The following is a 41,640-nucleotide window of genomic DNA, read 5'->3' on the forward strand; positions in this document are numbered from 1 at the left end:
CCTGCGGTTATGCGTCCAACCGCACATCAGCTAGATGGGCTCTGAGACTGCTCTCGGTGGGCTTGCAACAGCCCCGCTGACTCAACTCAGCCGTCCGGTTGATGCCGAGTTCCGGGGACGCCCATGCGACGCAGTAAGCACTTCATACTCCCTAGCGCACCGCCTAACACCGTCACGCTGTACGTACGCCTGTCTAGCGCGGCTGACGAGACCAACATGTCCGGCGAAGGCATGATGAACGACCTTCGCAAGAAGGCCGCGCGACTGGGATTGCGCGTTGTCGGCGAGCACCTGGACGACGGCAAGTCTGGGTCCATCCGAGACCGCGTCGAGTTCATAGCCTGGCTGGACGATGTCCGGGAGTGCCGGGCTTCCCACATGATGGCTTGGGACGTGGACCGGATGACCCGTGAGGGCATCAACGCCGCAGCCATGATCCTGGATGTCCACGAAGGTAAAGACCCCCACACCGGTGCGGTGGTTCGGCAGCCCGCGCGACTCATGGACATCAGTGGTCTGGACTCCAACGACGGCGTCGGCTTCCGAATCCAGTTCTTGGTCAAGGCCGAGTTCGCGCGGGGTGAGCTGGAGCGCATCAAGGCTCGCAGCCGAGCCCGCGCCGCACGTGCCAAGGCTCAGGGCCGGTTCCTGGGCGGACAACCGCCGTTCGGATGGAAGGTCGTTCGTCTACCTATCGGAGAGCCCGACCCGGAAACCGGCGCGGTGTCGGTCGGTGCCTTTCTCGCGATCTGTGACGAGGAAGCCGCGATCCTCCGGGAGGCCGCCCGGCTGTGTCTGGCCTCGGTCGATGAGGAGACTGGCCAGGCGAACCTTTCAATGGTCGTGCGATTCATGAACGGCCCTGACGGTATGAAGCCAAGGCGTGCCAAGGCCTGGAGCCGCGTCACCGTTCGCCAGGTGCTGACTGTGACCCCAACAGCGGCCAGAGAGGATGTCCTGACACCTGACCAGCGAGCGGCCCTCCGTCGTGCGTTGGAGGTTCGCAAGCCTGACGCCCGCAAGGGATATGCCGGTCGCAAGCCCGCCCGTCTCCTGTCTGGCCTTCTCTGGTGTTGGTCATGTGACACCAAGATGCAGGTTGCCCACCGCGATGATCCCCGCTATCCCGGCGGATTCATCACGTATCGCTGTGTGAACGCCTACAGCGCTGGGGGAACCTGCGAGCACCCGCCGTCAATCTCGGCCGTCGCGCTAGAACGCTTCTTCGAGGACCGATACATCGGCGCTTTCGGAGACTTGCCCTACTACGTACGCCGCGCTGAAGTGACCGGCGCTGCGGACGTGGAGTTTGCGCAGATGCGCGAAGCTGCTGCCCTGGAGGCGTTGTCGCTTGCCGCGACTCCCGCAAACTTCGAGGAGCTTCAGGCAGCTCAGGCGGCCCGCATCGTCGCGGAGGGGATCCCTCAGGAGCTAGTCGTGCACCTGGTGCCGTCTGGTCGCTCGGTGGCTGAACAGTGGGACCTTGAGGACGTCCACGGTAGGCGGGCCATGTTGGAAACCACCTACTCGGTTCGTGTCCTTCCTGGAAAGAAGGGGCGACCAGGAATCGACCCGGCACGGCTCCAGATCTTGGAGAACGCTCCATTCGTTCCCGACAGCAAGAATGCTGGCCTGTACGTGCCTGGCTGCCTGGTGGCCTGACGTTTACACGCCCCTGAGCGGGCACCACTCCGCCCGGGTGACACAACTCCTTTATGAGGCCCCCTGACCATGGCCCACGCGCACGATGCGGTGGCAGGCAGGGGGCGACTCATGTCTGAGAGGAGATCCGCTGTGACGAGGTCCAAGGCCGTCTTGGCTGCCCCGGACGAGGGCGCTACGCCCGGCGAGGTCTCCGAGCCTGTATCGCTGGTCAAGCGCTGTGCTCAGTGCGCCGAGGAGCGCACGTTGTCCACATTTGCCCACTCGCCTGACAGCGAGGATGGGCGCGTTGCCGTGTGCCGAGTCTGCACCGGCTGACAGTCCTCCACCCTTCCCGCTCTGGGCCTTGCTGGCCTGCCGGTTGAGGGGTGGTTTCGCGTCGCGGCGCGCTCCCCGGTTCCGAGCCAGGATGGCGAGGTGGTCCGCCCACTGGCCTAGCTCCCGGGTAGAGCGCGCCGCGACAGCCCGGCTCGGTTGGGGTAATTGGCAGCCTCTCCGCTTCTCACGCGGAACGTACGGGTTCGAGTCCCGTACCGAGTACATGAATGCCCGCGACCGTCTGCGCACTCTGCGCCGGGATCGCTACACGTGCCAGCTCAGGGACGCCCATGGCCGCAAGTGCCTGGCCCCTGCGGCCCACGTTGCTACACGCAACGGGATTCTCGAGGCGCGATGCGCCGAGCACGTGTAAACACCCCCACCCCCTCACGCGCTACAACCACCCCTCCCGCCCTCGTGGTGGGCAGGGGTCCAGTCACATGCCCTACCCCTGCCAGGCCCGTACACCCCGGCCCTGGCCCCTGTCATGGACCGCTAGCTCAGTCGGTAGAGCAGGCGCCTCTTAAGCGTCGGGTCCTAGGTTCGAGTCCTAGGCGGTCCACCCACCGCGTCCACCGAGGAGTCCCGTTGTCGTGGACCACTCATCCGGTGGACGCAGCTTGGCGCCGCACGCGCCTGCTCGTCCTTCAGCGCGACAACTACCGCTGCCAGATCCGTGGCCCAAAGTGCACGGGGCACGCCACCCACGTTGACCACATCCTCGGCCGTGGCCTGAGCGAGTCACTGGACGATCTGCGCGCGGCGTGCGAGCCCTGCAACCTGGAGCGCGGCGACCCACGATCGCTGACACCGAAACCGCGTCCACGCACGAATTGGTGAACGCGATGCGCGCCGCCGTCGACCGCGTTTCTTCCCGGCCGGCGAGGCGGCCAGATCACCGCCGCCTGATTTCTCTCCCCCCGATGTCACTGCCTGTGGAGGTGCCGTGTCCAAGCTGACCGCCGCCGTCCGAGAGCAGACCGAAGACCACCCCGACAAGGCCGCCGCCGCGCTCGCCCTCGCTTACGCCGAGGAGCTGGACGCCGCGATCGGAAAGGCCGACGCCCTGAAAGACCTCGGCCCCGGCCTGCTCCGCGTTCTGGAGTCCCTGGCACTGACGCCGAAGGCACGCGCCGCGGGTGGCCCTGCAAAGCCCACCGACGCCGCACCGACCCCGGCGGCCCCGTCCCGCCTGGAGGCCCTTCGTGACCAGTTCGGTCCTGGGCAAGACGGAACCGCGCCTGTGGACGCCGCCACTTCGTGACCTGTCCGAGCCCGGCGCGACGCTGGGCCACGCGGTCATTGCCTTTGCCGAAATGCTCGGTGAGCCGCTGCTCCCGTGGCAACGCTGGTGGGCGCTCCACGCCCTGGAACTGACCGAGGACGGCCGGTTCCGGTTCGGCACCGTCCTGACTCTGGTTGCCCGCCAGAACGGCAAGACAACGCTCCTGAAGATCCTCGCGTTGACCCTGCTGTACCTCGGCCACGCCCGCCTCATCCTCGGCTCGGCTCAGTCCCTGGACATCGCGAAAGAGTCGTGGGGCAAGGCCGTCGAGCTGGCCCAAGCGGTCCCCGAGCTGGACGCCGAGATCTCGCGTATCCGCCGGACCAACGGTGACCAGGAGTTCGCTCTCACCAACGGTGCCCGCTACCGGATCGCTGCCGCGACCGGCCGCGCTGGCCGTGGCCTGTCGGTGGATCTGCTGATCCTGGACGAGCTACGCGAGCACACCAACTGGGAAGCCTGGGCCGCGCTGTCCAAGACGACGAGCGCCCGCCCTAACGCCCTCATCGTCGGCATCTCCAATGCCGGGTCCGATCACTCATTGGTCCTGAACTCGCTGCGTGAGATCGCTCTGGCCGGCGGGGACGACCGCGTGGGCGTTTTCGAGTGGAGCGCGGCCGATGGCGCCGCCCTGGACGACATCGAAGCGTGGGCCGCCGCCAACCCGTCACTCGGCTACACGCTGTCGGCCGACGCCATCCGCATGTCCATGGCCACCGACCCACCGGCCGTGTTCCGCACCGAGGTTCTGTGCCAGCGCGTCGAGTCCCTGAACGGCGCGATCGACCCGGCGCAGTGGACCGAGGGCGCCGACACCGCCGCCGTCATGGACGACGTCCGCGACCGCGTAGCGCTCGTCCTGGACGTCTCGCCGGACCTTCACCACGTCAGCCTCCTGGCCGCCGCAGAACGCGACACAGGCGCCGTACAGGTCGAGGTCGTGGCCGCCTGGGACTCCCCGTCGGCAATGCGCGTCAGCACCGAGGACAGCCCGTCGCTGGCCGACTGGGTGGGGCGTGTAAACGCCCGCTCGCTGGGATTCTTCCCGACCGGCCCGGCCGCCGCTTTGGCCACCGAGCTGAAGGGCCTCGGCTTCGAGCCGATCACCGGCGCCGATGTCTCGGTCGTCTGCCAAGAGTTCGCCGAGCTGGTCCAGGCCCGGCGCCTGATCCACCCCGGTGACCCGCTGCTGACCTCGCAGGTCACCTCCGCCACCCGCACCTACTCCGGTGACGGCTGGCGCTTCACCCGTCCTCGCGCGGGCGGCTACGTGGACGCGGCTTACGCCGCCGCCGGTGCCGCCTATCTCGCGCGCAATCTTCCCGCCCCCATTGGTCGGCCGCGTCTGATCGTGGCCCAGTAAGGAGCGCCGCAGTGGGCATCCTCGCCCGTTTTGCGCAGGCTCTCGGCCGCGACCCCGTCACCTCGTTTGCCCTGGAGACACAGGCCGCGTTGGCCTACGCAGTGGACGCCAGCTCGGTGCCCGCGCAGATCTTCGGACTGACGGGATACGGCGACCCGATCGCCAAGGCCGCGCCCGTCGTCCGCGAGATCGCCATTCAGGTCCCGGCCGTCAAGCGCGCCCGCGACCTCATCGCCGCCACCATCGGCCAGCTACCAGCCGAGGTGCTGGACAGCAAGAAGGCCGTCACCCGCAACCCGCTACTCGATCAGCCCGAGCGCTACCGCGCCCGCGTCATCACGATGACGCTCACGGTCGAAGACCTGTTGTTCTACGCCAAGGCGTGGTGGCAGGTCATCGAGCGCGACGGCGCCGGATGGCCAACGTTCGTCAAGCGGCTGAACCCGCTCGACGTGGACGACGGCACCGGCTGGCCGCTCCTGCCCGAGCTGCGGGATTACGTCTACGAGCCGGGCAAGGTCTACGTCAACGGCAAGCATGTGCCGGACGCGGACCTGATCCGGTTCGACTCTCCCAACGAGGCGTTCCTGTACGCGGGCGCCCGCGCCATCCGCACCTCACTGCGACTCGACGCGTCGGCCGCGAACTACGCCGAGGGCGCCCCGCCGGCCGACTACTTCGAGCCGCGCGAGGGCGCCGACCCGATCAGCGACGACGACGTTCAAGCCCTGCTTGACGCGTGGAAGGCCGCACGCCTGAAGCGGTCGACGGCCTACGTCCCGGCCGCCCTCAAGTACACCGTCAGCGGCTTTGACCCGCAGAAGCTCCAGCTCCAGGAGGCCCGTCAGCACGCGGTCGTGGAGATCGCCCGCGCCTCCGGCATCGAGCCCGAAGCGCTCGGCGTCTCCACCACATCGCGGACGTACTTCAACGCCTACGACAAGCGCAAGGAGTTCACGGACTTCGTCCTGAGCCCCTACGTCGTCGCGATCGAGGAACGCCTGTCCATGGCCGACGTCACCCGGCGCGGCCACGTCGTGAAGATCAACCTGGACGCCTTCCTCCGCAGCTCCGCCAAGGAGCGCTACGAGGCGTACGAGATCGGTCTTCGCGTCGGCGCCATCGACCCCGACGGCGAGGTCCGCGAGCTGGAGGGCAAGCCCCCGCTCCCGAAGGCAAAGCCCGCGCCGCGTCCTCAGGACACGCCGCCGGACGAGCCAACTGATTCCGACGAAGGAACCCCACCCGTGACGAACCATCGGTTCGACGCGCCCGAGGTCGCCGTTGCACTGGAGGCCACGCCACCCGGCGTGACGTTCAAGGTCAACCGCGAGACCCGCACCATCACCGGCCTAGCCGTCCCCTACGGGCACACGGCAGAGTCCGGCGGTCTGACGTGGTCGTTCTCCAAGGGCACGCTCACCTACGCCGACGCCAAGCGCGTCAAGCTCCTGATCTCTCACGACTGGTCCCGGGCCGTCGGCTATGCCGCGAGCCTCGAAGACACCGACGACGGCCTTGTTGCCTCGTTCAAGGTTGCCCGCGGCCCCGAAGGTGACTTCGCCCTTCAGATGGCCGAGGACGGCGTCTATGACGGCCTGTCCATCGGCGTTGCCGCAGGTGGCCGCTTCGACGTGAAGGACGGCGTTAATCACGCCGTCTCGGCGCCCCTCGTGGAGATCTCTCTCACCCCCGCCCCGGCCTACGACAGCGCCCGGGTGACTTCTGTCGCCGCCGAGGCGACCCACACCAAGAAGGAGTCCCTAGTGGACAACGAGACCAAGACCGAGGCCACCGAGGCCCCGGCCGTGACCGCCTCGGCCGAGCAGGCCGCAGCGCCGGTCATCACCGTGGAGGCCCCGAAGTTCGACGGCCTCGCGGACGCCATCGGCCAGGCCATCGCGGCCCACCTGCCCAAGCCCGATGAGAAGCCCGAGGTTGTAAAGGCTGCGGCCGACGAAGGCGTGAAGGCCGAGCCGCTGCCGTACCGCTTCGACGGTCTGCGCGCGTCGCACGACTTCTCCACCGACCTGTTCGCGTTCGCCCGCGAGGGTGACGGCGAGGCCGGTGCGCGAGTCGAGAAGTTCATGAACGTGGCGTTCGCCGCGTCCACTCCCGACGTCGCCGCGCTGAACCCGGCCCGGCCCCGGCCGGACCTGTACGTGGACAACCTGGACTTCGGTACGCCGATGTCCGACGCGGTCCGCAAGGGAACGCTCGGGGATCAGACCCCGTTCGTCCTGCCGAAGTTCGGCACCGCCACCAACCTGGTGGCCGCGCACGTCGAGGGCACCGCGCCCACGCCGGGTGGCTTCACCGCGACCTCGCAGACCGTCACCCCGGGCGCCCTGTCCGGCAAGGTCGAGATCACCCGAGAGGTGATCGATGCCGGCGGTTCCCCGCAGGTCTCGGGCCTGATCTGGAACGAGATGGTCCGGGCCTACAACGAGGCCGTGGAGGAGCGCGTTGCAACGCTCCTGGACGCCGCGACCCCGGCGCAGCTCGCGACCCTGGCGGTTGCTGACGGCAACGAGGTTCTTGCGAACAAGATCCTCCCCGGTCTGGCTCAGCTCCAGTTCATCCGGGGCGGCGCGCGCATGCGTGACCTGTTCCTGGAGGAGAACCTGTTCATGGCGCTGGCGGCTGCCAAGTACGCCGACGGCCGCAACATCTTCCCCATCCTCAACCCGACCAACGCGCAGGGCCGCAGCGAGGCCGACTGGGGTTCCATCCAGATCGGCTCCTACGTCGGCCGCCCGGCGTGGGCGCTCGGTTCCGGCTCGCAGGTCAACGCTGAGTCCAGCTACCTGCTGAACAGCAACGACGTTTCGCAGTGGGTCTCCGCACCGAAGCGCTTCAGCTTCGACTACCGGGTTGAGAAGGTCGACCTGGCCGTGTGGGGCTACGAGGCTTCCGCAATCACCCGCCTGGCGGGCGTGCGTGAGCTGAGCTACGACCCGGCCCCGTGATCCATGGCCGCCCCTGATCTGACCACGCTCCGGGCCTACCTCGGCGACGAGGGGACCTGGACCGGCGAGGAGATCGGGGCGGCCCTCCTGGCGGAGAAGGCCGCGCAGGCCGCCCGATGCACCGTCCCTCCAGACGGCGCCGAGTGGCCTGCCGACCTGGCCGAGGCTCTGTGCCGCCGCGTTCACCGCAACCTCGTGATGCGCGGCCTGCCGCTCGGCCTGTCCACAACGATGTCCGAGGCAACGGTTTCCGTGACCCGCATCGGCATGGACAACGAGATCACCCGCCTGGAAGCGCCGCACCGCAAGTTGGTGGTCGGGTGAGCATCCGCCAGACGCTGGCCGACGCCGCCAACACCGTCCCCGGTGTCCACGTGCACCCGTACTACCGCCAAGGCGGCAAGACCGGTCACGGCAACGTCGTCCTCGCCCGCGTCGACTACCCGAACATCTTCGGCGGCATCGGCCAATGGGAAGTCATCGTGCTTCTCCCGGTCGACGTCGAGTCCGCCCAGAACAAGGCCGACGAGCTGATCCCGCTCCTGTACGCCGCCCTCTCCGAGGCCATGGCCGTGGACAGCGTCACGTTCGGCACCACCTCCCAAGACAACCGCTCTGGTCAGCCCTGCCTCATCGCCGCAGGGCACCGGGAAATGGAGTAACGCAGATGGCCGGACCTCTCGGCACTCGTCTGCTCAAGCTGGAGATCGACGGCCAGACCGTGACCGCACAGGTCAGCCGGTCCGTCATCACCTCCGGCGAGGCAGATTCCGACTTCGTCACCTTCGCTGACGCCGCCGCCGGTGGCGCGCGCCAGTACAACCTTGAGTTCACCGCAGTCCAGAACACCGCCACCGGAACCATCTGGGACAAGATCTGGACCGCTGCCGGCACCGAGGTGACCGGCACCCTGATGCCCTACGGCAACGTCGCCCCGTCGCTCACCGAACCGCACTACGACTTCACCGCCGTAGTGACCGAGCCGGACGGCGACCTCCTGGGCGGCGAGGCCAACGCCTCCACGACTGCGCGGTTCACCTTCGAGGGCGTCTGGCCGCTGACCGGCAAGCCCACCAAGGTCACGGCCTGATCCATGGCCACCACCGGCGTCCGCGTCGATGGCCTGAAGAAGCTCGTTCGCGAGCTGGAAGGCCTCGGCGCGGACATCGCGGACCTGAAAGATGCCTTCGGCAACATCGCCAAGCGCGGCGCCACGGTCACGGCCGGATTCGTGCCGTCACTCACGGGCCGCCTGAAGGCCACCGTCCGCGGGAACCGCGCCAAGAACAAGGCCGTCGTCACCGTCGGCCGCGCGACCCGGCCCTACGCCGGGATCGTCAACTACGGCTGGGAAGCGCGCAACATCGCGCCCGCCGAATTCACCCGGAAGACCGACGACGTGATGCAGCCCGTCGCGGTCTCCGAGATCACCGACTCACTTCAGCAGATCATCCGCAAAAGGGGACTCTGACCATGGCCCAGACCACCGCCACCGTTGACGAAGTCATCGACTCGCTCACCGGTCACGACGAGCTTGCACTACATGCCGCGTTCGGCAAGGACATCACCGAACTGGCACAGGTTCACCGGACCTTGTTCCTGCGCGCAGCCGTCACGATCCACTCCAGCCGCGAGACCGGCGACAGCATCCGCGCGGCCTACAAGCGCGCCATGGACATGCCGATGTCGGCAGTGGCCGACTACTTCACCGCCGAGGACGCCGACGTCATCGCCGACGAGCCGGACAGCGACTCGGGAAAAGACGACTGAGGGCACGCCAGCTCGCTGACGATCTGGCCGCGTTCTGCCTCGCCACCGGCGTCCCGCCCTCTGAGTACCTCAACCTCACCCGCGCGCAGCGAGACGCCTTCGTCCGTCTTGCCCCGAAGTTTCGGAGACAGTGATGGGAGCACCAAGCGCCGCCGTGCGCATCGGCCTCCTGGCAGACGCATCGACGGCCCGCAAGGAAATTGCGACCGTCCCGAAGGCCGCCGAGGACGCCGTCAGTAAGACCGAGTCTCACTGGGGCAAGCTCGGTGGCGCCCTGGCGGGCGTCGGTGTCGGCGCCGGAGCCGCCCTGTCCGGCGCCTTGCTCGGCGCTCTGGAGGTCCAGGACGCAACGGCCACCCTCAATGCTCAGCTCGGCCTCACCGGCCCGGCGTCGGCCAAGATCGGCAAGGCTGCCGGCGCGCTCTACAAGAATGCCTACGGCGAGTCCGTGGCCGAGACCGGCGATGCCATCAAGGCCGCCTTTCAGAACGGCCTCGTGTCGATCAACGACAGCCAGAAGGCCATTGAGGACGTCGGCGCCAGCGTCTTGAACTACGCCAAGATCACCGGCGAGGACGCCGTCTCATCCACCCGCGCGGTGGGCCAGATGCTCAAGACGAACATGGCCCCGAACGCCAAGGCCGCGTTCGACATCCTGGTGAGGGGACAACAGCTCGGCCTGAACAAGGCTGAGGATCTGCTGGACACCTTCAACGAGTACTCCACGCAGTTCCGCAAGCTCGGCATCGACGGCACTCAGGCGCTCGGCCTGATCCAGCAAGGCCTTCAGGGCGGCGCCCGTGACTCCGATCTGGTGGCCGACGCGCTGAAGGAATTCAGCATCCGCGCCGTGGACGGCTCCAAGACCTCGGCCGACGCGTTCAAGTCGCTGGGCCTGTCCGCCACCGCGATGACTGAGACGTTCGCCAAGGGTGGACCGGCCGCCAGCAAGGGCCTTGACGTCGTCCTGGACCGGCTGCGGAACGTGCAGGACCCCGCCAAGCGGGCACAGATCGCCGTCGGGCTGTTCGGCACACAGGCCGAAGACCTCGGGGACGCGCTGTTCAAGCTCGACCCATCCAGCGCCGTCAACGGCCTGGGCAAGGTCGCCGGTGCCGCCGACCAGGTGAACAAGACCCTGGGCGACACCGCCAAGTCCAAGCTCACGACGTTTACACGCACCCTGAAGACCGGCCTGGTCGACTTCCTTGGAAACAAGGTCGTCCCGGCCCTGACGTCCAAGGCGCTGCCCGCGATTCTCGCGTTCGTCTCCGGCATGCAGGACGGCACCGGCCCCGGTGGCCAGCTCGCCGACGTGCTGAAGACTCTCGCCGCTGTCGTGCTGCCGCTCGTCGGTCTACTCGGCAAGCTGGCCGGGTTTGTCCTTCAGAACAAGGACTTCTTCGCGCCGTTCGCCGGAATCCTCGGCACGGTCGTTGCCGCGGTCAAGGCCTGGAGTGTTGCTCAGCTCGCGCTGAACTTCGTCCTCGCCGCCAACCCGGTGGGCATCGTCGTGGTCGCGATCGCCGCTTTGATCGCCGGACTCGTCTACGCCTTTAAGCACTCGGACCGATTCCGTGCCGGAGTGCTCGCCGTGTGGTCGGCCGTGAAGACCGGCGTCCTGGCTGCCGTGAACGCGGTAGTTGCCGCCGTCAAGGGAGTGGGGTCGTTCTTCGCCGGTTTCGGCCAGGGCGTCGCCTCCGGTTTCCAGTCCACGCTGACGTTCCTGCGCGACCTGCCGAGCAAGATCACCGGCGCCATCGGCGACGCCGCCTCGTGGCTGGTCGACAAGGGACGTGACGTCCTCGTCGGCTTCGCGAAGGGCTACCTGGCCTACTGGACCACGATCGGAAAGTTCTTCCTGGCCGCCGGTTCCGCCATCGTGGGTTGGGTCGGCAACGTCGCGAAACTCTTGTACTCCAAGGGCCGCGACGTCATCGTCAGCCTCGCGAACGGCTACCTGTCCTACTGGACGACGATCGGCAAGTTCTTCGCCTCGATCGGTTCGGCCGTCGTGAAGTGGGTCGGCAACGTGGCCACGCTGCTCTACACCAAGGGCCGCCAAGTCATCATCAGTCTGGCCAACGGCTACGCGTCCTACATCAAGACCTGGGCCGCCACCATCGCCGGACTTCCGGGCGCTGTGCTGCGGTGGATCGGCAACGTCGCGTCCCTGCTCTACACCAAGGGCCGACAGCTCATCATCTCCCTGGCCAACGGCTACGCCTCCTACGTCGGCACCCTCGCCAAGACGCTGGCCGGCCTGCCGGGATCGCTCCTGCGATGGGTCGGCAATCTCGGGTCCACGCTCTACAACGCGGGACGCTCGATCCTTCAGGGCCTCATCAACGGCATCTCGTCCAAGCTCGGCGACCTGAAGAACTACCTGGGGAACGTGACCGGCTGGATTCAGTCGTGGAAGGGACCGCTCCCCAAGGACAAGCGGCTTCTCACGCCCGCCGGTTCAGCCATCCTGCTGTCCCTGATCAAGGGCATGGACGGCGAGACCGCGCGCCTGAAGCGGTTCCTCGGCGGCGTCACCGCCGACATCGAGAACGGCCTATCCGCCTCACCCGCGGTCGCGCTGACCGCATCGATTGCCGGAAGCAACGGCACCAGCTCGACGCCCGCCCCGGTCATCAACGTCTACGCGCTGACGTCCGGCCCGGAGGTCGGCCGACAGGTCGTCCAAGCCATCACCGACTACGAGCGCACCAACGGAGCGCGCTGGAGGAACTGACGTGCCCACGTTCAACCTGCTGGCGAACTCCTCGTTCGAGGACGGGCTGACGGGGTGGAGTCTGTCTGATGACGACTTCGCCGCGTCGCTCGTCTCCGGCGGCGGCCTGTACGGGGCCAACTTCGTCCGGGCAGTCTGCCTCGTCACGACCGGCCCGGACAACCTCGGCGGCATCCTCGGGACGGACCAACAGGTCCCGGTCAGCCCTGGCGACATGCTCACGTTCTCGGTCTATCTGCGCGGCGTGGACGGCGGCATCGGCCGCACCGTCTGGCCGCAAATGTCGTGGTACAACACGGCCGGAACGCAGATCTCCTCCGCCGTCCACGGCCACACCCTGACCGCCGGGTGGACCCGCTACACCGTCACCGGCACCGCCCCGGCCGGAACCGTCCGCGCCGGTATCTCGGTGTTCGACTGGAACGGCACCGGCCCCACCTTCGCCATCGGCGACACCGTGGACATCGACGCCGCCATGATCAACAGCGGCCCGACCGCCGCCGACTACACCAGCAACTCCGGCCCCAACCGGTGGGCGGGCAACGCGAACTACGACCTGTCCAAGCTCACGTTCAAGGTCGCCGCCCCCGGCTTCGTCCTCGGAGAAAGCATCCTCGGTGAGAGCACCCTCGGCCAGGACTCCAACTACCAGCTCGTCCCCGCCGACTTCACATCCCTGGTGGTCAACGAGCCCTCCACCGTCGAGGACGGCCTGTTCGTCCGCCGCGAGGTCACCACAGCAACGCTGACGTCGACCCGGCCCGAGCTGATGGCCCACAAGGGCAAGCGGCTCCTCATCGAGTACGGCGCCGGAACCCCCTACGGCAAGCAACTGTTCCTCGGCACGATCAACGACGCCTCCATGACAGAGACCGTCGACCTGAACCCGCACCTGCCCGGGAACACCGCCACCCGCACCCACCGAGTCACCCTCACCGCGTCCAGCTCAACCGAGTACTTCGCCACCCAAGACGCACCCGCCCAGAACTTCAACCAGAACCAGCAACTCCCGCAACGCGCCCGCGCCTACCTGTCGCTCGGTGCCACCGGCGCCGTCATCATCGGGGACTCCGACGTGGACTCCGGCGTGATGGCCAACATCATGCCGGCGGGCATCCTTCCGAGAACCACCGTCACCGACGACACCGCCACCATCCTGGACACACTATGGCGGGCCTGCCGCTACTACGGCCTGTACTGGCGCCTGCTGCCGTGGCTGAGCCGACTGGACTTCGAGTCGATCTCCCGGCCCGCGTCCGGTGGCACCACGCTGGCCAGCGCGCTGCGGTTCACCGACAACCCCGAACTCGTCACCGGCGTGCCGCCGTCCGCGCTCGGCGGCAAGACCCACATCGACCGGACCGTGTCCTACACCGAACGCACCGTTGGTGAGGACTCCTCGCTGTGGTGCACAGCAGTCACTGTCACAGCGGCCGACATCAGTGCCCCGGGCACCGTCGTGACCTACGGGCCGTTCGCGACCCCGGGCACGGCCCGCCGCCAGGACGTCACCATTGACCTGGGCGTCCTCGACGTCGGCGCCACGCGTCTGGGCGCGACCGTCCGGAACCTGGTCAGCACACTGCCGCTCAAGGTCCGCCCGCAGCCGTTTACACGCACCCTGCGAGCACCGATGCAGTCCACGGCCCAGATCCAGGGCCGCGTTCCCGGACTGGCCACGCTGAACGTCGACGGCACCGACCGGCGTATTGCGATCCTGTCCGCCACGCACATGATCACGCCGGACCGCTGGCTCATCGACTACGAGCTAGGACCGGCCCACCTGCTGACCCGGGAGTCGGACTACGACCCGTCCCCGCCCCGCAACCTCACGATCACGCAGGCCGGCGGCGCGGGAACGGACGTCACGATCTCGTGGGACTCGCCGCGCGTCATGCCCCGTGACGTGCCGATCTACCGCCAGGTACGCCACATCGTCCCGGACGCCGGATTCAACGGCGGCATGGTCCCGGCCGACTCGTTTTTCAAGGTCGTCCACAACACGCCGGTGACCGAGTCCGAGACACCAGGTTCTCGAGTCGCCATCACCGTCCCCGTGTCCGCGCTCAGCAACACCGGCAACGGCAAGTTCCAGGTCCAGTACACCCAAGACCCGAACCCCGGCGCCGGTATCGGCACGTTCAACCCCGCGTACCGGCTCGGCCAGCCCGCCAACCGCAACGCCACGATCAACTAGGAGCACACCCCCATGGCTGGCCTCGGCTTCAAGGACTTTGCCAACGGCAACGTGCTGACCGGCGACGAGCTGGACGGCTACCTCATGCAGCAATCCGTCATGCGCTTTGCCTCCATCACCGAGCGAGACAACGCACTTGCCGCCGTCCTGGCCGACGGCATGGTGACATCGGTCAACGGCTGGCTCCAGGTCCGGCAAAACGGCGCCTGGCGCGACATCACCAGCGCAGAGCAGTTCATCCGCAAACTGTCCGACACCTCACGCCCGAACAACACCACCGCGACCGCCGACCCCGAACTGACCTTCGCCGCCGAGGCCAACACGAACTACCGCGTCCGCGCGGTCATGTTCGCCACGGTCGACGGCGCCAACTCCACCGTGGACATGAAGGTCGGTCTGTCGTTCCCGTCCGGGACGCTGGCGACGTTCGGCTGTGAAGGCCCGGACACCGCCATTGCCAACGGGTCCGGCGTCGCGGCCTCGAACTGGTACGCCTACCTGGACGTGTCGGCCTCTTCGGTCTTCGCCGTCGGCGTCAGCAACAACGCCACCCTCGCTACCAAGATCGTCGTGGAAGGAACCGTGAGGGTAGGCGCCACCGCCGGACCCGTCGCGGTCATCTGGGCGCAGTTCGCCGCCAGCGCCAACGCGCTGCACGTCCGCCCCAACTCCTACCTCGAAGTCCGCAAGCTCGCTGCCTGAGGCAGCGACCCGGCTTCGCTCCACCGCGCTGCGCGGCTGTTCGTCATGCCCGGCGCCACAACTCCACAGAGAGAGCACCGCCATGCCCACCTCACAAAACGGCTGGTCCGCGAACGACATCCGCGTGACCAGCGTCCAGACCATCCCCGGCACGACCCGCAAGGTCCGGCTCCGCACCGGCGACGCCGGTTACCTCCTGACCCACTTCGCGGCCTGGTTCGACAAGCACGTTGAGTCCATCGACTCCGGCCAGCTCGATGACTGGGGCTACGCCGAACGTCCCATCAAGGGCGGCGTTCAGCTCAGCAACCACGCCAGCGGGACCGCGCTCGACCTGAACGCCCTGCGGCACCCGTTGGCCAAGCGCGGGACCTTCACCAAGGCCCAGTACGCGGCCATTCGCGCACAGCTCAAGGTCTACGAAGGCGCCCTTCGGCACGGCATCGACTACGTCAAGCGCGCCGATGAAATGCACGTCGAGATCAACGCCTCCGCCGCCAAGGTCGCCGCCGTCGCCCGCAAGCTCCGGGGCGCTCCGGTCCCGCCGGCCACGCCGCCCAAGGACGTGACCATCAAGGCGTGGTCCATCCGCTACGGCTGCAACCAGGAGCCCGGCTACCTGACCCGGGGCATGCGCAGCACTGACGCGACCTACGTCGATATCCGCCAGTTCCTCGCGTGGGCACGGCGCCTCGGCTACACCAGCGCCGCCACCGAGCGCGCCTGGATCGACAAGGCCAGCAAGGGCCTATGGCAGGGCGCAGCCAACCTCCTGCACCCGGTCGTGAAGAACGTCCAGCGCAAGAACCACCTCGTCGCCGACGGCATTTTCGGCCCCAAGACCGGCGCCGTCCTGGCCAAGTACGGCTACAAGATCACCTGATCGGAGAACCCTGAAATGAACGCACTCGCCAAGTTCCTGTCCAAGGAAAACGAGCCCGTCCGCCGGTACCTCTACAGCATCGCGACCGCGGTCCTGGTCCTGCTCGGCACCCTCGGCCTGGTCACCGGTTCCGTCGCAACCGCCATCGGCGGAGTCCTGGTCGCGGCCCTGCTGATCCAGGTCACCCCGGTACTGCGAAGCAAGGTCTCCCCGGTCCCGGTCCCGGTCCCGGGGGACGAGGACGAGGTCCCGGTCCCGGTCCTGCCCGAGGGGGACTGATGGAGTGGACGCCCGTCATCGTCGCTCTGATCGGCGCGGGCGTCCTGCGGTACCTGGAGGCCGTGGCCCGGTGGTATCTCCGCCGCCGGGCTGCGGTCACTCCCGCCGGTCAGCGCGCGGCCCTGCTCAGCGAGGCCGACCTGACCGTTGCCGTGGTCGCGCACGCCCGCGACGAGCTAGCCGAGGACAACCGCCGCCTCCGGGACCAGATCGCCGAGGAGCGGTCCCGTCACGCCGAGGACCGCGCCGTCTGGGCAGGCGAAAAGGCAGGCATGCGCGCAGAGATCGACGCCCTGGAGGCCAAGCTCCGCGCCGTCCTTCACGAGGTGGAGGAGTTCAAGCGCCGACACCGCGACGTGTAGGCGCCGGTCCCGCCCGCTGACACCACTGCCGACTGATCATCCCCGTCAGTCAGGAGACCGCCTTGGCATCGCGCATCATCGGCGTACTCGGCCGCAAGCGCCACGGCAAAGACACCTTCGCCGCCCGTCTGTGCAACGAGCACGGATTCACCCGCCTGGCCTTCGCCGACAAGCTCCGCGAGGCCGCCCTAAAACTCGACCCCATCATTCCCGTTTACCCCGAGGAGTACGGCCTCCTGCCTGACGGCTGGGCCTTGCCGTACGGTCCTGCGGCTCCGTACCTTCCGCGCCTGTCCCACCTGGTCGACGCCATGGGCTGGGAAGCCGCCAAGGAACTGCGAGAGGTCCGCCGCACCCTCCAGCACATGGGCGTGGGGGTCCGTGACCTCGATCCGGATTTCTGGGTCCGCATCGTGCTGGACGCCGCCGACACCATCCCCGGCCCGGTCGTCATCACAGATGTGCGGTTCCCGAACGAGGTCGATGCCGTCCGCAACCACTTCCGAGGCCGTACGGTCCGTATCGTCAATCCGCGCATCGCGCGCCCCGCCGAGGAGCACATCTCAGAGAGCGCTCTCGACGCCTACGAGCCGGACGTCACCGTGGACAATTCGAGCACCATCGAATCTCTCCACCTGCGAGCCGACCGCATCGCGACCCTCGCAGCGTAAAACCCGTGTAAACGACAGCCCCGTCACTCTTCCCTGAGAGTGGCGGGGCTGTCGTCGTTATAAAACACACACAGGCTCCCTATGTTGCGGGCCTTCGGCGGCTGGCAATAGGCTCTACAGGTCCCGACGCCAACCACTTGGGGGAACCGATGGCGCGACACGCCTCCAATGCCTACGCGCCGCCGGATGCGACCGTGGCCAAGCTCATAGACGACATCTCGGCCACGCTGCGCAAGTACCTGGATCAAGGCGCGACACAGACCGATCTCGTCAAGGCTGCGTGCGCGGACATCGTCCAGTTGCGCTCCAAATTCACCCGTGATGACGAAATCGACTGGCAAGGCCGTTCCGGCGGATTCCAACACGCAATGGGCGAGGTCTATTCACGGCTGAATGTTCACGACAGGCAGCGGAAGAACCTCCAATCCAAGATCAGTCACTACGTGAACATCCGTCTGCGCGAGGTCGCGAATCCAGAGGATTTGAAAGCGGCCGGAATGAGCGAGCTGTCACCAAACGCACGCATCGCCCTGCGTCGTGACATCAACGCGGCCACTGCCACCGCCCTGGGCATCCAGGCCGGAAGCGGGGACAGTCTCCCCCGGGTGATGGGAGTCGCGGCGATGCTGACGGAGCTTGCCACCAACCTGACCGATCAGCCGATCTCACGCGAAGAACGGGCAGCGGTCAAAGCGCTCATGTCAGACATTCGCAAGGCGCTCACCACGATCTCGAAAGATCTCTAGGCACAAACTCAGGGGGCAGGGGGCACCCCGAGGACAGCCTAAAGACACCTTCCTCTTAATGTGATCACGCATTAGAAGAAGGTAGGTTTCGGCTGCCCGACCATGCCCCCTGCCCCCCTCGCCTCCTCGCCGCGAATCGCGCGGCCCGGCGGCCAGGCTTCGTGTCACATTGCTGACACCACTCCTTTGCGGACATTTATCCGCAGATCCAGAGGAGCCGTCCGCCTGTGACCGCCGACCCGTTTTCCACCGTCTCGTCCGAGCTGCCCCGCGACCGCTGGGGCCGCCCGCTCATCACTCCGCCCGAGGGCGGCGACCCAATTGCCTACCAGCGTGTGACCACCTTCGTGTCCGCCCTGGAGGACACCTACCACCTGAACCTGTGGTCTCAGCGCATGGTCGTGCTCGGCATGGCCGACCGCCGAGACCTCCAGCTTGCCGCGCTCGCGATCGCCGATCCTGACGACCGCAACGCGAAGAAGACCCTGAACGACATCGCGAGGCAGGCCAAGGATGCCGCCGCCGGATCGGCCAAGGCCACCATCGGTACCGCGCTGCACTCCTACTCCGAGCGCATCGACCGGGGCCAAGATCTCGGCAACGTCCCGGCCGAGTACCTGCCGGACCTGGAGGCCTACCGCAAGATCACCACCGGCCTGGAATCGGTGGGCATCGAGGGGTTCTGTGTCCGCGACGACCTGCGCGTTGGCGGCTCCTATGACCGCATCTACCGCTTCACCGCCGAGTTCCTGGACGCCTACGCCGCCTACTACGGCCACCGGCTCCACTACCCCGGACGCGATGGCCTCGGCCGCCTGGTCGCTGGCGCCGGCCCCGAGGTCCAGCCCGGTGACGCGATCATCGGCGATGTCAAAACCGGCAACATCGATCTCGGCATGGGCAAGATCTGCATGCAGCTCGGCACCTATGCCAACTCCCTGGACTACGACCACACCATCGGCACTCGCACGGCCCTGGTCGGCAACCCGTCCAAGGACTGGGGCGTCATCGTCCACCTTCCGGCGGGCAGCGGTGCCGCGCGGCTGGTCTGGGCCGACCTCGCCTCCGGCTGGGCTGTCGCGTCGACCCTGGCGCGCGGCGTTCACGAGTGGCGCAAGCGCAAGGATCTCGCCCACGACTTCGCGTCCCTCACCGTGACCAGGGCGCCGGAAGCGTCCCTTGTGGACCTCATCAAGGCCGCACCTTCCTACGACGCGCTGCTGTCGCTCTACACGCAGAACTCCACCTCCTGGACGCCGGGCCTGACCGCGCTCGCCTCGGCCCGGAAGAAGGAACTGAGCGCCGCATGAAGGCGTGTAAACGCCTGTACTACAAGGCGTACGCCCGCCTCGTCCAACTGATTGCCTGGAGCAACCAGACTCGTCGGGTTTGAGTCTCTCGGCTGCCACCACTCCTGTTCGTCAAAGGCCGCCCCTCACGGTGGCCCCGCCCGAGCAAGGAGCAAGCGCAAGTATGAGCGACCAGTTCAGCGGTCCGTCCAGCGCCGACGGCATCCAGTGGACCGACTACCTGGGCAGCCTTCTGCTGTTCAAGGTCAAGGGCTACGAGCCCGCCGTCAACACCGTGCACGGTGAGACCTCGGCCGTCAGCGCGGACGTCCTCGTCCTGGACGGCGAGCACGTCGACACCGAGGTGATCGACACCCTGGTGTTCCCGAAGGTCCTTCAGAGCCAGATCAAGGGTCGCATCGGCGGCATGGTCCTGGGCCGCCTCGGCCAAGGCGAGGCCAAGAAGGGCCAGAGCAAGCCGTGGAAGCTCGCCGACGCCACCGAGGCAGACAAGGCGATCGCCCGCGCCTACCTGGCCAAGAACACCGAAGCGCCGTTCTGACCGGCCGCCGCTAACCGCATCCCCAAGGCCCCCGTCCTCCACACCTGGAGGGCGGGGGCCTTCCGCTTCCACCCGGCCGAGGAGACGACGCCTCGATGTTCCTCGAATACGACCCCGAAACGGCAGTCCTCCTCCCCTCCGAGGTCATTTGCACCACCTGCCATCTGGCCTACCACGCGCCACTCGGCGCCTGTCCTGACTGCCCTCAGGAGGACACCCCGTGAAGATCGATTACACCCCAGACAGAACCTCCCGCAGCTACCGCGCCGGCGGCATCCTCGCCAAGGCTGTTGCCGTCGGCACCGTTGTGAGCGTGCTGGCCGGTATGGCCAAGGCTGCGGGCGCATCCCTTCCCTGGGTGCTGGTTCTGCTGCCTGCCCTGATCCCATTTGCCCTTGCAATGCTGGTGTTCGCCGCGCTCGGCTTCATCGTCGCCGTGATCGTCGGTGCCCGCGGATGAACCGATGAACGCCCTACCACCGGCCCACCCCATGACACCGGAGCAAGCGGCCTGGCTGGCCGGACTGCTCGACGGGGAGGGCTGTTTCGATGCCCCACGCAACAACCCGCGCATCCGCGTGAAGATGTCCGACCACGACGTCATCATCCGCGCCGCCGACCTCATGGACGCCTCCACTCACCTGGAGACTCCCGGCCGCCACGGCTACAAGCCGCTGATGGTCGCCCAGATCACCGGCGCCCGAGCCGTCGCGGTCATGCGCGCCGTCCTGCCTTTGCTGTCCGCCCGCCGCACCGCAAAGGCCACCTCACTCATCACCGCCTACGCCACCCGCCCGGCGTCGCGATCCCGTCACCTGAGGAGTGCCGCATGAGCTTGCTCTACTCGCCCGAAGACCACGGCCTGACGCTGGTCGGAGAACTCGACTTCTCCAGCGGCTCCTACGAATTCGACTACACCGCCGTGTGGATCGATGCCGAGGGCAACCTGAAGTGGGCCGACGACTCCGGCTGTTCCTGCCCCTCACCGTTCGAGGACCACACACCCGAGTCCCTCGAACACGGCCCGGTCGACCGGCTGCGCGATCACCTGGAGAGCCGCTACCGCGACCAGTACGGCGGGTACGTCACCCGCGAGGCCCTGGAACGCTTCATGACCACCGTCACCGAGGCCTTGCGTGACTAGCCCCAACAAGGCCAAGGGCGACCGGTTCGAGCTGGAGCTGACCCGGTACCTGGCCGAGGTCCACGGCCGCCAGGTCCGCCGCCCACACCAGGAAGGCTACGAAGACGTCGGCGACATCCACCTGTCGCCGTTCGTGATTCAGGCCAAGAACTACCGATCCGTCACGGAGGCCCTGAACGTCGGCCTCGCGGGCGCCGCCGTCCAGGCCGTCCGCGCGGAGGAGCCCTATGGCGTCGTCGCGGTCAAGCGACGGGGCAAGAGCGCCGAGCACGCCTACATAGCGATGACCGCCGCGACCTTCCGCGATCTCGTCCGCCGCCTGGCCGTCGCCGAGGCGCCGTGATGCGCAGCGACGAGGAATGGCAGTCGATCGCCGATCCGCTCGCCCGTGAGGACCAGCGTCGCTACGGCGGCCAGCTCTGGGACGAGATCCCCGCACCGACCACCGCAGAGGAGATCACCGAGTGAACCCGTTTCCCACTGTCCAGCTCCCCGGCGTCACCGTCGAGGAACGCGACGCCCTGACCGAGATCCACGACGCGCACCGCGCCAAGCAGGACCACCGGTTCGCGTTCCTGACCGCACTCGTGGCCAAGGGCCGTACCGGCCCGCTCTACGCCGGGAGCGTGCCCGGCCGAGTGAAGGCGGCCCGCCGGCGGACCGGCAAGGCGCAACGGATCGCCCGCGCTCTGCACCGGAAGGCGGCCCGCTGATGAAGACAGCTGTCTCGCTCCTCGCCGCCGTCGCCCTGGCCGCTGGCCTGACCGCGTGCGGTCCGTCCGGCGGGTACAACGTGCCGTTCTGCGTGGACGACGCGATGACCCTTCCCGCGGGAAAGGCCCCGAATCCCTCGCGGACGTCACGCCCGCACAAGCCGTACAGCAAGCCGTCGACCACCAGGACCAAGACCACCAAGCCCTACGGGTACGGCGGTTACCACCACGATGACGACTGCGACTGACGACCGCTGCGAGGTTGACGGCTGCAACGGCAGTGTCCGCCGGACCTACCGCGCCGCCGAGGACGGCGACGTGGAACCGGCGGCCTACTGCTCCGGCTGCGGCCAGCTCGTCTACTGAGCACGACACGGCCCGCTGACTCAACTCGCCTGGCCCCGCCCTCCAGTTTCCGGAGGAGCGGGGCCTTTGCCGTTTACACGACCTCCGGAGGCCGCCTCGTATGGACCCGTTCTCTGACCCGACTCCCGTTGCCACCGGCCTGACCCTCGCTGCGTTCCTCGGCCAGCTCGATGGGGTCGACGCCGAGGGCGACGGCTACCTGACGCTGTGCCCGGCCCATGAGGACAGCGACCCCTCGCTGAGGGTCGCGTACAACCCCGAGCGCAAGACCGTGATGGCTCACTGCCGCGCGGGCTGCGAGACCACCGATGTCCTGGCCGCCATGGGCCTGCGCATGTCCGACCTGTTCAACGTGGAGATCGGCGACCTGGACGACGTCCGCCTGACCGGCACCGAGGAGGCCCCCGTCAGTGTCGGCCACCGCGCCGCCCTGGCCCAGTACGTCCGCACCACCGCCGACGCCCTGTCCGACGAGGCCGCCGCCTACGCGGCTCGGCGGTTCGGCATCACCCGTGAACGTGCCGTCAGCCTGCGCCTCGGCTTCGACGGCGGCACCGGGCGCCTCCCGATCCAGAAGCAGAACAAGCGCATCAACGGCCTGTCCCGAGCGCTGTACCGCGACGCCCCGCGCCTCACCGTCCCCATGTACGACTTCGCCGGGCACGCCCACTACCTCCAGGCCCGCGCCATCACCGACCCCTACACCGGTGCCGCGAAGTGGTCCGGCCCGGCCAACCCCGACAAGGAGGTGTGGGGCCGGTACGGCTGGTTCCCCGGGGACACCGGCTGGCTTGAGGTCGTGGTCACGGAAGGTCCCGGCGACGGCCTGACCTCGGTCGGACTGGGCTACGACACCTTGTTGATCCGTGGCGCCGGCCTGGGCGACTCGGCCGAGCTGGCACAGGCACTGGCCGCAATCCGGCCGGACGCCCGAGTGATCCTTGCCGGGGACAACGACAAGGCCGGGTCCAAGTTCAACGCCCGCGTCGGCCAGCGCATGACCGACGCCGGATTGCCGGTGTTCGTGCTTCAGCTTCCCGAGGCCGCCGACGACCTCACCCACTGGCGCGAGCTCGACCCGGCCGCCTTCCCGCAGGCCTTTGCTCGCGCAGTTCGTTCGGCAAACCCGTGGGTTCCGCTGCCACCGGAAACCCCCAATTTCCCGAACACGCCCCGACGGCCGAGCCCGGCCGAGGACAGCCTTCCGCATACCGAGCTGGCCAACGCTCAGCGCCTGGTTGCCCGCATGGGCGGCCTGCTGCGGCACACCCCGGCCCTGGGCTTCCTCGTCTGGAACGGGTCGGCCTGGGCGGTCGACAACCGGTCCCGGGTCCGCCAGGCCGCGCAACAGTCCGCCATCGCGCTGATGGAGGAGGCCAAGGCCATGCCGTCGGGCGAGCCCGGCTCACCGGAGGACAAGCGGCAGCGGGCCGCCTTCCGCTGGGCGCACGACTCGCAGCGCTCGCGCGGCATCGAGGCCGTCATGAAGGAGGTGCAGGCCCTGCCCAACGTCGCGGTGTCACCTGCTGACCTGGACGCCAAGCCGGATCTCTTGGCGTGCCGCAACGGCACGGTCAACCTGCGTACCGGCGAGCTGAAGGCCGCCGACCCAGCCGACCTGCTCACCAAGGCCCTGGACATCGACTACGACGCGGCCGCGACTGCGCCGCGCTGGGAACAGTTCCTGTCCGAGTGCTTTCCCGACGAGACCGACATGACCAGCTACCTGCGGCGCCTGGTCGGGTACGGCATCACCGGCCACGCCACGGAACAGTGCTACGTGATGCTGCACGGGCGTGGCGGCAACGGCAAGAGTGTGTTCACCTCGGCCCTGTACGACGTGTTCGGCAACATCACCGCATCGGTGGGGATCGAGACGTTCCTTGCCGCCGCGAACCAGAACGACGGTTCGGCCGCCTCGTCCGACGTCGCCTCGCTGCGCAGTTCCCGACTCGTGCTGACGTCTGAGGCCGAGGCCGGCGCGCGGATGGCCGAGGCGAAGCTGAAGCGGCTCACCGGCGGCGACCCGATCACCGCCCGTTTCCTGTACCGCGAGCCGTTCACGTTCATGCCGTCGTTCTTGCTGTTCATGTCCACCAACGCCGTCCCCGAGGTCCGCGACAATTCGGACGGCATCTGGCGGCGCGTGAAGATCATCGAGTGGCGCCAGCAGTTCACCGGCGCCCGCAAGGACACCCGGCTGTCGGCCAAGCTCCGCGCCGAGGCGCCCGGCATCCTCGCGTGGGCCGTACAGGGCGCGGTCGAGTGGTACGCGACCGGCGGCCTGGGTGAACCGGCCTCGGTCACCGAGACCGTGGAAGCGCACCGCGCGGAAGCAGACAAGCTCCTCGAGTTCTTTCCCGGAGCGATCGTCAACGACTCGGACGGCTGGATCTCGCGCGCCGAGCTGTACGCCGCGTACCGCGAGTGGTGCGAGGCCGAGGGCCACTCCCGGCCCTGGCAGAACACGACGCTCTATCAGGAGCTGGCCAACCGGGGCGTCGACCAGTCCAAGCGCAAGGGCGTGCGCGGCTTCAAGGGCGTCCGCAAGGCCCGCCCGACAGATTCCGAAGAAGGGCGAGCACAGGCCGCCGCGCTGACACAACTGCCCGCCGCCACCCCCTCGCAGGCCCCGAGCCTCGACTTCCTAGACCCGATCGCATGAGGAGACCACCCGTGCCGTTGTTCACCCGAAACGCCTCCGCACCGGCGACCGCGGAGGAGCGTGTAAACGCCGCGATCGCCCAGACCGAGGCCGCGCTAGCCACGTTCACCGACGTGGTGGACGAGCTGGAATCGGCCGCGTCCGACCTGGACGACACCGCCACCACCGCGCACCGTGCCGCCGACTACCACCGCGTCGTTGCCGCGAACGCCGAGAGCGCCGCCACCAAGGCCCGCACCTCGGCCGAGAAGGTCCGCACCCTCCTGGGCTAACCAGCGCCCGCCACCTGGCCCCGTTCCTCCATCCCGGAGGAACGGGGCCTTTCGTCGTCTCTGGAGGCCCCTTGCTGACCTTCCCGTACCGCGTCGGCGGCGACGCCGTCACCATCCGATTCCCCGAGCACCCCGACGAGCTGGCCGCCTTCGAGGAGTTCCTACGCCGCACCGCCGGCCAGATCATCGGCCTGGACACCGAAAACACCGACCTGCACATCTACGGCCCGCAGTTCCGGGGCCGCCTCGTCCAGTTCGGCACCGTGGACGAGGCCTGGTGCATCCCGGTCGAATGGGGCGGCGCCTACCGCGAGGCCGCCCGCCGGGCGCTGATGGACCCGAACCGCAAGTTCGTCGTCCACAACGCCCCCTACGACCTGTTGGTGTTCGACCGCACCGGCCTGGCGCCACTGGCCGACCTCGGCCCGCGCGTGTTCGACACCTATCTGTTGGGCCATCTGTGTGACCCGCGCATGCTCCACCAGGGCGGCACCGGCCTGAAGCTGAAAGAGCTGTCCAAGGTCTACGTCGACCCCGGCGCAGCCGACACCCAAGACGGCCTTCACGCGGTCTTCCGCAAGGAGTACAAGGCCACCAAACACACCGGCTGGGCCGTCATCGACCTGACGCACCCGCTTTACCTGACGTACGCCGGTCTGGACGTCATCTACGCCTCCCGGCTCCTGCGCGAGCTGGGAACGCTGGTCAAGGGCAACGGCCTGTCCAAGCTCGCCCACTGGGAACACCGGGTCCAGCTCCTCACCACCGCGATGATGAAACGCGGCCTCAGGATCGACCCCGTTTACACGGCCCAGCTCGTCGCCGAACTGCACGACGAGGCCGCCCGGCACCGGTCGACGGCGGCGGAGTTCGGCGTGGCCAACGTCAACTCCAACGCTCAGGTGATCGCCGCCTTGCAGGGCATGGGGGAGGAGTGGTCCGAGACCACGGACTCCGGCGCACCGTCGGTGTCCAAGGACGTGCTCCTCCCGATGGCCGACCTGGGCATGCAGTGGGAGCGGCTGGACGCTCGCGCAGCCAACCCGGTGGCCGATGCGGTGGTCCGGGCCAAGCGCGCGTCCAAGTGGGCCGACTCCTACGCACAGGCGTTCCTCGACAAAGTGGACGACCAAGGCCGCATCCACCCGAGCATCCGCAGCCTGGCCGCCCGCACCGCCCGCATGTCGGTATCGGACCCCGCCCTCCAGCAACTCCCGTCATCGGACTGGACCATCCGCCGGTGCATCGTCGCCGACCCTGGACAACTCATCGTCGCCGCCGACTACTCACAGGTGGAGATGCGGGTCCTGGCCGCCCTGTCCCGGGACGCGGCCCTCATGGCCGCGATCGCCTCCGGCGAGGATCTGCACACCTTCACGGCCCGGCTCGTGTCCGGTGCCGCGTGGGAGTACATGGACGACAAGGCCCGCAAGAAGGCCAGGAAGCTGTTCAAGGCCGTCGGTTTCGGCAAGGTCTACGGCGGCGGCGCCGTCACGCTGTCGCGCCAGACTGGCGCCCCGCTGGCCGACGTCCGGGTAGCAGTGGCCGAGTACGACAAGGCCTTCCCGGGGATCAAGGCCTACGGCCGACGGCTCCAGCGTGGCGCCGCGTACGGCGGCCAGGAAGTCGTCACTCCGTTTGGCCGTCACCTGCCGCTCGACCGGGACCGCGCGTACGCGGCAACCAACTACGTCGTGCAGTCCACGGCCCGTGACCTGCTGGCCAAGGCGTTGTGCGACCTGGACGACGCGGGACTGTCGGAGTACGTGCTCCTGCCGGTGCACGACGAATTGGTGTGCCAGGCCCCGGCCGAGGACGCCCGCGACGTCATCCACAGCGTCGGCCGGATCATGGAGTCCACCTTCGGCGGCGTCGCGATTACCTCGGAGGCCGAGGTGTACGGCCCGAGCTGGGGCCACGGCTACGGCTACGCCGAGGCCGCCTGACCTGTCGACGGAGTTGCTGGCAGTTGAGTAACTACAGGCCGTTGAAAGTGGACAGCCGTTCACGCGAGGCTGATGCCACAGAAGTCCTCCAGGAGTCCTCAAGAAGTCCTTGCTGGTTCCTGGTGTGGTCACGGACCTGGCCGTAAAGATTGCCGCACGCTCAGACGCACCTACACACAGGAAAGTTGCCTACAGCCCTGAACGATTTCGTAACAACCAGCAGAGTCCTGGAACCCGAAGTCAAGGTTCCGCAGGCGGGTGAAACGTTGATCTCATTGCAGCTTCCTGCAACGTGGGTGCCCCTGTCCACATCGCCCGTGTTTCTGTCCCAACGAGTGTTTAGGGTAGGAGACTCCCGATGGGCGAGCGAGACGCACGCAACACCGCCGCCCCTTGGGAGCAAGGGCTCCGGGACCTGGGGGCGGCCTGCTGGCCGGGGGTGTCGGAGCAACGCAAAGATGACTAGTTCAAGGGGTTTTCGAGGGGTTGGTTGTCCTGCTGGACCGAAGCGAGAACGGCTGTGCATGGCACGCGCCTTTCAGCTCGCGCTGTCCACAGGCTTGCTCCGACATGCCCACAACCGTGCTGGGCACCGCCTACAGCTCAGTCGTCACACGCACTTACTCGCCACCGCCCTCACGCGGTGGGAGGGGGAACAGGAGGACCCGCGTGCACGACCGCACCACCCCGCCCGATGACGACGACGACCCGGCGCTTGCCGCCGCCGGCCGCGAGCTGGCCGACGAGCTGAAGCGTCAAGCGCGGATGGAGCTGCCGATGCTCCGCGCTGCCTGGAGAACCTCATCGATTCCGGCCGACGAGTTAACCGGCCTCGCTTCATAGCCCTGCCTCGATAGCCCTCACCCCGCCTCGGGGTGAGGGCCGCTGCCTCACGGCTCACATCATCTGACCTAAACATACAGAGCCTCTCCATCTTTGGGATCACCGTCCGGCCGGTCCCTTGCTTCCGCACGCCCTCAGAAGGGACACCCATGTCTATTGCCGCGCAAAACATACAGAGCCTCTCTGTGTTTGAGCAGTATTCGTTGATCACGGACATTCAGAACGTGCCGACCACCGTCACCGTCCTGGAGGACGGCTCGAAGCGGATCACGTACGGCGTGACCGCCGCATCGGAGGCGGCAGGCGCCCGGCTCCTCGCTGCCTTCATGCCAGCGGTCAAGGCCGCCGCACGGCGAACCAAGCTGACAGGCAACGTGGAGGAGGCCGAGGCGGTCGCACTAGAGGCGTTCGTCCGTGCGGTCCGCGAGTACGACCTGACGTCAGACACGCCGTTCCATCACATCGCAGCCAACCTGATGCGCCAGGCGGTCAGCCGGGCCGACCGCGAGGAGTCAACGGGGTTGACCGTGCCGGAGGTTCAGGTGGCCCGGTACTACCGCCTCATGCACGCGCACGGCAACGATCTGCGCCGGGCCTACGAAGCCGCTTCGGCTCGCCGAGGCACGGACACCGGCGGCCTGATGTCCAAGGAAGCGTTCCTGACGGTTCATCACGCACTGAACTCCTCGTCGTCGCTCGATGCCCCCTCGGCCGCCGCGCATGAGGCCGAGCTGGAGGTCCCGGAATCAACCGAGGACAGCCTGATCCGGCGCGAGTATGTGCGCTGGCTGCTCAGCCAGGCCAGTAGCCGGCAGGAGCAGATTTGCCGCCTCGCCTACGGCTTCACTGACCAGAACATACAGAGGCTACGTGTGTTCAAGGGCTACCGGGAAAGCGACGTCCTGGAGGACGCGCAGGTGGGCGACTGCCTGGACATGTCGCGGTCGACCGTGCAGCGCGAGCGCGTGAAGGCGCTCGCGACGATGCGCGGCGCCGCTGAGAAGTCGCTGGCGAACGGGTGAGTTTGCCCGCCATGGCTGACATCACTCACTGCCGCTTCAGCCCACGACACCAAGGGGGACAGGGCGCATGAGCTTCTACAACTTCCGCCAGAACAACTCGGGCGGCGTACACGAGGGACCGGCCGTCAATGTCGTCATCGAGGCCTCCACAGCGGAGGAGGCAAACCGGATCGCCGTTGAGCGCGCGGGCCTGTACTTCGACGGCTGCGACTCCGGCCGTGACTGCCGGTGCTGCGGTGACCGCTGGTACCGCGCGGGCCGGTGGTCAGACGAGGCGACCGCCGACGTGCCCGAGATCGAGCCATGGGACCAGCACTGGGCCAGCGGCGCCAAGATCCCGACCCAGCTCGTGATCCGGGCCGAGGCCAAGGAACTGACCCGGTGACCCGCGACGAGCCTTACCGCCTCCTGCGGGCCGCCGGTGCGCCTGCGCTGCCGGATGGCTATTGGTACCGGGTCCGGCTGCGCAAGTACTCCGATCACCTCGTAGACATCGAGGTCCGGTGTGACCGCGAGTTTCTCGGCTCACTGGCGCTCGGCCGGTCCACGTTCTCGATCGTGGCCAATGGCAAGCGCACCGTCCTGGAGGCCGCCGCCCGCGCGGCCCGACGGGCCTTCGAGGCCGCGACCGGCGCGGGGGTGAAGGCGTGATTCCTACCGACTCGCGTCCGGGCGAGGGCGAGCACGCGCGAGTGGTCAACCCGCTGTCGGGCCGGGAGTGGAGCGGCCCGGTTCTCCGCTGGTCGACGCGATCGCCACAGATCCGCGACGCGGTCAGCGGAGAGGTCCGCTGGTTCCCGCCGCACTGGGTCCGTGACGTTTACACGCCTCCCACCTGACCGCCCGCCGGCCGGGCGCACCCACCGCCGCTGACATCACTCAGCCCACACCACTCACGACCACCAAGGAGCACACGATTTTGAGCACCGAGCCCGCCGCGGTCGACGCCTTCGAGGCGTTCGCCAAGGCCTCCGGACTGGAAGACCTGTTCGGCCTGGACGCCGCCGCCTACACCGCCCCTGACGACCTCATCGGCGCCACCGATGACGACGGAGACAGCCTCGTCCTCCAGTACGCCGAGCGCACCGTTGACGACGGCAAGGTCTGCGGCCTCGTCGCCATCTGCACCGACGGCCCAACCGGCGTAGCGCTGCTCACCGCTGACGGCATGACCGAGCTGGTCACGTGGCTGCAAGCCCGCATCGTCCGCGCTCGGCGGCTCGCGAAATGACCCGCGACGAGCACCGCGCCAAGGCCCTGGAACTCCACCGCCTGGCCGACGGCATCGAGATGCCCGCCCACCCCGAACGCATCGCCCTCCTGGCCGAGGCACAGCTTCACGCCACCTTGGCCATCTCTGCGCCCACCCCACCGGCCCCCGCGCGCAAGCGCGCCCCGAAGAAGCCCACCGAGACCAAGGAGCCCACCGAGTGAGGCTGTTCACCAAGGCGCGACGCGTCATCGCCCTGGCCGCCTACCGCGACGGCGACACCGTCCTGATCAGCGACAACCCCGGTACCGGCCCCGAGCCCGGCTCCGGCTACGTCTCACAGTCGGCGCCCGGCCGCGCTGGCACCGTCATGGGTGAGCCCATCGGCGACTGTCTGCTGATCCGGTTCCGGCCCGCCGAGGGCGGCCAGTGCCTCCAGTTCATCCACGTCGACCACCTCACCAGGGCCGTACCGGTTCCCGCGTGACGCGCACCGAAGCCCTGGCCGTCGCCACCGAGACCGTGAACAAGCTCGCCCCGCCGACCAACGCGCGCGGCTACGCCGACGGCGCCGCCCCACTGCGCGAGCGCGGGGACCTGATTCTCCGCATGGCCGAGTTCCTGTGCTCTGCCGAGCCCACCGTCATGACCGATCCGAACGCCTGACCACCAGCAAGGGAGACCACCACATGACCACCATCACCGCTCTGGACGCCGACAACGTCACCATCGACGCCACCCCGAACTCCGACCGCTGGAACGGCCGTCAGGTCGTCGTCCTGGACAGCTCGTCGTGTCCGCTGGACCGCGCGGCCACCGTGCGCGTGATCGAGTCCCTGACCTCGGCCGTCGCGGCCTACGACATCGAAGCGGCGAAGTTCCGGCGCGGGGACAAGGTCCGGCCGCGAGGCAGCTACAGCGCCCGCTACGTCGTGATCCGCGACGAGGACGGCGCGGGCCGCGTCGACCTGGTCAGCCTCAGCAACGGCCAGATCGTGGAGGGCGTAGCCGTTTCCCGGTACGCCATCGCGCAGCGCGCCAACCGCCCGGTCGACGTCGTGGCGCCTTTCTGACCCTCACCCACCCGGCCCCGGCCGCTGTCCTCACCGACAGCGTGCCGGGGCCTTTTCGTTTGCCTGGAGCAATGAATGGATCACGACACCGTCGACCTGTTCGCCGGCCCCGGAGGTTGGGATGTCGCCGCGTACATGCTCGGCCTTGACGCCATCGGCATTGAGTCCGACCCGGACGCCTGCAACACGCGCCGCGCAGCGGGTCACGCCACCGTGGAGGGCGACGTTCGCGACTACGGCCCGGCCGACTTCCCGAGCGCCATCGGCCTGATCGCCTCCCCTCCATGCCAGACGTTCTCCATGGCAGGCAAGGGCGCTGGGCGCAAGGCCCTGGATGCCGTCCTGTCACTGATGGCCGCGATGGCCGATCGTAGACCCGTCGACCTGTCCGGCCTGGACGACGAGCGCACCGGCCTTGTCCTGGAACCCCTGCGCTGGGTGCTTGAAGCCATCGACCGCGGGAGCCCCTACGAGTGGATCGCTCTTGAGCAGGTCCCGACCGTCCTTCCCGTATGGGAGGCCATGGCCGAGATCCTGCGCGCCCTCGGATACACCGTTGCCACCGGCAACCTGCACGCGGAGCAGTACGGCGTACCGCAGACCCGCAAGCGCGCTATCTTGGTGGCCCGTCTCGGTGCTCCCGTCGACCTGCCGACCGCCACGCACTCCAAGTACCACAACCGCCACCCCGAGCGGCTGGACGAGGGCGTCCCGAAATGGATATCGATGGCAGAGGCGCTGTCGTGGGGGATGACCCACCGCCCCTACCTCACCGTCGCAGCCGGGACCGCTGCGGGCGGCCAGGACCCGCAGATGGTCGGCGGCTCAGGTGCCCGCGCCAAGATCGCCAGCGAGCGCGCCGCAGGCCGCTGGATCGACAAGCCATGGCAACCCACCGACATTGTGGGATTCCCCCGGCGGGCCGACGCCCACGAGACCGTCAACCTGGACGGCACCGCCTACCGCGCCCGCGACCTCCGCCAGGCCGACAAGCCCGCGTTCGTCGTCACCGAGAAGGCCCGGAGCTGGAACCGCTGGCAGTACGTCAACGGCAACCAGGCCAACGCCGCCCGCCGCGACCTGGACCAGCCCGCACCGACCGTGCATTTCGGTGCCCGGATCAACGTTGTGGAATGGCACCTTGCCGGAGCCGGACCGGCCGCAGAGAAGACCGCCGGCCAGAAGCCCCGGCCGCTGTCCGACCCCGCCCACTCGATCACCACCAAGGCAACGGCCCAGTGGGTCGACGCCACCCGGCCGGTGGACGATCGCCGCACCACCAGCGACCGCGTCACCGTGGAAGAGGCCGCCATCTTGCAGTCCTTCCCGCCCGGATATCCCTGGCAGGGTTCACGAACCAAGCAGTATCAGCAGGTCGGCAACGCCATTCCTCCGGAGCTGGCCCGCGCGATTCTCGCAGCTGTCGTTTACACGTAGACATACAGAGGCTCTGTATGTTTAACTTGCTTCATGAGCGACCACGAGATGACTTTTGAGGAGGCCTTCGGCCTCGCCCTCGACCACTACGAAATGGAGAACATCGACTACTGCCCCAACATGGACACAACCGCCGCCGACCTGGAACGAGCGCTGGCCCGGTGGAACGTCACCGTCATTGGGGACCGGTGGCCGCTGTGATCTACTACGGCCCCGTAACCCTTGACGGCAAGGCTTTTTTCCAGGGCCACTACGACCCAGTCAAGCGCTGGAACGGCAACCTGTGCCCATCCTTCGATCGAGCCGAGGCCGAACAGGTCGCCGAGTGGATGAACTACGAGGGGGCGCGCGGACCGAAGGACCTGTGTACGTGGGACGGCGACACGTTCGTCTACGACAACCCCGACAGCTCCGACGATCCCGAGCGCTTCGAGCCCGACGAGTCCGGGCACTACGCCATCGGCGCAGGCTCCTGGTACTGGGGTCCGCCGATCACCGACTTTGAGGTCTACGGCCCAGTCACTGTCGATGGCCTGATAGTTGCCACCGGCTACTACGACCCGGAGGCCTATCGGATCTTCCCGTCCTTCGACCGCAAGCAAGCCGAGCGGATCGCGGAGCAGGCCACGGAGCACGACCCGGAGAGCACGCTCTTTGAGTGGGATGGCGATGTCCTCGTTTACACGCAACTGAACTACCCGGACGAGGAGCCGGAGCGCATCCGGCCCGACGGCTACGGCCGCTACATCGTCGGCCGCAACTGGGACTGGGAACGAGACGACTGAGCGGTGTCGTTTACACGTTGACATACAGAGCCTCTGTGTGTTCTGATTCTTCCAGAACATACAGAGGCTCTGTATCTATCCGGAGGACACCATGACCGCCACCACCCACACCACCCGCGAGTCCTGGCTGATCGCCGCCGTTGAGGCCCTGACCCCGATGTTCACCGAGCTGGGCCACGACGTCCCGCCGGTGCGCATCTCCGTCGGCTTCCCGAAGGGCAACGGCGGACGCTCGCGTGCCATCGGTCAGTGCCACTCCGGCACTCTGGCCGCCGATGGGGTGGCGCAGGTGTTCGTCTCTCCGGTGCTGGGTGACGTGATTGACGTACTGGAGACCGTGGCTCACGAACTCGTCCACGCCATCAACTTTGCGGAGCACGGAACCTCCGACCACGGAACCGTGTTCTCGCCGATCGCCAAGCCGCTGGGCTTCCTGACTCCCATGTCCGCGTCCCCGGCCTCCGACGAGCTCAAGGCCAAGCTTCGCGACCTCGCGGACCAGCTCGGCGAATACCCCCACGCCGCCCTGACCTCCTTCCAGGGCGGCAAGAAGCAAGGCACCCGTCAACTCCTCGTGGTCTGCGCCGAGCGCGACCCGCTAACCGACATCAAGGAGGTCTACAAGGTGCGCATGACCCGCCAGTGGATCGACACCGTGGGACTGCCCTCCTGCCCCTGCCATGACGAGCCGATGGAGGAGGCGTGACCGGCCTCCTTGTCGGCCTCGCCGGTCTGGCCGCGTTCGCCCTCGCGGGCGCGGCCTACGCCGCCGGGCGCTGGTTCCGGTCCCGCCGGGACCGCCTGTGCACGTGCTTCTACTGCTCGTCCCGCCGCGAGGCCGAGTCCCGCCTATTCCACGGTCCCGGCCGTTTACAGGCTCGCTTCGGCCACCTGCGCTACATCCTCGCCCGCTACCCGAAAGGTCCCCGCCCGTGAACCGCGACAAGGTATTGACCGTCTGCACCGTCCTGGTGGGCGTGGCATCCATCGTCGCGTCCTTCTCGACGCTGGCCGCGCTCGCGGTGTTCGTTGGGTGGGGTGACGGCTCGGCGTGGCTGTTGCCGGTCTGCATCGACGCTCTTGCCCTCGGCGCTGGCCGCGTGTGGCTGGCTGAGCGATACACCGCCGAGGCACGCGGATTCGCCAAGGCCGCGAGCCTGGCCGCGCTGGCCGTCAGCATCGCCGGTAACGCCGTCGGGCACATCGTTGCCTTGGGTAGCGCATCACCCTGGCGCGCGGCCCTCGCCGTCGTCGTCAGCGCCGTCCCGCCCGTTGCCCTCGCGACTGTGGGCCACCTGCTGACGCTCGCCACGGTCCCGCAGGACAAGCCCAAGCCCCGTCCCGCCCGAGTCCCGGCGCCGGTCGTCAGTCCCGCCCCGGTCCCGGTGTCGAGTCCCGCCCCGGTCCCGGTCCCGCCTGTCGGTCCCGCCCCGGTCCCGGTAGCCGGTCCCGCACGAGTCCCGGTCCCGCCGACTGGTCCCGCCCCGAGTCCCGCTCCGGTCCCGCCGTCGACCACCGCGCAGGATTCGACCGGCAAGGACAAGGCCCGCGCGCTCTGGGACGCAGCCGGAGATAAGAAGCCATCCGGTGCCGCACTCGCCCGGCACGCGGGTGTAGACGCCTCGCTCGGCCGTCGCTGGCGCCGGGAGTGGGAGGACGAGTTGGTTCCCGCATGACCGGCAAGACAAGGCCCCGCCCTCCACATCAGGAGGAGCGGGGCCTTTGTCGTTTACACGCCTACGGCAGACGCCGGAACACCGGGAACGCCTGCGGCCGACCCTTCTTGTCCTGCCCCACCGTCCAGTTCACGAGCTGCCACCCCTCGGCCTCGACGGCTTCGACCATGACCGACCAATCGTTGATCTCGCCGGACAGGTCCGGCTGTGTCGCCGGGTAGTTGAGCATGGCCGCGAACGTCGTCTGACCAGCCTCCCGAGCCTTGCGAGCGAGCCCCCCAAGGGTGTCGGTCTTCGCGTTCTTGATGAGTCCCATATAGCCCCCTTCTCAGTTGCATTGCGATCGAGAATCGTACCCACGCACAGGGGTACCGTCGAAGCATGGACAAGCCGGTCCCGGCCGAGCGGTCCGCACCCGGTGAGTTCTTCCTGGCTGCGGAGACCGTCCACGTCGGCCTCCGGTTCCAGGTGCGGGACGCCGTCTACGAGATCGTCAGCGAGCCAGCCAGATGGGGCGCCGCCTGGACCGCCACCGTGAAGATCATCGAAGGCCTAAAACCCGGCGGCGAGTTCCGCGCGATGATCCATACCGGACGCCGGGTGAAGTGACGCGGAGGCTAGGGGGCAGGGGTCACCCGCGGGCAGCCAAATCCCTACCTTTTCTATGCGCGATCGCATTAGAGGGAGGTAGGAAAACGCCGCCCCCGGCATGCCCCCTGCCCCCTAGTACGTCGTCCCGCCGGCCGCGCGATACCGGGCCACCGCCCCGTTCGCCTGGCTCGGCGATTGAGACTCCACAAGCCGAAGGTGAGCCTGTGCAAACCAGGCCTCCACCGACTCGGCACGCCTGGGGTCGGGAACGTACACAACCCGTGCCGCCAGACCGCCGCCGTTAGCCCCGCGCCACTCGTGGATCAAGCCGGGGCACCACCGCTCGGACTCGCCCACCCGAGCCCGAACCCAGCAATGCCGCCACCGTTGATCCGGCGGCGGCGCTGGTGGCTCATACGGAGCACGCCTGTTCCCCATGAACTCATAGTAGAACAGGTGTTCGACCCTGATCTCTACCGGCGGGATGTCCAACGGTCGGGCCGAGGCAACCGCCGCGCAAGCGCACCGAATTCCCGTGCTGAGGTCTGCTCAGCCAGCAACCGCACCGACTCGCTGAGCAAGCTTCCCCAAGTCACCGGAAGCGACTTCCCGCTTAGCTGTTCGTAACATATGCCCTACCAACTCCTTGACGACGGCTCGCGACCGGACTTGCTGCGGAGCCACAATCTCAGCGCGGAGTAGCGCCGCCATACCTGCCGAGTAGTTCCTCTTGGCCACGTGCGCCCGACCCAGCTCGATGAAGTATCGCGACTTACGGTCTGGGGTCGTGATGGATTCGGGATTGAGCTTCTCGGCGATGTCGAAGACAGCCCCGGGCTTGCGCTCTTCGTGAGCGATGGACATCTGCCACACCAAGACGTTCTCTCGTCCGAAGTTCAGCTCGAAGGCAGATCCGTCACCCGCGCGTCGAACTGTCTCGACGGCTTCCCGGATGTGCGGTCCGGGATCGTCTCCGACTGCTGCGGAGGTGAGTGCGGCTTGAAGGTGGAGCATTCCGTATAGCTCCAGCTCAGCCGGCGACGTGAGCTCTGATTGCAAACGGTCAGCGCCACCGGCCGAGTAGGTGAGCGACGCCCTCAGAGCGCCCGGAGTGCCGAGCATCACCTGAGACCGGGCGAACTCCGCGGCTGCCATGCCTCCGGGGTCTCCCACGGTTACTGCGGCCTCGTGCGCCGCCCTTGCCGCATTCCAAGCTAGCGACGTGAAGCCAAGCCCCTTGGTTGCCAACGCGGTGACGAAGGCAGCTCGGGTCAGCTCCTCCCATGCGCGAATCTGGGTGCGCTCGTCTCCGTCCAGCGTGTGCCGGTAGAGGTCAGTAATCAGGTTCGGCAGAATCCCGCCGAGCGTGGCGTAGTCGTTGTTCATTCGGATCTTAAGCGCCCGCTGAGCGTCGATAGCTAGCCGCTCCAGTGGCGCCGGATCGCCGCCCCCGTCGACGTGGCCCTGACTCATGAGGGCGGCTTCGATACGGGGCACCTGAGCGTGGAAGGCCGCGACATTGGGGTTGGCCTTGTCGTCGGCGTGGCCGGTGAGGTCTCCGACGTTGACCTGAAGTGCCTCGGCGAGCCCGTACAGGACTGCCCGGTCAGTGACCGGCCGAAGACCGCGCTCGTACTGCGCAATGGCACCTTGCGTCTTACCGACGAAGTCGCCCAATTCCTTCTGCGTGAGCCCACGCAGGGCGCGGTACGACTTGACCTGCTTCCCGATGTACTGGTCGTCGTCAATCTCGCTCATGCAACCACGGTACCTGCGTTTACACGCACGCGTGAGGGCTGCATTACAGCTCGTAATACTTTGCCGACCCGGACTGATTACGGTCCGTGTCATGGCGCTGACAAGGAACGAAGAGCTTCGGGCCAGCCACGCGCTGACCGAGCAAGAGATTGCCGAGCTGGCGAACCGGTGTCCGGAGCCCCAGCGCAAGTTGTTCGAGAGCTGGCTTCGGGGTGAGCGCCAGCTTGACGGCGACCTGATCGACACAGGAGACAGCGGTGACGGGGACGACGACCGAGGGGGCATCTGAATGGCGAGTACGGCTGTGGTTCAACGGGTACGCAATCGCGGACTCGACCGTAGATCGGGACTTGGCGCTCAGCCTGGTGCTGCACTACTGGTCCCGCTTCGCCAAGTTGCGCGTAACGGTCGTGCCGATCGTCCCGCCCGAGCAGTGATCGAGCAAAAGTGGTGGCGCGTGAAGGTCATACGTGGTGGCCAGACGATTGATTGGCGAGACGCTCCTACTGATCACGCGGCGGCATATGCCGATGTCCTCCGTCTGCGCTATCCCCATGACCAGATCCGCGCGGAGGAGATCTCGCGACACGAGGCCGCTTACCCGCGCGATCGGCCGTACGACCCGCGTGACTGAGGCCCATGAACCGGCGGGGCCGGTAGCGGTCTCCTCACCGCCGTCTCGCGGATGATCGCCGTGAGCTGCCGGTCCCGCCAATCTCGGCCCCTGCCTGAGCAGACCAGAAAGTCCCCTGTATGCCCCTCCCACGCTCAGGCAGGGGTCAGTAACCGCCAAGGCCCGGACGGATGCCTTGGCACGGCTGGCCGGATGGTGATGGGCGCGTAAGCGCTCGGCGAGTCATCATCCGGCCAGTCCACAACAAAGCTGGAACCCCTGACTTCCCGAGGTTGGGGGTTCCTTCAAAGACCAGCGGGCGGGCGCCCAGCCAGCGAAGCGACCGCCCGCCCGCTGTTCCAACTCGATGATAGGAGTCCAGTGGACACCCCCGTTCTTCCGGCGGCCGATTCGCTCGTAGACCCGGCCATTCAGACGCACTACTCGACTCGCTGGGATGAGTCCGCCCGCCTGCACTCGACTCTCAAGGGCCAGCTCGAACGGCAACGGCTGTATGACTTCCTAACGGAAGTCTTTCCGTCCGCGCCCGCCCGCGTCGCCGACGTTGGAGGCGGTCCCGGAGCACACGCCGGATGGCTTCGTGAGCAGGGGCACGACGTGACCTTGCTGGACCCGGTTCAAAGCCACGTTGACCAGGCCAGCGCCGCCGGGATCACCGCCGAGCTGGGCGACGCGCGACGGTTGCCATGGGCAAACGAGACCTTCGACGCCGTGCTGATGGCTGGCCCTCTCTACCACCTGCCTGAGGCTGCTGACCGGCGTGTTGCACTTCGTGAAGCGCTGCGAGTGCTCCGGCCGGGCGGCGTTCTTGCGGCGGTTGCGATCAACCGCGCCGCAAACCTGATCGGCTCGACGTTGGCCAACACGTTGCTCGCGCGTCACGGGATCGTGCAAGACATTCTCGACAGCGGGCACAGCGCCGACAACGAGCGCATGGCGCACTGCTACTACCACCGTGAGGTTGAACTACTGAACGAGCTGATCCTTGCCGGGTTGTATCCGGTGAAGATTCACGGACTGACTGGGCCAGGCGGCTGGCTAACGGTCATGATTGATGCCCACTTCAAGTCCCAGCCGTACTCGGACAAGCTGGCCGAACATGACCCTCTAGATACGGCTCTAGAGTGCTCACGCCTAGCCGATCAGATGCCGGAACTTGTCGCTTCCAGCTCGCTCTTCCTTGCAGTTGGCCGGAAGAGCTGACCGGCGTGTGGAGCTGTGCGGTGCACCTAGTCGAGACGTCCGTACAGCTCCATGTGTTCTTGTTCCGCTATCAGGACTTTGGACAGTACGGCCTCAGCCGTCGGCAGCGGATGAACAGGGAAGTTCGCACCGTCCCACGTGAGCCGCCTTCCGTCCTCTGTCGTAGACGGCGGGATCATGACCGGAGAGCCTGGTTCGACGTACTCCACGCCAGCCGCCTGTTCGCCAAGCGGGCTTTCTGGTTGCAGCGTGCAGGTAAGCCAACGGCCGTCCGCCAGTTTCATGGTGGGTGGCCAGACGCCTGGGCGCTCTTGTTCGTAGAGCCGCTTGCCGTATGCGCCCGCGACCCGGGGAAGGTGCCATACGGCCACCGCCGGACCGGAGCTGATCATCAGGTTGGGCGGTGCAGCGACATCCCAGAGCGCCCGCGCCTCGGCATCATCGCCTACCCATGTGGCGCCGAGCGGAGTACCAGCGGCTGTTGCAGGCAGCACCAGAATCCCCCGTTCCACGCAGGCAAGAGCGGTGTCCAGAAGAACGTTCTTGCGTCGAAACATCAGCCGGTCGACCTCCCAATCTCAGGAGACATCATCACCGCCTGACCGGCCGAATTGTCAACCTGGGCTAGCGATTGCTGACAGCCCAACAACGTGAGGAGATCCCAATGTCCGACGTCCAACGCCTCAAGGAGCAGTTGCACCAAATCTCGATGGAAGCTAAGCAGGCCGGCGGAGGTCTCGCTCAGTTCAAGCTCAAGTTCACCCAGAACTCCCAGCAGGTACAGGCCCTGATAGCGGGTACCGCCACAGGCGTCGACCGCGACATTGCCGAGATCCTGGACGCCGCCGGAAAGGCCGTTGAGCAAGCGGCCCAGTCTCTGGAGATCGCCGCGTCCGGATGCGCGAACTACGCGAACCAGATCTAAGCGGGCGTCATGCCCTCCGAGCTACAACGGGTCGCACAGGGCCTAGTCGACTCGCTCAATCAGGTGCCTCAGGTCGTTGCGTACCTTCAGCGGACGGCCGGTAGGTGCCGGGAGAACGCCGCCCTGGTCGTGCAGCTCGCAGGGCAGAACGGCGCGACGGCAGCCGCCCAACTCGATGACGCCGCGAGGAAATGTGAGGAGGCCGCACATTTCCTGTCGATGGCTCCGCCGAAGGCGCTGGGCTGGGCACAGAGGCTGGTTACTGTCGGGCCGAGCGGGGATGGGCAATCACCACCGAAGGACACGGACCCGACCCCTCCGACGCTGGGTAGCGGCCCACGGGACAACAGCCAGCCTGCCGCGCAACGAGAGCGGCCCGGAGTAGAACCAAGTGCCGAAGGTCCGGATGTCACCCGCCCTGCTCGCCCTCTGCCGCACGACACAAGTGGGCCTGCTCCCGCCCCATTCATTGAGGAGATCTATAGGCGACTTCCAGAACGCCCGAATGACGAGGGCCCAACGCGGGGAATTCTCACGATGCCGGACGGTTCCAAACCGGTAAGCCTGATCAGTGGCACGAAAGGCCCGGGCGCAGGAGCCCCCGGACTCACCGGCAGAACAGCCCTGCTCGATGTCGCCCGCATTCACACAGAGGGCCACGCCGCCGCCCTCATGCGCCGGCTGGGCGCAGCCAGAGAGATGACCCTCTACCTCAACAACAAGCCCTGCCAGAAAAGGTGGGGATGCGCCAAGACGCTGAAGTACCAACTACCGCCCGGCGCCAAGCTCACGATCTACTATCCAGGCGGACACGACGTGTTCATCGGAGAAGAGGGACAACCAGAATGAATGACCACCTGCTCGTCTACAACGACGACGGCGACCCCGAGCGGATCGAGTCTGAGGCCGCGCTGAGTGAACTGCTTGAGCGGGAGGCCGTGCGGCCGACTTGGGTCGAACTGGTCAGCGCCGACGACAAGCAGACCCTCAATGTCGGCGTCGGACGCGAGTTCAGTTCCCTGACCTACTACGACATGAGCGGAGACGGGGCCAAGTACCGATCCGCCGGAACGATCGACGTCCCGCAGGACGCGGAGTTCTACTACGGGGGCACCCCAACAGCCATGGGCAGCGGAAGCGCAATCACGACAGATCAGGCCAAGGCCGCAGCGTCCGAATTCCTGAGGACTGGCCAACGACCGGAATCAGTCTCATGGGTCGATGCCGTCTAGCTCGCTCGCACCCTGATTGCAGGAACGTGCAACTGCCGTTTAAACACCCGCGTTGGTTGCCTACCGCTGTATAGGGTCGAGGCTATGGCTCGAACCCGTCGAACCCCCGTCAAGTCCACTACCCGCAAGCCGAAGGCCCAGCCGGTGACCGTAGTCCGGCTGGGCCTTAACCATTTGGTGCCTCTCGCCCGCGAGGAGGCCGAGCGTCGTTCCGAAGGTGATCCCTCGCGCGTCGAGGTCATCTCAGCGACCGAATTCAGAGTCCGGTAGTTGCCGTGTAGCGCGCCTACGCTCCTAGGTGCGCCCTACTCCGGCTGCTAATGTGTGGCTAAAGGCATAACCGTCCC

Annotated in this window: 55 protein-coding genes and 2 tRNA genes; 54 read left to right on the forward strand and 3 right to left on the reverse strand. The window is 67.4% G+C overall.

The window, feature by feature from the left end; genetic code table 11:
- The first annotated feature begins 123 nt into the window (after positions 1–123).
- The 48 genes from ACFCV3_RS41835 (at position 124) to ACFCV3_RS42070 (ending at position 34,950) form a co-directional block, all read left to right on the forward strand.
- Positions 124–1,662, forward strand: a complete 1,539-nt coding sequence (locus ACFCV3_RS41835) for a recombinase family protein (protein WP_376040897.1) — start codon at positions 124–126, stop codon at positions 1,660–1,662.
- A gap of 468 nt (positions 1,663–2,130) precedes the next feature.
- Positions 2,131–2,202: transfer RNA gene (locus ACFCV3_RS41840), tRNA-Glu, on the forward strand.
- Between the two features lie 267 nt (positions 2,203–2,469).
- Positions 2,470–2,542, forward strand: a tRNA-Lys gene (locus ACFCV3_RS41845).
- Between the two features lie 384 nt (positions 2,543–2,926).
- Entirely contained in the window at positions 2,927–3,244 is a 318-nt protein-coding gene (locus ACFCV3_RS41850; protein ID WP_376040899.1) for a hypothetical protein, read from the forward strand.
- A complete protein-coding gene (locus ACFCV3_RS41855) occupies positions 3,186–4,628 on the forward strand; it encodes a hypothetical protein (RefSeq protein ID WP_376040902.1) in 1,443 nt (480 codons plus the stop codon). Before ACFCV3_RS41850 ends, ACFCV3_RS41855 begins: the two co-directional genes overlap by 59 nt.
- A gap of 11 nt (positions 4,629–4,639) precedes the next feature.
- Complete coding sequence (locus ACFCV3_RS41860) at positions 4,640–7,597, forward strand: phage portal protein (RefSeq protein WP_376040904.1); 2,958 nt, start codon at positions 4,640–4,642, stop codon at positions 7,595–7,597.
- A 3-nt stretch (positions 7,598–7,600) separates the two neighbouring features.
- Positions 7,601–7,921: a hypothetical protein gene (locus tag ACFCV3_RS41865; protein WP_376040906.1), complete on the forward strand. Its 321-nt coding sequence runs from the start codon at positions 7,601–7,603 to the stop codon at positions 7,919–7,921.
- Entirely contained in the window at positions 7,918–8,259 is a 342-nt protein-coding gene (locus tag ACFCV3_RS41870; protein WP_376040907.1) for a hypothetical protein, read from the forward strand. Before ACFCV3_RS41865 ends, ACFCV3_RS41870 begins: the two co-directional genes overlap by 4 nt.
- Before the next feature lie 5 nt (positions 8,260–8,264).
- The gene (locus ACFCV3_RS41875) at positions 8,265–8,687 is read left to right on the forward strand and encodes a hypothetical protein (RefSeq protein WP_376040909.1); all 423 of its coding nucleotides are present in this window, start codon (positions 8,265–8,267) and stop codon (positions 8,685–8,687) included.
- A gap of 3 nt (positions 8,688–8,690) precedes the next feature.
- The gene (locus ACFCV3_RS41880) at positions 8,691–9,068 is read left to right on the forward strand and encodes a hypothetical protein (protein ID WP_376040911.1); all 378 of its coding nucleotides are present in this window, start codon (positions 8,691–8,693) and stop codon (positions 9,066–9,068) included.
- Between the two features lie 2 nt (positions 9,069–9,070).
- On the forward strand, positions 9,071–9,367 hold the full coding sequence (locus ACFCV3_RS41885) for a hypothetical protein (protein ID WP_376040913.1): 297 nt from the start codon (positions 9,071–9,073) through the stop codon (positions 9,365–9,367).
- A gap of 133 nt (positions 9,368–9,500) precedes the next feature.
- Entirely contained in the window at positions 9,501–12,107 is a 2,607-nt protein-coding gene (locus ACFCV3_RS41890; RefSeq protein ID WP_376040915.1) for a phage tail tape measure protein, read from the forward strand.
- Between the two features lies 1 nt (position 12,108).
- Positions 12,109–14,304 carry a hypothetical protein gene (locus tag ACFCV3_RS41895; RefSeq protein WP_376040917.1) on the forward strand — a complete coding sequence of 732 codons (2,196 nt, stop codon included), beginning with the start codon at positions 12,109–12,111 and terminating at the stop codon, positions 14,302–14,304.
- Between the two features lie 12 nt (positions 14,305–14,316).
- A complete protein-coding gene (locus ACFCV3_RS41900) occupies positions 14,317–15,006 on the forward strand; it encodes a hypothetical protein (protein WP_376040919.1) in 690 nt (229 codons plus the stop codon).
- 82 nt (positions 15,007–15,088) lie between these two features.
- Positions 15,089–15,889 (forward strand): M15 family metallopeptidase, encoded by an 801-nt coding sequence (locus ACFCV3_RS41905; protein WP_376040922.1) that lies wholly within the window; start codon positions 15,089–15,091, stop codon positions 15,887–15,889.
- Between the two features lie 15 nt (positions 15,890–15,904).
- Positions 15,905–16,168, forward strand: coding sequence for a hypothetical protein (locus ACFCV3_RS41910; protein WP_376040923.1), 264 nt, complete (start codon positions 15,905–15,907; stop codon positions 16,166–16,168).
- The gene (locus ACFCV3_RS41915; RefSeq protein ID WP_376040925.1) at positions 16,168–16,530 is read left to right on the forward strand and encodes a hypothetical protein; all 363 of its coding nucleotides are present in this window, start codon (positions 16,168–16,170) and stop codon (positions 16,528–16,530) included. Before ACFCV3_RS41910 ends, ACFCV3_RS41915 begins: the two co-directional genes overlap by 1 nt.
- 62 nt (positions 16,531–16,592) lie before the next feature.
- Entirely contained in the window at positions 16,593–17,201 is a 609-nt protein-coding gene (locus tag ACFCV3_RS41920) for a hypothetical protein (RefSeq protein ID WP_376040927.1), read from the forward strand.
- 149 nt (positions 17,202–17,350) lie between these two features.
- Positions 17,351–17,947, forward strand: a complete 597-nt coding sequence (locus ACFCV3_RS41925) for a hypothetical protein (RefSeq protein ID WP_376040930.1) — start codon at positions 17,351–17,353, stop codon at positions 17,945–17,947.
- A gap of 227 nt (positions 17,948–18,174) precedes the next feature.
- Positions 18,175–19,257: a hypothetical protein gene (locus ACFCV3_RS41930; protein ID WP_376040932.1), complete on the forward strand. Its 1,083-nt coding sequence runs from the start codon at positions 18,175–18,177 to the stop codon at positions 19,255–19,257.
- Positions 19,258–19,420: 163 nt separating this feature from the next.
- Complete coding sequence (locus ACFCV3_RS41935) at positions 19,421–19,798, forward strand: hypothetical protein (protein ID WP_376040935.1); 378 nt, start codon at positions 19,421–19,423, stop codon at positions 19,796–19,798.
- A 220-nt stretch (positions 19,799–20,018) separates the two neighbouring features.
- Positions 20,019–20,258 carry a hypothetical protein gene (locus ACFCV3_RS41940; protein ID WP_376040937.1) on the forward strand — a complete coding sequence of 80 codons (240 nt, stop codon included), beginning with the start codon at positions 20,019–20,021 and terminating at the stop codon, positions 20,256–20,258.
- A 4-nt stretch (positions 20,259–20,262) separates the two neighbouring features.
- Positions 20,263–20,631: a hypothetical protein gene (locus ACFCV3_RS41945; protein ID WP_376040940.1), complete on the forward strand. Its 369-nt coding sequence runs from the start codon at positions 20,263–20,265 to the stop codon at positions 20,629–20,631.
- Positions 20,628–20,942, forward strand: a complete 315-nt coding sequence (locus ACFCV3_RS41950; RefSeq protein ID WP_376040942.1) for a hypothetical protein — start codon at positions 20,628–20,630, stop codon at positions 20,940–20,942. The genes ACFCV3_RS41945 and ACFCV3_RS41950 overlap by 4 nt, the downstream gene beginning before the upstream one ends.
- Positions 20,935–21,285, forward strand: coding sequence for a hypothetical protein (locus ACFCV3_RS41955; protein WP_376040945.1), 351 nt, complete (start codon positions 20,935–20,937; stop codon positions 21,283–21,285). Before ACFCV3_RS41950 ends, ACFCV3_RS41955 begins: the two co-directional genes overlap by 8 nt.
- Complete coding sequence (locus ACFCV3_RS41960; RefSeq protein WP_376040946.1) at positions 21,285–21,410, forward strand: hypothetical protein; 126 nt, start codon at positions 21,285–21,287, stop codon at positions 21,408–21,410. Before ACFCV3_RS41955 ends, ACFCV3_RS41960 begins: the two co-directional genes overlap by 1 nt.
- Positions 21,407–21,655 carry a hypothetical protein gene (locus tag ACFCV3_RS41965; RefSeq protein ID WP_376040949.1) on the forward strand — a complete coding sequence of 83 codons (249 nt, stop codon included), beginning with the start codon at positions 21,407–21,409 and terminating at the stop codon, positions 21,653–21,655. The genes ACFCV3_RS41960 and ACFCV3_RS41965 overlap by 4 nt, the downstream gene beginning before the upstream one ends.
- Positions 21,655–21,903, forward strand: a complete 249-nt coding sequence (locus ACFCV3_RS41970) for a hypothetical protein (RefSeq protein ID WP_376040951.1) — start codon at positions 21,655–21,657, stop codon at positions 21,901–21,903. Before ACFCV3_RS41965 ends, ACFCV3_RS41970 begins: the two co-directional genes overlap by 1 nt.
- A complete protein-coding gene (locus ACFCV3_RS41975) occupies positions 21,887–22,021 on the forward strand; it encodes a hypothetical protein (RefSeq protein WP_376040954.1) in 135 nt (44 codons plus the stop codon). Before ACFCV3_RS41970 ends, ACFCV3_RS41975 begins: the two co-directional genes overlap by 17 nt.
- Before the next feature lie 100 nt (positions 22,022–22,121).
- Positions 22,122–24,686 carry a phage/plasmid primase, P4 family gene (locus ACFCV3_RS41980; RefSeq protein ID WP_376040956.1) on the forward strand — a complete coding sequence of 855 codons (2,565 nt, stop codon included), beginning with the start codon at positions 22,122–22,124 and terminating at the stop codon, positions 24,684–24,686.
- The gene (locus ACFCV3_RS41985) at positions 24,683–24,958 is read left to right on the forward strand and encodes a hypothetical protein (RefSeq protein WP_376040957.1); all 276 of its coding nucleotides are present in this window, start codon (positions 24,683–24,685) and stop codon (positions 24,956–24,958) included. The genes ACFCV3_RS41980 and ACFCV3_RS41985 overlap by 4 nt, the downstream gene beginning before the upstream one ends.
- Positions 24,959–25,029: 71 nt before the next feature.
- Complete coding sequence (locus tag ACFCV3_RS41990) at positions 25,030–26,904, forward strand: DNA polymerase (protein WP_376040960.1); 1,875 nt, start codon at positions 25,030–25,032, stop codon at positions 26,902–26,904.
- A 669-nt stretch (positions 26,905–27,573) separates the two neighbouring features.
- Positions 27,574–27,747, forward strand: a complete 174-nt coding sequence (locus ACFCV3_RS41995; protein ID WP_376040962.1) for a hypothetical protein — start codon at positions 27,574–27,576, stop codon at positions 27,745–27,747.
- Between the two features lie 149 nt (positions 27,748–27,896).
- The gene (locus ACFCV3_RS42000; protein WP_376040965.1) at positions 27,897–28,769 is read left to right on the forward strand and encodes a hypothetical protein; all 873 of its coding nucleotides are present in this window, start codon (positions 27,897–27,899) and stop codon (positions 28,767–28,769) included.
- 67 nt (positions 28,770–28,836) lie between these two features.
- Positions 28,837–29,154, forward strand: a complete 318-nt coding sequence (locus ACFCV3_RS42005; RefSeq protein ID WP_376040968.1) for a hypothetical protein — start codon at positions 28,837–28,839, stop codon at positions 29,152–29,154.
- Complete coding sequence (locus ACFCV3_RS42010) at positions 29,151–29,420, forward strand: hypothetical protein (RefSeq protein WP_376040970.1); 270 nt, start codon at positions 29,151–29,153, stop codon at positions 29,418–29,420. Before ACFCV3_RS42005 ends, ACFCV3_RS42010 begins: the two co-directional genes overlap by 4 nt.
- Positions 29,417–29,608, forward strand: a complete 192-nt coding sequence (locus ACFCV3_RS42015) for a hypothetical protein (RefSeq protein WP_376040973.1) — start codon at positions 29,417–29,419, stop codon at positions 29,606–29,608. Before ACFCV3_RS42010 ends, ACFCV3_RS42015 begins: the two co-directional genes overlap by 4 nt.
- 80 nt (positions 29,609–29,688) lie before the next feature.
- Positions 29,689–30,000 (forward strand): hypothetical protein, encoded by a 312-nt coding sequence (locus ACFCV3_RS42020; protein ID WP_376040976.1) that lies wholly within the window; start codon positions 29,689–29,691, stop codon positions 29,998–30,000.
- Positions 29,997–30,203, forward strand: coding sequence for a hypothetical protein (locus tag ACFCV3_RS42025; RefSeq protein WP_376040978.1), 207 nt, complete (start codon positions 29,997–29,999; stop codon positions 30,201–30,203). The genes ACFCV3_RS42020 and ACFCV3_RS42025 overlap by 4 nt, the downstream gene beginning before the upstream one ends.
- Entirely contained in the window at positions 30,200–30,466 is a 267-nt protein-coding gene (locus ACFCV3_RS42030; protein WP_376040980.1) for a hypothetical protein, read from the forward strand. The genes ACFCV3_RS42025 and ACFCV3_RS42030 overlap by 4 nt, the downstream gene beginning before the upstream one ends.
- Positions 30,463–30,645, forward strand: a complete 183-nt coding sequence (locus tag ACFCV3_RS42035; RefSeq protein WP_376040982.1) for a hypothetical protein — start codon at positions 30,463–30,465, stop codon at positions 30,643–30,645. Before ACFCV3_RS42030 ends, ACFCV3_RS42035 begins: the two co-directional genes overlap by 4 nt.
- A 23-nt stretch (positions 30,646–30,668) precedes the next feature.
- Positions 30,669–31,052: a hypothetical protein gene (locus ACFCV3_RS42040; RefSeq protein ID WP_376040984.1), complete on the forward strand. Its 384-nt coding sequence runs from the start codon at positions 30,669–30,671 to the stop codon at positions 31,050–31,052.
- A gap of 75 nt (positions 31,053–31,127) precedes the next feature.
- Entirely contained in the window at positions 31,128–32,489 is a 1,362-nt protein-coding gene (locus ACFCV3_RS42045) for a DNA cytosine methyltransferase (RefSeq protein ID WP_376040986.1), read from the forward strand.
- 33 nt (positions 32,490–32,522) lie between these two features.
- Positions 32,523–32,690, forward strand: coding sequence for a hypothetical protein (locus tag ACFCV3_RS42050; protein WP_376040989.1), 168 nt, complete (start codon positions 32,523–32,525; stop codon positions 32,688–32,690).
- A complete protein-coding gene (locus tag ACFCV3_RS42055; RefSeq protein WP_376040992.1) occupies positions 32,678–33,274 on the forward strand; it encodes a hypothetical protein in 597 nt (198 codons plus the stop codon). The genes ACFCV3_RS42050 and ACFCV3_RS42055 overlap by 13 nt, the downstream gene beginning before the upstream one ends.
- A 91-nt stretch (positions 33,275–33,365) precedes the next feature.
- Positions 33,366–33,980: a hypothetical protein gene (locus ACFCV3_RS42060; RefSeq protein ID WP_376040995.1), complete on the forward strand. Its 615-nt coding sequence runs from the start codon at positions 33,366–33,368 to the stop codon at positions 33,978–33,980.
- Positions 33,977–34,210 carry a hypothetical protein gene (locus ACFCV3_RS42065; protein ID WP_376040997.1) on the forward strand — a complete coding sequence of 78 codons (234 nt, stop codon included), beginning with the start codon at positions 33,977–33,979 and terminating at the stop codon, positions 34,208–34,210. Before ACFCV3_RS42060 ends, ACFCV3_RS42065 begins: the two co-directional genes overlap by 4 nt.
- Entirely contained in the window at positions 34,207–34,950 is a 744-nt protein-coding gene (locus ACFCV3_RS42070) for a DUF2637 domain-containing protein (protein WP_376040999.1), read from the forward strand. The genes ACFCV3_RS42065 and ACFCV3_RS42070 overlap by 4 nt, the downstream gene beginning before the upstream one ends.
- A 61-nt stretch (positions 34,951–35,011) precedes the next feature.
- Here the strand turns inward: ACFCV3_RS42070 and ACFCV3_RS42075 are convergent, their stop codons facing one another.
- The gene (locus ACFCV3_RS42075) at positions 35,012–35,266 is read right to left on the reverse strand and encodes a hypothetical protein (protein ID WP_376041001.1); all 255 of its coding nucleotides are present in this window, start codon (positions 35,264–35,266) and stop codon (positions 35,012–35,014) included.
- A gap of 65 nt (positions 35,267–35,331) precedes the next feature.
- Here ACFCV3_RS42075 and ACFCV3_RS42080 point away from each other — a divergent pair, with 65 nt between their 5' ends.
- On the forward strand, positions 35,332–35,559 hold the full coding sequence (locus ACFCV3_RS42080; protein ID WP_376041003.1) for a hypothetical protein: 228 nt from the start codon (positions 35,332–35,334) through the stop codon (positions 35,557–35,559).
- A 531-nt stretch (positions 35,560–36,090) separates the two neighbouring features.
- Here the strand turns inward: ACFCV3_RS42080 and ACFCV3_RS42085 are convergent.
- On the reverse strand, positions 36,091–37,299 hold the full coding sequence (locus tag ACFCV3_RS42085; RefSeq protein WP_376041004.1) for a helix-turn-helix domain-containing protein: 1,209 nt from the start codon (positions 37,297–37,299) through the stop codon (positions 36,091–36,093).
- Positions 37,300–37,390: 91 nt separating this feature from the next.
- Between ACFCV3_RS42085 and ACFCV3_RS42090 the strand changes: the two genes are divergently transcribed.
- Positions 37,391–37,588: a hypothetical protein gene (locus ACFCV3_RS42090; RefSeq protein ID WP_376041007.1), complete on the forward strand. Its 198-nt coding sequence runs from the start codon at positions 37,391–37,393 to the stop codon at positions 37,586–37,588.
- 705 nt (positions 37,589–38,293) lie between these two features.
- Entirely contained in the window at positions 38,294–39,136 is an 843-nt protein-coding gene (locus ACFCV3_RS42095; protein WP_376041010.1) for a class I SAM-dependent methyltransferase, read from the forward strand.
- Positions 39,137–39,162: 26 nt separating this feature from the next.
- On the opposite strand, the gene ACFCV3_RS42100 is transcribed toward ACFCV3_RS42095, so the two are convergent.
- Complete coding sequence (locus ACFCV3_RS42100) at positions 39,163–39,693, reverse strand: hypothetical protein (protein WP_376041012.1); 531 nt, start codon at positions 39,691–39,693, stop codon at positions 39,163–39,165.
- 107 nt (positions 39,694–39,800) lie between these two features.
- Between ACFCV3_RS42100 and ACFCV3_RS42105 the strand changes: the two genes are divergently transcribed.
- From ACFCV3_RS42105 to ACFCV3_RS42115, 3 genes are all read left to right on the forward strand, one after another.
- Positions 39,801–40,061, forward strand: coding sequence for a hypothetical protein (locus ACFCV3_RS42105; protein WP_376041013.1), 261 nt, complete (start codon positions 39,801–39,803; stop codon positions 40,059–40,061).
- Between the two features lie 219 nt (positions 40,062–40,280).
- Positions 40,281–40,910, forward strand: coding sequence for a DddA-like double-stranded DNA deaminase toxin (locus ACFCV3_RS42110; protein ID WP_376041017.1), 630 nt, complete (start codon positions 40,281–40,283; stop codon positions 40,908–40,910).
- A complete protein-coding gene (locus ACFCV3_RS42115) occupies positions 40,907–41,293 on the forward strand; it encodes an Imm1 family immunity protein (protein WP_376041015.1) in 387 nt (128 codons plus the stop codon). The genes ACFCV3_RS42110 and ACFCV3_RS42115 overlap by 4 nt, the downstream gene beginning before the upstream one ends.
- The last annotated feature ends 347 nt before the right edge of the window (positions 41,294–41,640 follow it).

Source organism: Kribbella sp. NPDC056345, from assembly GCF_042262745.1.
Taxonomy (GTDB): Bacteria; Actinomycetota; Actinomycetes; order Propionibacteriales; family Kribbellaceae; genus Kribbella.

What these genes read in the sequence shown, in the direction of transcription:
- ACFCV3_RS41835 (WP_376040897.1), top strand. Translation starts at nt 124, where the DNA reads ATGCGACGCAGTAAGCACTTCATACTCCCTAGCGCACCGCCTAACACC.
- ACFCV3_RS41865 (WP_376040906.1), top strand. Translation starts at nt 7,601, where the DNA reads ATGGCCGCCCCTGATCTGACCACGCTCCGGGCCTACCTCGGCGACGAG.
- ACFCV3_RS41875 (WP_376040909.1), top strand. Translation starts at nt 8,265, where the DNA reads ATGGCCGGACCTCTCGGCACTCGTCTGCTCAAGCTGGAGATCGACGGC.
- ACFCV3_RS41880 (WP_376040911.1), top strand. Translation starts at nt 8,691, where the DNA reads ATGGCCACCACCGGCGTCCGCGTCGATGGCCTGAAGAAGCTCGTTCGC.
- ACFCV3_RS41885 (WP_376040913.1), top strand. Translation starts at nt 9,071, where the DNA reads ATGGCCCAGACCACCGCCACCGTTGACGAAGTCATCGACTCGCTCACC.
- ACFCV3_RS41890 (WP_376040915.1), top strand. Translation starts at nt 9,501, where the DNA reads ATGGGAGCACCAAGCGCCGCCGTGCGCATCGGCCTCCTGGCAGACGCA.
- ACFCV3_RS41900 (WP_376040919.1), top strand. Translation starts at nt 14,317, where the DNA reads ATGGCTGGCCTCGGCTTCAAGGACTTTGCCAACGGCAACGTGCTGACC.
- ACFCV3_RS41905 (WP_376040922.1), top strand. Translation starts at nt 15,089, where the DNA reads ATGCCCACCTCACAAAACGGCTGGTCCGCGAACGACATCCGCGTGACC.
- ACFCV3_RS41910 (WP_376040923.1), top strand. Translation starts at nt 15,905, where the DNA reads ATGAACGCACTCGCCAAGTTCCTGTCCAAGGAAAACGAGCCCGTCCGC.
- ACFCV3_RS41915 (WP_376040925.1), top strand. Translation starts at nt 16,168, where the DNA reads ATGGAGTGGACGCCCGTCATCGTCGCTCTGATCGGCGCGGGCGTCCTG.
- ACFCV3_RS41925 (WP_376040930.1), top strand. Translation starts at nt 17,351, where the DNA reads ATGGCGCGACACGCCTCCAATGCCTACGCGCCGCCGGATGCGACCGTG.
- ACFCV3_RS41935 (WP_376040935.1), top strand. Translation starts at nt 19,421, where the DNA reads ATGAGCGACCAGTTCAGCGGTCCGTCCAGCGCCGACGGCATCCAGTGG.
- ACFCV3_RS41945 (WP_376040940.1), top strand. Translation starts at nt 20,263, where the DNA reads ATGAACGCCCTACCACCGGCCCACCCCATGACACCGGAGCAAGCGGCC.
- ACFCV3_RS41950 (WP_376040942.1), top strand. Translation starts at nt 20,628, where the DNA reads ATGAGCTTGCTCTACTCGCCCGAAGACCACGGCCTGACGCTGGTCGGA.
- ACFCV3_RS41960 (WP_376040946.1), top strand. Translation starts at nt 21,285, where the DNA reads ATGCGCAGCGACGAGGAATGGCAGTCGATCGCCGATCCGCTCGCCCGT.
- ACFCV3_RS41970 (WP_376040951.1), top strand. Translation starts at nt 21,655, where the DNA reads ATGAAGACAGCTGTCTCGCTCCTCGCCGCCGTCGCCCTGGCCGCTGGC.
- ACFCV3_RS41975 (WP_376040954.1), top strand. Translation starts at nt 21,887, where the DNA reads ATGACGACTGCGACTGACGACCGCTGCGAGGTTGACGGCTGCAACGGC.
- ACFCV3_RS41980 (WP_376040956.1), top strand. Translation starts at nt 22,122, where the DNA reads ATGGACCCGTTCTCTGACCCGACTCCCGTTGCCACCGGCCTGACCCTC.
- ACFCV3_RS41985 (WP_376040957.1), top strand. Translation starts at nt 24,683, where the DNA reads ATGAGGAGACCACCCGTGCCGTTGTTCACCCGAAACGCCTCCGCACCG.
- ACFCV3_RS42000 (WP_376040965.1), top strand. Translation starts at nt 27,897, where the DNA reads ATGTCTATTGCCGCGCAAAACATACAGAGCCTCTCTGTGTTTGAGCAG.
- ACFCV3_RS42005 (WP_376040968.1), top strand. Translation starts at nt 28,837, where the DNA reads ATGAGCTTCTACAACTTCCGCCAGAACAACTCGGGCGGCGTACACGAG.
- ACFCV3_RS42025 (WP_376040978.1), top strand. Translation starts at nt 29,997, where the DNA reads ATGACCCGCGACGAGCACCGCGCCAAGGCCCTGGAACTCCACCGCCTG.
- ACFCV3_RS42040 (WP_376040984.1), top strand. Translation starts at nt 30,669, where the DNA reads ATGACCACCATCACCGCTCTGGACGCCGACAACGTCACCATCGACGCC.
- ACFCV3_RS42045 (WP_376040986.1), top strand. Translation starts at nt 31,128, where the DNA reads ATGGATCACGACACCGTCGACCTGTTCGCCGGCCCCGGAGGTTGGGAT.
- ACFCV3_RS42050 (WP_376040989.1), top strand. Translation starts at nt 32,523, where the DNA reads ATGAGCGACCACGAGATGACTTTTGAGGAGGCCTTCGGCCTCGCCCTC.
- ACFCV3_RS42060 (WP_376040995.1), top strand. Translation starts at nt 33,366, where the DNA reads ATGACCGCCACCACCCACACCACCCGCGAGTCCTGGCTGATCGCCGCC.
- ACFCV3_RS42075 (WP_376041001.1), bottom strand. Translation starts at nt 35,266, where the DNA reads ATGGGACTCATCAAGAACGCGAAGACCGACACCCTTGGGGGGCTCGCT.
- ACFCV3_RS42080 (WP_376041003.1), top strand. Translation starts at nt 35,332, where the DNA reads ATGGACAAGCCGGTCCCGGCCGAGCGGTCCGCACCCGGTGAGTTCTTC.
- ACFCV3_RS42085 (WP_376041004.1), bottom strand. Translation starts at nt 37,299, where the DNA reads ATGAGCGAGATTGACGACGACCAGTACATCGGGAAGCAGGTCAAGTCG.
- ACFCV3_RS42090 (WP_376041007.1), top strand. Translation starts at nt 37,391, where the DNA reads ATGGCGCTGACAAGGAACGAAGAGCTTCGGGCCAGCCACGCGCTGACC.
- ACFCV3_RS42100 (WP_376041012.1), bottom strand. Translation starts at nt 39,693, where the DNA reads ATGTTTCGACGCAAGAACGTTCTTCTGGACACCGCTCTTGCCTGCGTG.
- ACFCV3_RS42105 (WP_376041013.1), top strand. Translation starts at nt 39,801, where the DNA reads ATGTCCGACGTCCAACGCCTCAAGGAGCAGTTGCACCAAATCTCGATG.
- ACFCV3_RS42110 (WP_376041017.1), top strand. Translation starts at nt 40,281, where the DNA reads ATGGCTCCGCCGAAGGCGCTGGGCTGGGCACAGAGGCTGGTTACTGTC.
- ACFCV3_RS42115 (WP_376041015.1), top strand. Translation starts at nt 40,907, where the DNA reads ATGAATGACCACCTGCTCGTCTACAACGACGACGGCGACCCCGAGCGG.